We start from the raw sequence: 57,671 nt of genomic DNA, 5'->3' as shown, positions 1-57,671 counted from the left end.
CAGCGGCACGGGACAATCCTCCCGTCTAAATCAGCCGTTCAACTCATACCAATTTGATCCACCCCGGCTTCGATATTCCCCGCGGATGTATCAAGAAATCTTGGCTCGCCCCGTTCCCGTGCGCGCGATGGTTTTGGATTCGCCTGCGGACATGCGGGCGATCCCCTTCACGCGTGGGTCAGACGCGCACCACACGGCCGATTCGATGGGCACGCTAAAGCCGTCGCCGGGCCAGTCAAGCTGCCAAGACGGTTTCCCTGCGGGAGCCTCCGTCTTTCGCCGTGACTGGTGCGCTGCGCCCCGGACTTGTCCGGCTTTGTTCCACGTGCCATCAGGCCGCGACGGGCGCGGTCGGATCACTCAAAACCGAAGGAGAACCACACCATGACCAATAACAATCCCAACACCACCACGGCGCCAAAGACCCCGAGCCACCTCGTCTACCACGTCCGCGAGGGAAAAAACGCCAAGGTGTTCTGGACCAGAATCGGGTCCGCCTGGGCCCACGGCGACGGCAAAGGCTTCAACGCCCAGCTCGACGTCGTCCCGCTCGACGGCCGCGTCACGCTCCGCGTCGCTTCCGAGAAGAAGGAGTAATCCACCACCGGGCGGGTTGCGAGACCCGCCCTCACCTCACGATCTAACAACTACAGGAGCATTCACCATGACCGCAACCGCCCAATACAAAGTCCTCATGCACTCCGACCTGGTCGATCAATTCGATCACTGCTTCAGCCCCTTTGACGGCATCAGCGCCATCGACGACTTGTTCCTCGGCCTGCCGCAGGTACACAGTTCCCGAAAGGGAAAACGCCGCGAGGGCCGCACGGTTCCCAAAACGCTCAAGACGTATCGTGCGCGCCTCAACTGGTGCGGGATGGTTGTCCTCTACGTCGAGGTCCGCGACGAACTGCACGTCCTCGATTTCGGGTTCATCGAGGGCTCGCCTGCCGCGGACGCTGGCCAGGAGAATGGCGTCATCCTTCCCCGGATACACGATCCGGCCCGGAGCGAACCATGACGCTCCGGACGGATCAAACGCTTGTACGTGTGGGTCGAGCCATACCAATCTTCGATTTACATATCGAAAAAACTGAGGCATGCTGGGGCGAAGTACATCGCTTAGCAGTCATGGGAGGGAATGATTATGGGGTTATCCGTTCAAGACATCGCCGCGCTGTCACCGGTCCAGAAGATGGACCTGGCCGACGTGCTTTACGACGTGGCCCAGCAGGAGATTGAGGCCCTGGCGGCCCCGCTCACGGACATACAAAAGAATGAGCTCGACCGCCGGCTAGCCGCCGCTGATCGCGGCGAACTGGTCGGCGAGCCTTGGGAAGCGGTCTTCGAACGCCTCCGACGGGAGCCGTGATCCCGGCATCGCTCCCGCTAACCATTCTTCCGCCGGCGGCGGACGAATTGCGTCAGGCGATGCGGTGGTACGACGGCCAGGCCCGCGGGCTAGGCCGCGTCTTTCTGGCCGAGGCGAACCAACAGGTCCGCCGAATCATGCAGTTTCCGGAAGCGTACCCCGTCTTGGTGTCGGCTTGTCGCCGGGCCGCCCTGCACCGTTTTCCTTATGCGATCTGGTACCGAGTGCTACCTGCCACCGTTGAGGTCGTGGCCGTGTTTGACACTCGCGGTGATCCGGAACGGATCGGGTTTCGGGTCGAGGCGCTCCCCTGAACGAATCTCAATATCAATAGATCCGTTCCGATTCACCGGCGTGACGGACATAACCGATGTCGGGTATAAGCCCCTCCCATGCCGAACCTCGCTAACGTCCTCAATGAACAGATCGGGCGCGTTGCCAACCGCCACATCCGCCGCCAGGGGAAGGTCGTTCGGAAGCTGCTCGCGCAGCACCGCCGCGACATCGCGTCGATCCGTCGGCAGTTGGCCGCGGTACTAAAGGCCGTCTCGGCTCTGCAACGTCAGCAACGCCGTGGCGGTGCCGGCCTTCATGCCGCTTCATCCAAAGTCGTTGATGAGACCAACGGCCTTCGGTTCCGAGCCGACGGACTCAAGACGCACCGGGCCAAGCTCGGGATCTCCGCCCTCGATTACGGAAAGCTCGTGGGCGTCTCCGGTCTGACGATCTACCACTGGGAATCAAAGAAGGCCAAGCCCCGCAGGGCACAGCTCGCCAAACTCGTCGCAGTCCGCGGCCTCGGTAAACGCGAGGCCGTCAAGCGACTGGACGAGATGAAATAGACGGCGCTCGCTTCGCGCGCTCGTCCATCCGTCATTTAACTTGCTGATCCTGAACCAAGGCCCCCGCCTTGGTTCTTTCGTTTGAAGGGGTATCGGGGAAAGAAGGTCCGGCCGTGGGCCGTGTATCAAAACCCGCCTGAAACTCATTGTCGGCAGATTGTAGCGCCCGTGCTCGCCGTCAAGGTCTGCCCGCTGCGCGGGTCCCTCCTCCGGAACCTCCACCTTGACCGCTGCGCGCGAGCGCTAAGCCCCTCCTTCATTCCGGTCAGGCGGGCGTGTGGGTGTTCCACACCACCCCAAAGACCATTTGAAGGAGTTAAGGCCATGTCGTTCGATCTATACCAATCCGTCACCGACCAGATTATCGCCATGCTGGATAAGGGTGTGGTCCCATGGCGGTCCCCGATTCTCGGCAGTGCATCTGCCGGGCACCCGAAGAACTTGGAGAGCACCAAGCCCTATCGCGGGGTGAACGTCTTCCTGCTGGCGTTCACGGCGTGGGCTCAAGGATACGGCTCCTCATACTGGATGACGTACAACCAAGCGAAGGCTAAGGGAGGAACCGTCAAGAAGGGGGAGAAGGCGTCCATGGTCGTCTTCTGGAAGCAGTACGAGACCAAGGACAGGGAGACCGGTGAGCCGGCGAAAGTGCCGGTGCTTCGCTATTACAACGTCTTTAACGCCGAGCAATGCGATGGGATCACGGCACCGGACATAGTGCCCTTCGAGCTAAACGTATTCGACCCGATCCAAGCCGCCGAGGCGATCGTCAAAGGTTACGCCGACGGCCCCGCCGTCGAGCATGGTGGGTCAAAGGCGTTCTATCGCCCCCTCCTCGACTCCGTCCGTCTGCCCGAGCCGTCCCGGTTCACTTCCGCCGAGGAATACTACTCCACCCTCTTTCACGAGCTGTCCCACTCCACCGGCCATGGCAAACGGCTGGATCGCGGCTTGGACACGGACCCTGCCCCGTTTGGCTCCTCGGACTATTCGAAGGAGGAACTGGTCGCGGAGACCGCAGCTGCGTACCTGTGCGGTCATGCAGGCATCGCGCCCGCCGTGATCAAGAACCAAGCCGCTTATCTCCACGGGTGGCTCCAGCAACTCAAGTCAGACAAGCGATTGATCGTCACGACCGCCGGTGCGGGTCAGAGGGCGGCGGATTGGATTCGCGGCGAGCGGCAATGCGCGGAACGTTGATCGGGACCGGTACCGTCACAATTATATCAAGCAAAGGCGGCAGACCATCACATGGTTTGCCGCCTTTGCTTTTTATGGGCTATCTGGCCGCCAAGGCACTTGCCTGTGATGGTCAATGATGACGACGGCGCCTCGAAGACATCGAATTGCACGCCATTACCGTGCCGATCCCTAGCGTCAGGGTTGGTTCAGGGATCGATTCGATGACGAAGGAGGTCCCATTCGCACCGATTAAACCGTGGCCTGCATAATCGCTTTTTAACCTGCCCCGGCCCGAGTCGGTATCGACCACGAAGATTTGTGTTCCCGCCACTCCGTACAGGACACCGTCATCGCCGGTCGCGAGTCCGTATACGTTGTTGAAGCCGATCGGGCCGACCTCGACCCCGCTCGGCGTCGGGCCAAGGGAGATTTTGACCAAGTAATTGCCCGTATCACTGAGATAAAGCGCTCCGGCATTAAATGCGAGATCACCGGCGGAACTGAAGCCGGTGCTGCCGATGCTTGTCGCGGCACCGGTCGTTGTATTCACCGTGTAAAGCAATGGCGTGGTGGCGCTGGACGCGTACAAGACGCCAGTTGTGCTGAACACCAACGCGTTGCCCTGGGGAATCCCGGTCGGTCCGACGAGCGTTGCTACGCCCGTCGCGGTATTTACCTTAAACAGGTTGTTGAACCCGATTCCCCATAGTGTTCCCCCCCGATCAAAGGCGATGTCGGTCAAGGCTACCCCGGCATTGCCAACGTACGTCACGGCCCCAGTTTGCACATCGACTTTGCCGATCCCTCCCTGCTCGTCATCGATCCAGAGAATTGGACTGGCGACTGCCGACGCCGACAGCGCCAGGACCGTTGCAACGGCGAGACGGAAACGCAACGCGGCTAGCGAGATTTGGTGGCTCATATCTTTCTCCTGAAGCATTTTGGATTGGCAGGACGGCACGGGAACCCTTTCCCGCCGCCTGTTGTCGGAAGGTAGCAACAATTTCGAGCCGCGTTGGCCGCTTCCGACCGGTCGACAACGTGAGATGGCCGAGAAATCGATCCGCGCGGACCCGCGCGGATCGATTTCGGCAGCAAAAAAAATTTTGCATTTTTCTTTCGGATCACCCGCGCGAGGCGCGCGGATCGAGGCCAGGTCGTCGGGTTCGTTCCAATGCGAGACATTCATTCGCTTCGCGTTAAGTCGATCGTGACATTGGCAGCGGATCGCGCTATACGCGAAGGATGACCACATATTCACCCAATCCCATCCGTGTCGCGTCGCTGGCCCAGGACATGGCCCGCCGTACGGACGGTGTTGATGGAATGGTGTTTAATAAAGTCGCATTGGTTTGCATGGGGACGATGGCGGTGGCGAGCGTTCTGTCCGTCCTTCACCCGCTGCTCAGGGACCTGAACCGGAAGCACGACCGTCAGTCGAGCAGAGGCGGTCGTTAGGCTTCGAATCTCGTCCCTCATCCGACGTGTCAGACCACTATTACCCCCTTCAATTTGGCGCCGGTTTGTGCTCCATTTTGACACACCTTTACCTAAGTTAAGCGACTGAACTGGCTCGAATTTCTCGAATCATCGGAAATGCATTTATTCTGTCAGACATCTCCCCTAAGCAGTGCTTAGGCAGTTTTGTACCGTGCAAATGCGACGAATCGTAAGTACGACGATCCGTGAATCCGGATGGTCACACAGACGTGAATACGACGATGTCGGAATTCGCAAACACGATTCATCGTGTCGTCGCAAATGAGTGTTTGACCGTTCCCGTAGATACTGCTAATCGTGGAATCGTCATTCAGCAGAATCGTATTTCAGGGGGATAAGGGATGATCATCGCGTTCTTGAATCAGAAGGGTGGCGTCGGCAAAACGACTCTCGCCGTGCATGTCGCCGACGCGTTGGCCCGACGCAAGAAATGCGTCCTGCTTGTGGATGCCGACCCGCAGGGATCGGCCTTGGATTGGGCGGCGTCGCGCAAGGGAGAGCCCCTTTTCCCGGTCGCCGGACTGCCGCGCGCATCCATCCATAAAGAACTGCCGGTGCTCGCCAAGGGATATGACTTCGTCCTGATCGACGGTCCACCGCGAGTCTATGAGGTAGCCAGGTCTGCCATTATGGCTAGTGATCTTGTCCTGATTCCAGTGCAGCCGTCCCCATACGATGTGTGGGCAGCCAAGGAGATCGTCGACCTCCTTCGCGAGGCTTCCGTCTATAAGCCGACCCTGAAATCCGCATTTGCGATCAATCGTAAAATCGTAAATACGGCACTGGGTAGGGACGTCGTCGAGGCGTTAGCCGAGTACCCGATCCCAGTGCTCAAGACCGCGATCTGTCAGCGGGTGGCACTGGCCGAATCTGCCGGCCAGGGTCAGACCGTCTTCGAGACGGCCCCCGACAATCCTGCCGTACGGGAGTTGATCGCCCTGGTCGACGACATTCTGGAGTACGGAGCATGAAGAAAGTTAGTTTCAGCTCCAAGCCGTCGGCCGAGGCAACCAGCCGATTATCACCGGACCGGTGGGTAAATGATCACGACGCGACGACCGAATCGACGAAGCGGCTAACGATTGACGTGCCGCAAAGTCTTCACACCCGGGTGAAGAGCCAGTGCGCTCTTCAAGGGTTACAGATGGCCGATGTCGTCCGCGAGATGCTCGAACGCCGATTCCCGGCGGAAGAGGGTCGTCTATCATTGCCGGAGACACGGAAAGACGATCCATCGTAAATGCGGGGAATCGTATTTGCAGAACTCTGTATTTACAGACCGCCAAGAAGTGCTTGTCGGGTTATGTTGAAGTGAACTAAGGTGCTTGCTTAAAGAGTTAATCAAATAGGCGAGGGGCAGCAGATGACAGGGAATTTGCCGGCGGGAGCTACGCTGACTCGCCATCAACGACGGCTGATCGAGACGTCTGCTGCCATCCGCAGTGATCCTCCAGGCCGGATCAACTTCCTTCATACCGTTCAGTGCCAGTGTGGTATCCCGTACCGGAATCCCGGTGATGACGTCCGTGAGTGGGACCGGAAGCAGGGGGTTGCGTCCCTGCGCATCGAAGCCGGCTCGGCAATGGACCCGTATACCGGCGAATTCGTGAAACAGGGCCTGCCTTACGGCGAAAAACCTCGGTTGGTCCTGATACATCTGGCTACGGAAGCCGTTCGCAACCGATCTCCCATCGTGGACGTTGAAGGATCGATGACCGCCTTTGCCCGGTCTCTTGGCCTGGAAACCAATGGACAGCAGCTTCGGTCCCTGAAAGACCAACTGACGCGACTGGCGTCAGCGACGATTCGCTTGGGCGTGGTGGAAGAGGGGAGGGCGGTTCAGGTCAACACCCAGTTTGTCAGTGCGTTTGACCTGTGGTTCCCTAAGCATCCAGACCAGCGTGCTCTCTGGCCTTCGACCGTTCGCCTCAGCGAGGAGTATTACCAAACCCTTGGTCAGCATGCAGTTCCGCTCGATCATCGCGCCATAGCCGCTTTATCCTCGTCCTCTATGGCACTGGATATTTACGTCTGGCTGGCACAGCGGCTTTATCGGGTGCCATCGAATAAGCCGCAATTCATCGGCTGGGCGTCGCTCCATGACCAGTTTGGGCAGGGATTTGCTCGGATTCGGGACTTTCGCCGTAGCTTTCTTCAGACGTTGCGACATGTTAATGCTACTTACCCGACCGCCAAGCTCGCGGCGGATGAAAGAGGACTTACTCTTACGCATAGCCCGCCGCCGGTAGGATCTCGATCGGGCGGTAAGGTGTTGTTGTCCTAGAAGTGCCGTGATCGGCACGGTCTAGGAAGCCCGTACAGCAGGTTTACTCCTTATGGGCTACATAGGTAGCGGGATGGATTGATAACCCCTCTCAAACCCCTTCCTATTCATTTTACGCACCATGTCCGACTGGCTTGAGACTCTTCCCTTGAATGCAATCCTTAGAGTAAGCATAGCTCCGATTGGCAATCCAGCTCCCTGCGGGTTATCCATCGAAACAAGGCCGACAACTACAGGTAAGAAACTAATAGGTATTTATTATAGGTTTGGGCGACCAAGTTACCGTCCTGAGACGCGCGGTTTCCATGAGTAGCTGCGACCAACTTACCGTGGGCGGCGCGACCAGGTTGCCGTGGATAAACTGGCTCATCTCTCTGCTTATCCACAACGCATCTCTGCTCAAAGGGGCGCGACTAACTTACCGTGGCTGCATCGGTGACATTGCGCGGAAGCTTAAGCCGTGAAAATCGGTAATCGGTGAAATTTACAGTGCCGGGCGTGATCGTATTGTCATCCGCACCGCGACCAAGATACCGTTCATGTTGTGTGCCATTTCAGTACGTTCCAAGATCATAACGCGACCACGGATTTTCATCATCGGAATTGCCTCGTTGCGTCTCGATCGCAGGTACTAGGGGTGTGTCAGCCGTTGAAATGCGGGAGTCGCTTTCTGTCCCGGACACGGTGCCAAACCGGTAGTTTCCGCCTTCGTGCACGGAATAATGGCACGTCACATAGGATGACACAGTTGTGCAGGGCGTCTGTCCCTCCCATTTTAACGTGGCGCACGTGGTGGTTTGCGCGCCCTCCCCAAATTGGTGATCGGCCTTCCCGGCATTGCCCGACCGCGAAATATGAGACCGACAGCTCCCACACCGATTCTTTTGACGGAGTAGGGCTTGTAGTTGCGTTGCGCGGCTGAAATTGCTTAGTCTTTGCATCATAACGGTTCCCATCTATCACGTTCCGTTGGCCGGCCGGAGCAGCGCCAGTCGCTGCTCTGGCCACCGTTTCCATTCCGGCCTGGTTTCGCGTTCCACGGGGCGTTGGAGCACGTCACGGACGTCCGGCCCACGGTCCCCTTGCCGTACCCGGGCGCGGATCAGGTTCCCGAGGTAGCGATCGTCATCGGGGCCGAAGTCGGTCGCTTGGACGTAGGACTAAATCGCCTCGTCGAATTTGCCGACCGATTCGAGTACCAACCCTAGGTTGTTCTTGGGCTCCGGTCGGTTTGGCTTGAGTCTGGCCACGTCCGGTACCCCCGCCCCAACCAAACCATTGTTACACCCGGCGGGCGTGCCATAAGCTGCCGCCGACGAAGCCAACGCCCGTCGCGGCGGCGATGACTTCGACGACCGTGAATCAAGTCCACGTTGCCACTGAACTCAACGCTCATTGAGCGCACCGCCACTCAAGAAACCAAGAGGTCGTCATAAACCGCAATGGAGCTGTGTCGGCCGTTCGAATGCGCCTTACGACCCGTTATTCGATGACGATGCGAATGTGGTAGTTGTTGAAATCCAAGGGAAACTAAGGCGAGACGGATATCCTTAAATCGTTCTAACTAGAATTACGAAGGCAGCATCGCTTGTACTTTTTGCCAGATCCGCACGGGCAAAGATCATTTCTCCCGATCTTTTGTTTGAGCTGCCATCGTGACTCTAAAACGTCATCATCTGGTAAATCTTCGGCGATCAACGTTCTTCGTCTCGACAATATCGATTCCACTAATCGCTGCTGATTTTTGAACTCGGCCCGTTGGGTGGGACTTTCGATGGCGAATTGTTCGAGGTTGTCGAGCTCTTCACGGCACTCCTCCTCTTCCCCTAAGTAGGCGAGGACAACGGCACGCTGCGCCCGAACCGGGACAACGTATTCCAACAGTTTGAACTCCTCGACAATTGGAAGCGTGTATTGGTCGAGAAACATCAGAGCGCCCTCATAGTCTCCGCGTTCCACAAAGTCGTCCGCTGCATCTTGACCGACACCAACAGCAGACGTAATAGCTTCACCTAAAACGTAGAATTTATGTGCATGAATGCGTGCAAGTGGCTTGACTAGTCCCAGTTTTTTAAGGGCTCTCGCAAGGAGTTGATGGGCGTCGCCGACCCTCTTTAGGTTGGAGAATGTCTCCTCGCCCTCATTTCTGAGCTTTTGTAAAATAGATAACTGGCTTGCAAAATTCACATCTTCTTCGCGTAGACCCAAAAGCGTGTAATATCCAGCAATAATTTCCTGTGAGTGACGAGCGGATAACTCGAAAACACCGCAAAGAAATTCGGTGGTCGCCAAGTTGTATTTAAAGATCAGTAACCGAGCGGGATCATCGCCACACCATGTTTCCGCATCCTTAACAATTGAAGTCGCTTTGGCGATGTCGCGATCAAGGCGCGCTTTGAGAAGTTGCTTGAGCGCGAAAGCCGCTCGCTTATGAACGTCATCTGTTCCGCATTCAAGAAGCAGTTGTTCTAACTTCGTCAGTCTGGAACCAACTTCAGAAGTTGTATTTTCTTGGAAGTCCCAAAATAGAAGCGTATCAAGTGCCCAAAATCGATCGCTTGCGGGAGCATTGCTTTTCTCTACTACGTTTTGAAGAAGAGGTCGCACAAGCGAGACATAGCCATGTTCGGCAAATATTTCGTCATTATGAGTCGCAAGATCTACGAGTGTTTTGGTCTCCCCGATCTGTGGAAGTAGTCGGTACAAAAAAGACTGTCTGGAGAAATCCCATCCCTTCTTCCCTGGAGCGATGATAATTTCTTTCAATGAAGTGAATGCTCGGAAGATAGTGTCCGCCGGCATCGCCGACACTGTATTTCCGCTCACCAAGCGAAAGCTATCGTGCATCAAGATTTCTTCCGCGCCGCAGGAGATGATTCCTAAATCTGAAACCAATCGAATTGATGCCGCAGCTTGCGCAGGGCTAACCCGAAGAGCATCGCAGATCAGCCGGCGGGCTTCATGAGCAGTTAGTGATATGTCGCTCAACGACAATACGGCAGCGGCTTCGCGCGCGCTTTGCGGGAGCGCTGATAGTCCTCCATTGAGAAGCAGTTCCTGGGCGGTTGAAACTGTATGTGTACGTGCCTCTAGTTCATCGCACATCACCTCAACGCGTTTGCCGTACAGTTTGTCTGCCATGGAAGCAGCCTGTCGCGTAAAAAGCGGTAACCCGCCAGTAATTCTGAGAATTCGGTCGGCAGTTAAAGCGCTAATCGGTATGTTCACCGCACGAAACTCTGCCGCAATTGAATCCAGAGTGAATCCCAATAGCGAGTCACCTTCAACACCGAGAGCTGCGGCCAACGCACCTGTCTCCAAGCCGGGCTGCGCTAGAATAAGCCATCTCATGTGGCTCGTGGCAGCAACAGTCACTGCGACGGTTGATGCGGAAATTTTATGAACATTATCGACAACGATTTGAATAGTTTTGGAGTTGTTTTGCAGATAGCGGTCAAGTATTCGAAGTGAATCAATTCCGCTCATCCCTGGCGCAAGCAACGTGGATCTCGCAGCGCTGTCGACTTCCGATCGGGCCGATAATTCGCGCGTTAGCGATGACGCGAAGGCCTCTGCGGGAATTCCGCTTACATCAAAGTACGCGAGGTTCGCTCCTGAATGCCGTGCGCATTCCGCTGCCCAGGAAGTTTTCCCCGACCCCGAGAAGCCTGTAATCAGTCGTATCCGATCGGGTTCATCAAGAGACGGTTCATCTTGCAATTCTCGATACGGTTCAGGAGCCGCTGGAAAGCGCTGAAGCTGAAGTATGATCTGTTCAAAGAGGGATGGTAGTTCAGTTGTGCGAAAGCCGTGGTCGTTTCGCGCACTTTCACCGGTGCTGGCATGATGAACGAGTGCCGCAAGTTTCCATGCGAGGGTCGGACCAGAGAGCCTACCGAGTGGCACCTTACCCGCCCTTAAAGAACACCACTCAACGGCGGTATTTAGATCGCGCCATGGCGGAGGGAAGTATTCCGGGCTGTGCTTCGTGCAGCCGGGGTATGTGATCCTTACGTCCGCAGGCCACGTATCTTCCTTCATACGGAATGCGAGCGGCCCATTCGGTTCGGAATTCGAAACAATCCAGAATTCAGCCTTCAGCGAATGTCTCGATTTTGAATGTTCGCGCCGAAGTATGTCGAACCGATCAAGAGTATCGGCAATGTCTCCACTGGTGAGCTTATCCTCGCGGGTTTTAATCTGGCAATATACAAGGCGGTCGTGTAGCAACACCTCAATGTCTTCGTCTCGCTCGACGCGAATTTCTTCGACGTTGTTCTCTGCGGCAAGCAACAAACATCCCGCGCCAAACAAATGTTGATAAAGAAAACCGCGATGTACGCTTTCGATGCGCCGGAGTTGTTTTGGATCGATCGTTTCGAACATGCTGCTGACCGCCATCGGCATAGTGATTAACGTATCCCGCAGTGCCCCAACTTAGAACTCAAGATTCGAGGGTACCATCGCAGGCGTCCTGATCCTCACTGTATTCACATAGCGAATGTGCCAATGACCACGCAGTATTTTATTTCTGGGTTGGGGTATACGTAATTGCCACATCAACAAGCTTGATATCAGGATTGCTCATTGTCCCAAGGACCATTTGGAATCCGTGTGTGAGTGCGTCCTTCGCGACATCAAACTTATCTTGGTCTGCGGACGTGAAGGTGAACGTTTCCCCATCCTCATGTTTCGTGAATTCGGTGACGTGAATGCTACCCTGACCTGGGAAGACCTCTTGCTTACCCAATAATCTGCCGTCCTTATGATACAAAGTGATGTCATCTTTGACGGGGTGATCAGCTTCGGCGCTATGTTCCAAATTCTTTGTATCAATCCACACGACGATCTTGGTTATGTCGCCTTGGACTGTCATATCGCAATCAAACGACCACGTATTTGGAGCTTTCGGATCCACACTTCGTACGGGCGTAAAATCCTGAGCTGTGTTTTGTTGCGCGGGCGGATCGGCTGCCAACACTGACCCTCCAAAAGCGAGTAGAAATATGACGCGTCCTAATCGATTACTCAACATTGCTAGACCCTTCTCAAGCTCGAAATCGCTTTCGCCCTGTCACGAAAAAATTATCGTCGCCGGTGGTCCAAACGCGAGCAACTTGCCAGGCTGAAAATTGTACCCTACTTTGTAGCCTACCAATCGCAAAACATGAATTCCACCACAGATACTTGTCGAACACACGTTCCCGAAACCATCGCTCTGACGTCCGCGTTGTGAGCAAGTCGTCGAGCATGTCCGTCGCCAGCGAAAATGCCTTTCAGTTGATCAACACCGCCCACGTTTCCCAATTCATCGATGGACGATCGCACAGGCAAGGTATCGCGTTACAATCCACTCAATGCGCCAGCGTACCCGGACTCTTTCTGAGAAGCTCGACTCCATAGGAGAGCGTTTCCAGCCCTTCCCAAATGTGAGTGCCGGCTCATATTGTTCGATGACGCAATCGCTCCGTTTGGACGGATTCGCTGACGAAGACGTCAAGGCGGCTCTTCGCGGCGATGCTCTGACATCGCGGACGGTCTTCCCGGTCCTAGTGCATGAGTGTCAGCACATGGTGGATCATCTTTGCACCTTGTTCGGTCGGAAGCTCTTAGCTCAGACTTACGACGGGATGGATGCCCGGCTGAGCGGAAACCACAATCGCTTCGCGTCCGTTGCAGATTTGTTTCGTACCATTCGTGAGATTCATCGGAACGACTACTTTTTTGAACTCGGCGAGGCCGCTGATAAGCCGCGGCGTCCGGGCGAGCGCTGGATATACGACTTCTCAACTGGGTTACAACTCGACGTGGAGGGCCGGGAACTTCCTGACCAGCCGGTGTTCTTCGTCCGCTTTTTCCACCCCGACGGTGGGCGGATTGCCCGTGTGCCGATGTCCGTGGCCGCGCTGCTCGAGGCCAGAGCTATGGCCGCTGAGGTACGTACCCAAATGCGTTTGAGTGCTGGTATCGCAGACGAATTTGAAAAGAAAATGTACGTTGGCGAGGTCGCATCCGGCCTCGACCAGATCCTTTATGAACCATACTTTGTCAAGTATACGGTTGCGGCGCACACGGCCGCGAATCTCCTGGGTGGAAGAAACTTGGTGGATGCACTAGAGGTTGCAGCCCGTCTCTCATCGATCTGTCTAATGATGCCGTCCGAATTTTTCGATCGGGTTAAAGTGCCTGAATACCGGGGAAGCCGTACAGAGGATCCGGAGGAGGCGGTGCGCCGGTGCCGTGCGGCGCTACGTCGCCGGGACCGAGGTTATCTCTTCTTGTTGCTCGTCACCAACCTGGCGCAAAGCGGCGGTCTTTCCAATCCACTCAATGTAGTTGCGGAAGCACTGGGGGCCAGCGCCTTGCCCGCCGAAGGCGAGGTAATGGCCGCATGCGGGCGGGAGTTGGTGGACGTTACGCGTTCAACCGCCGGTGGACGCTTCGCGGAGCAGTACACGCGTGTGCTAGCGCTCGGCGATGCATGCTTGGTAGACGGAGGGGCAATGGATGCTGGAGGGGTGCTCACACGCCTGCCGGCGACATTGCCTCCTCTAGTGCTACGGCAAGGCGGTCCGTACTGCCACGGTACTCCGGCCTGGTCGATCGAAGCCCACGAGAATTGGTCCAGCGCCTGTGAACTCGTGACTGAGAAATTCAGGGAGTTTTTTGACGCGTGCGGCCTATACCGCACAATCACATGACTCCAACGGGGTCACATTGTCAGCCTGCACCTCACGAGGCAATTCGCCTGATAGCGTTTACCACCGACAGGCGAAACACTAACGGCGAAACGCTGGGATGCAGGAACACGAGGTCCATCGGCGCGAAGAAGATTTCTTGGGGCGATGCCGAGTCGCCCTCAGACTCGCACTGGAGTACAAGCGCATGAATGTTATGGACCTTACGCTGAACGATGTTCAGTCTTATGCGGCGGCCTGCAAGGCAATGCACGACTACATCGAGACGCTTCGCATGGAAGGATACGACCTCCTTGTAGTTCCCTCACGCGGAGCCCATCCGTTTCTTCAGGCTGCAAAATCTTACGCGCACAACCAAACTGCGGCCACACGCGGGCCAAGACTATTCGCGCCGCCGCTGGTTCGCATGGAGGAGCTTTACCTTCCATTCACTGCGGATATCGCGAGTGACCAAAATGTTTCGTCGTCGGCGATCCGCGGTTACTGGAGCCGGGTGCTTGCCGCGATCCTTCGCGGCGACAAGAGCGAGCCCGCGTACAGATTCTACGAGTTCCTTCGACAGCAGGCAGGTTCACTCGCCGTCGGCGTCAGTCAAGTACGGCCACGCAACCACTTCCGCTTCATCTTCGTTGACACGGTCGTATCTGGACGCGCCATCACGGAGATTTTCGGCGGGTTTGCCGCTTATGGACTGAGCGAATGCCACTTTCTCTTGCTTCTGGATAAGGGGGGCCGGGACCTCAAACCCGAGTACAAGCGTGCGATCGATGCAATGGTAGCCAGAGGCCGTGCGACCACAATCCCGGTCGATAACATCTTCACCGAGGATGAAGGCCCGGCGATGAGCGGTATCTGGACGGTGACCATGCCAGAGTTGATGAACGCTGCACTCACGTTGCCGGCCTTCGCCGGCACCGGGCAGGCCGCCGCCACCTTGTTCTATTGGGAAATCAGAAGACGCGACGATCGATCGAATCTACCCATCACCGTTTCCAACGGGCATCTCAGTACAATGCTGTATTCCGCCGTTGCCGACGGCGGCGTAACTGGGCTGTTTCTTAAGGACTTTCAGGATCACGTCAGCGGTAGCCACCTTCAGGACCAGGCTCTCACAAAGGAAGTAGCCTGGCCCGTCGTCAGCCGAAACCTCCCGATTCGATCAATCGATGTGACGGGTTCGCACGTCGTCCGGGGCCGGATGGATGCCAAGACCATCGAGGGTTTGATCCGCAAGTTTTCAAATCCTTAACCTAGGTCAGGTGTTTTCGCTGCGAATACTTCACGCTACCCGCCGAAAACACCCCCAAAACGCCACTTTCACAAGGCGACGAGTAACGTAACGAGCCCCCGCTACTTCCTTGTTCATGCAACCCTCGTCACCAAACGAGGGTTGCGGTGTTTTGGGCACCGCGATACTCGCATTAACGACGGCATTCAGCAGCCTTTGCTGCTCTAGGAGATGATCGAGTTCATCGGATGATTCCGGCACATCGGTCTTAGCGACCAAATTTGCCGAAACGATTAAGGTTACACGCTAATGCGGCCTGCGCTTCTTTGTTCTCTTGATTTCCTTCTTGTCCACGCCAATTGCCCGGAGGAAATCAGCGTGATCGAAGGTATGCCCCGGAGAAGCAGCTAGACTAATCGTGCCGCGAGCACCACCGCCGACGAACGAGCTAGGCGACGGGGCGCGTTTGAGCCGGAGCACGTCCGCACCCTCCGCCCACTCGATCTTGTCGGCGTACAGCTTGGGATCCCGTTGCGACTGCCGTACCGTTGCACGGGACTTCGCGTCAACCGCCACAGTGAGTTATCCACCGTAGACGTCACGTCGAACCTTTAGCGAAACCACCTTTTAGATAGTGAACAATATTTGCCGTCGAGCCAGAATAGCTGTAGTGAGGTACGAGAATGGTACTCGGGTCATCGGGCAAGCGCATTACGTCGCGGAGAGTAATCTTCACGTCTTGGTCGAGCGAGCGAATCTGTGGAGGGTTCCGGAGATAGTTCATCCAACTGAGGGGACCGAGTACGTCAGGCCGGTTCCGAACCATGCCAACGCCTTTCATTGTGTTGCCGTTCAACTCGTATACGGGCGACATCGCGGAACCGAAATACTTAAGAAGACAGAAGTCATCGGTGCAGACAACACCAGACCGGACAAGTCCGCTAAATCGCATGGAATTTGTCACTGAAACATAGAGCACTCTGTCCGGAGGCGGGGGCGCCGCTGGCAGTTTCAGCTCTGGAGCAGCAGCCCTTAACGCCTCCCAGTACTCCTTTAAGCTATCCCGACGCCTAATTAGCTGATCGATCGACTCGTCGACGGCCGAGCGGGTGTTGAAATCGTCTGCACTGGAGAATTCAGTTTTAACGCATTTGGCCTCGATCAGGATTAGGTAGCCCATCCACCAACAAACGGTGTCGTAGTTCATTCGCCGGCCATCCTGCAATTGCGCCCACACATCGGCTTTGGCCGGCACGCCTTTGGCTTTGAGCTCGTCCGCCATGCTCTGCTCAAACGGGATACCTCGACTCGAGAAACTGCCGATCCCGAAAGTGCCAACAAAGTGCTCGAGCGAGTAGACCGGGTTGCCGTTTGCGACGAGACATGGGACGAGGAGAACAACGTCATCAGCAACCGGTAGGAGCGGCTGGTCAAATAGATCGAGTCCTTTGTACTTTGACCCAAAGGTCATGAGCTCGATACATGCTCGGCATTGATCTCCGCTAAGTCCGGTTGCATCAGCAATGAACGCGGCAAGTTCTTCGGTCTTGACCGGTACGACCGACCGCTCCCGTTTCCCGTCTTCATAACGGACCTGATCTTGAACCGCCTGAAAGTACACCTGACAGGTCACAGCCAGAACGTTACGCACCGTCAGCCATTGTTCCCATGTTATGCCCGCTGGTCCCATACCTTTAGCGAGCCCATTCACAAGCGCTTTGAAGTGGCGGTGATCGACGTGGAAGCGAGCGATGCGTAACGCCCGCGTATCTTTGGATGCTTTATTCAAACGCACCGGGTCGACTTCTCCACACTTCCATACCTGTCCGCGTGGCGGAACACGTACGGTACGAACTAACTTGCGGACTGCTCGTTCGTCATTGGACGGGATGCCTTGCTCATTCATCCACCGTGATACTTCTTGAGAAACGAAACGATCTTGACGGACAATTGAGACGAACCGGCGACGTAGGTCATCTTGGTCGGGCGGAACAAAGATGATGACATCTTTGTCCATCTCTGGCAGCCAGCCATTGAATTTGACGTCGGCCCAAATACTCTCCAAGTCTTGCCATGCTGTCGAAAGCCGTGTCACCTCTTCAAAATCTGGCGCTTCATAGGGTGAATCCGAATAATCAATCGTCCCAAACTGGGCCTTCGCTTGGCGCCACATTACGTATCTGAGTACTAGCTCTGCAGCGTCGACCATGTTTTCCCAAGATCGCACAGGGCTGACGCTACCGGAAACCCCCGGCGCGGAAAGCGACGTCTGCACGGCAGCGACCGGATCATAATTCTTGCCAGAGACGGCCACCTTGGCGATTGCTTCGTGCACCAGGGTGGATTGGGATTCCAACCAGATAGCAAGTCGATAGATCTGTGTTGCCTTGGATCGAGTAAAGAATGCGCCTTTGTTAAGGCGTTTGCCAATCCGCTCCAACCGCTGACCGATATCCAACAATGCCACTAGCGTCCTAGCCGCTGCGTCCAGTCCGTTCAGGCTAAGCACATTTGCCTCAACGACCTGTCTAATGGCATCGAGAAAAACCGGAAGGCGTTTCTGCCATTCACGCGAATTAGCATCCGGGACAATTCCGTTTAGCAAAATGATCTCACGCCAACGGTTAGGCTCGAGCTTGACCAGGTCAATCAGTGCTGTGCCCATTGCAGCCGCGTCGCTCTTTTCGTTAGCGGTCATCAACTGCGCGAGCACAACCTCGCGACTAATACCGTTACCTTGCTGTATCATGTGGCGAAGCTCTTGAATTTGAGTACCGGCCCGAGCACTGCGTGTCATCGGTAAGGAACGTGTGATTACGGCTTTCATATCATACATCGCCCTCGATAACGCGGCAGGGATTGATTCGTCGCTTCTCAACCTTCCAAGAATGTGGCCAAGCGTTCCCCCAGCGCATCAATGTCGCCGGTCTTGCATTCCTAAACGGTTAGCACTTTCCAGCCGAGCCGGCGCAGCGCTCGGCGCGTCTGCTGATCACGCCGCCTATTTCGTAACAATTTTGCTTCCCAATATTTCCGACGTGTCATTGGAATCCAACAACGCCCGCAGTTGTGCATGTGCCAGAAACATCCGTTCACATGGATGACCTTTCGACGCGAAGAGAATACAAGATCGGGAGTACCAGGAAGCGTGCGGACGTGAAGCCGGTACCGGAAACCGAAGGCATGAACCAATCGCCGCACCAGCAGTTCCGGTTTTGTGTCCTTCGACCGGATTCGAGACATACACCTGCTCCGCTGAGGCGGTGTCATAAAATCAGCCATGCCCCAAATCATCGCACGCCTGCCGCACAACTGGAAGGATGGAAATGTCGGCCAGCAAACTGGACGCGAGAAGAACTTATGTGGATACTGCTTGGAAGGATTCGATCAAATGGCTAAGACGAAAGTTACGACAAGTCAGACTGCAAAAAAACCCGTAAAAACTGCAAAGCAGCGGCTTGGAGATCACAATGAAGTAGAGGGTACCGCTCTCGTTCTGCTAACCCATTTGCACCTGGATGCCGGCAATCCCCGCCTTGGTGCACAGGCTGGACACTTTCGGACTGAGATTGAAATACTCGATGCCGTTGTTAATGTTTACGGAGTGGACGACGTTTTGAGTTCGCTTGCAGTCAACGGATATTTTGAAGCCGAGCCAATGGTAGGAGTACGGCTGGAAACGCCCAAAGGCCATATTCGGATTGCTGAAGGAAATAGACGACTGGCTGCATGCCTCATACTCGCTGGCGATCCGCGCGCAAAAAACCATGAGAAACGCACGCATGAATATCAAGCCTTGCAGTCTAAGCATCATCAACCGCCGATCACCGAAGTTCCCGTTCGCGTCCATGCAGATTCAAGAGGGTTATTATCGTATCTCGGCGTGAGGCATATTGCTGCCTCGCAGCCATGGGATTCTTTTGCCAAAGCTGCATGGGTAGCAAAAGTGCTCGAGTCAAGTGAACTGACACTTGATGACGTAACACAGATGATCGGCGATCAACATGGAACAGTCGCGCGTAGCCTTGAGGGTTATTATTTTGTTAACCAGTTGATCGCTGCTGCACAATTCAATCCAAAAGATAGCCTGCGACCAGGTCGCGGAAGCAATCCCGAATACCCTTTCTCATGGGTTTATACCGCTCTCGGATATGGTCCCGTCAGAGAATGGTTAGGTTTGCCTGACCTGACGAAAGGTGGCGATAAGTCACCCGTTCCCAAAACGAGAGAGAAGTTGGACGATGCTGGCGAGCTCTTGACATTTCTTTTCGGAAACAAAAATAAAGGGCGACGCGCGGCAATTACCGACTCCCGCCAAATTGCTGATTTGGCAAAGGCAATCGCGGATCCGGATAGCCGGCGTCTCTTAAAGCGGGGCAAAGTTATCGAAGAGGTGGCACAACTCTTAAAGCCCGCAAAGGATCGCGTCTCTGATGGTTTATTTGATGCTCAGGAAGCCTTGCAGAACGCCATGACCCCGCTTTCTCAAGGTGAGGTGAAGGCGGTAGAAGCGAGTGACCTTTTTGAGCCAAGCAAAAAGGTTCGTAGTCTAGCTGCTGAAATTAACAATAAGATTGTCGACATGATGAAGTCGGAAGGGGAATAGTTACTGATGGCGAAAAAGTCTCAATGGGAATCCCGCCGCCAAGATGAACGAGTGGCGAAGGATGCCGACCAAGCTGAACTTGTCGCGGTGAAATACAGCTCATGCAATCTTGAAGCAGGAACATTTGACGACCGAATAGCAGACGCAATGGAAGATTATGAGGTGGCAGATCCTAAAGGCCCTCTTCCACGCTGGGCAAGTGAGGATATCCAGTTTGAAAGTGCAACGAGCGAGATTGCGCTTGAAGTACGTCGACGGGCAGATCTGCTCGCGGAGCATTATCCATTTTCCTTGGATGGGAATCGACTGCTATATCAGCGAAGCGATACCTTGGTCTACGAGTTTTGTCTCGCCGTATCTTTGTCAGATAGCCTGAGCGTCGGCGAATTCGCACGCCTCCCAATAGCATTTGAACGGTTGGTGCGAGATGCGCTGATTTGCTATTTGGGGAATGGCGCGAAGGGCTACCGCACTGGTTGGCCCGCAGACGAGCTTGAAGAGAGACCCGTGAAATTCAAGGGAGTGATTTCAAAGTTGCAAGAGCTCACTGGTGAATGGCATTGGTCCCCCGATCCCGACCTTGACGATGACCCCACACATTTAATCGCGAAAGATCAAGGTTTGGACATCGTCGTATGGAAGCCGCTGGACCGGCGCGGGGGGCAACTATTTTTGCTTGGCCAATGCGCGTGCGGCAATGCATATGCAACGAAGTATCACGACCTTGACCATCAATTAACTTCATTAACTCAGTGGGTCAAACCGGTCTCATGGGCAGCTCCAGTCCGCGTCTTTAGCACGCCACGTCACATCCCGAACGACCTTGAGTTTCAGCAGGTTAATAAGGTGGCGGGGCTAACCGTGGACCGTGCCCGGCTTACGCTTCTCGCAGAGTTTGCAGATCATCGAGCGTTCATAAAACAAAATGCAAAGGATTCGTATGCATCGCTAATCAAGCTAATTATTACCGATTTCCAAGTTGATCCACAAGTGATTTAGCAACAGCGGAGAACAGGGGCGGGGGTACTGCATTCCCTATCGCGCGGAAGCGCAACTGCACCGAGCATATATCGAAGGCATGGGGATCAGGGAAGCCCTGCAAGGCTGCACACTCCAAGTAGCTATAGCGGCGTACAGTTCCGCTGCGAGTGAATGTCCATTCATCTTCACCAACTTTTTTCAGGGGAGGGGAGTTCGGATGTAGTCCAACATGTCGCCAATGCGCAACGATGCATGTTGCTTGTTCACCCCAAGTGCGTCGCCGATTGCGCGACAGATAGTACCAATGCAGGGGCTCTTCATTGAAAGATCCTGCCGGCGCTTTCCTCAGATCCCAGATCACGTCCCGTAGGGTCGCAAACGGTTTCAAGTTAGGACCGATTCCATGCGTGGGTGCTGGGAAGGTGAACCGTTTTCCCTCGGAACTCCTAACTCCGACGATTAGTAAACGCCGTCGATCCTGCGCAAGGCCATAGTCCTTGGCATTTACGACCTTCCACGTAATTCGGTAACCCGCTAAGCAAAATCGGCGGAGCTGGTTGTGGAGTAAGTGGCTGTTTTGCGCAAAACGCATTCCATCGACATTTTCAACAATGAAGGCCAGCGGCCTGATCGACCGCAAGGCCCTGTCATATTCGCGGTATAGAAAGTTGATGTGGTCACTATCATCGCGCCGACCACCTTGGCTGTAGCCCTGACATGGATAACATCCCGCAAGAATGTCTGCCTTTGGAAACTTCTTGATGCCGCAGATATCGCCCGGGTGCATTACATTTGAAGAAGTAATGCGCCCGTATAGCTCGCAAGCGGATTCATTCTTTTCATTCGCCCAGACCGTTTGGATGCCGGCGCGGCGTAATCCCAGATCACTGCCGCCGCAGCCCGCGAACAATGAAACCGCTGATAACCTTGCCTCGTTCAATCGCCGCCTCAAAGAAATGCGGCTTGCTGCCATCGCCAGCGATGTACAAAGCCGCACCATATCTATCGGCAGCGGCCATCGTTACGCTAAAATGTTTGTGATTGCCGCCACCAAACGATGTTGGGCGTCCCGCGAAGAAGTCTCACAGATGAAATCGCAAAGTAGCGGCACTTGCGATTCGACCCAATTACAGTATCAGAATTGCCGGTTGCACCCGCCACATGGTCCGGTGCTGACACTGTGGCAATCTGAGCACGGGTGAGCAGATCCCGCGAGTGTTGGGACATTGCTTCTTGTTCTCAACAAGGAGCTTTGCGTGAGAAATCAATTTGCGAGTGCACTGAAGCTAGTGCGACGCTTCCGGGTTCCTGTCGACGCTGTCCCACGAGCTTCGGACGCCACTCAACGCGACACGAACCATAATGAGGGCGGCGGACTGGCACACTCCAAATGCCGGCCCGCCGCCATCCTTGCAGGTATGCCGCTGATCCCACCATGCCACCCCCAAGGTTTGCACCACCAACGCAACGCTGTGAGCCAGGCCACCGCATCCATGCCTTTTCCCGCGGGAACGCACTCCGGGGGCCCACGATCTCTTCCACCGATCGCACCTCGTCAGCATTGAGCCTGACGCGCGGGCGCTGGTGCGCCGCGCCCTAGAGGACTGCGATACGGAGGTCGTAGTCGCCGCGTCGTCCGAAGAGGGGGTGGAGCGACTACGGTCGGCGCGGTCCGACGTGATCGCCACGGACATCGGCATGCCGGGCATGGATGGGCATTCGTCCGAAGAGGCTGAGCGTTTTCCTTCTCGTCAGCTTGCCGAAGAAGTCATTCGAGATATCCTGCAGATCAGATCTGTAAGTGACTACAGCCACGCGGTTGTGAAGGTACCCTGAAGGCTGAGCCGTGCGGGTAGGTGCGCTTGCCCATCATTTAGAACGCGGCCACGATGCGACGGTTGCCCTCAAATTGCCCTCAGCGGGCATCGCGAGATGGTAAAAAACCGTGTGTCTTCAATAGAGCATCGAGACGAGCTAAATCCGCATCCGAAGCGGACTTGAGCTGCAAATAGAGCTCCGACAGTAGTTTGGCGAGAGCTGGCCGATCGAATCTCACTCTCTCCGCTGTTCGAGACAAGAAGCCCTTCCGCCAATAGCGCGAAGGGCTTTCTCATTTCGTAGCAAAGGGTTACGGCGTCCAACCGGAAGTTCGAAAACACAATATCGAGGATCTGGCGCTTGGCGGCGTAGTCGGCCGCAACCCATTTTTCGATCAGACTTTGCGAGAGTTCGAAAACAGCTATCGCCTGCTCGGCTTTCTCGCCGCGGGTGACATCCAGCCCGTCGAGTTGCCCCTTGGCGATCGCGATGCGGTCACGCAACTCCATCCCCTTGCGCGCGAAGAGTTCCTCTTCGATCTCGCGTAACAGCCGCAGGTTCAGCAGTTCGTCCTGCTGTTGGCGAAGGCGGGTCAGTTGCCGCTGTAGTTCCGTCGCCTGCTCCTGCGTTTCACGACGCTCATCTTGCGTGCGGGCACGCAGCACTTCGCCGAACCATGCTGTTGTCTCGTCGTCCTGCTTCATCGCGCGAAACGCTGAAAGCACCTGTTCATTCAATTCACGTTCGGTCACACGGTGTCGCGGGTGATCACTGAGACGGGAGACGGTGCATCGATAGTAAACGTACTGCTTGCCGCTCTTCTTGGTGATCTGCTCGGCAGTGATCAGGTTGCCGCAGCAGCCGCAGCGGATCAGGCCACCCGCATAAGTAAATTGGGCGTGATGCTTGTAGGTCTTCACGCCCAGGAGCGTTTGCACTTTTTGAAAGGTCACATGATCGGTCAGGGGAGGGTGTTTGCCGGCGTAATACTGACCCTTCCACCGCACCTCGCCGATGTAGGCGCGGTCGCGGAGCAGGGTGTACACGCTGGCGCGGGGGAACTTCGCCATGGCGTCACGATAGACGCGGCCCTCGTCACGCAGGGCCGCGCAGACGCTGTCGATTGTGTGGGTGCCGGTGGCAAAGAGTTCAAAGAGCCTTATGACGTTCGGCCCATTGCGCTCGTGGACGACAACCTGACCCCGCCCGTTTTCGCGGACGTTCTTGTAACCATAGGGCGCGACATTGGCGAACCATCCTTCGCGAACACGTCGCTCGATGCCTCCGCGAATATCGACTGCCATCTGTTCCGTGAAGAACGAAGCCATTGATGCCAGCGTCCTTCTCATCATGCGCCCAGCGGGATTCGCTTCCGTCGGTTGTGTGACAGAGATGAAACGCACACCATGCTCACTCTCCAGCCGTTCAAGCTCACAATAGTCGAATAAATTACGTGCCGCGCGATCGACCTTGGCGAACAGGACGCCGTCCAGAGTCTTCGCATTGGCGCGGCAGTAGGCGAGCATTTCCTTGAAGGTCTTCCGCTCATCCTTCTTGCTGGCGGTCTCGGCGACCTTGAATAGGCGCACGATCGTTCCGCCGGCTTTGTCGACCCAGCGGCGGAGTGTTTCCTCCTGAACGTCGAGGCTAAACCCTTCGCGTTCCTGTTCGCGACTGCTGACACGGGCGAAGGCGACGTATTGCTTGCTCATGGGAATGGCCTTTCCGCGGCGTTGCCGCGAACCGCTTATTCTAACGGGCAAGGCACGATCTCACTCGCAAAATGTGGCGTACAAATGCAATTATCTCCCAATATTTACGGGAGATTTCGCGAGAGGGTCTCCGCGCGAGCCCGCGCGGAGAGCGGCGATCGAAGCACGTCCATCAGGCGGCCGACGCAAAGAAGAATGTCCATCGCTTCCGTATCGTCGATCGGTCGTCCGTAACGCTTCGACCAGACGCGCACGGTCAGTGCCAAGAGTGCCGGTGACACCCAGGCGTGAGCGGACGTCATCGAAGTTTGGACGGAAGCGGGGCGATGCATGAATGTTGCCGATTTTAAAGTGCGAGGGACACGCGGAGCCCGAGTTCGGGGAGTTTGCGCGCGAATGGTTGTTTCCGGTCGGGGCATGCCGGACGTTGGCGGCCCGCGATACGCTTGGTCGGCCGCTCCGCTTTCCCAATCGCGTATGCCCGGGCGATCATCCACGCCATACGTTCGTCGCTCGAGAAGTCGAAGAAGTGCGGGAGGTTCGCAGCGTCGGAGAGCACGCGACCGACGATCAGGCGTAGCTTGCGATTCACAAATACATCCTTCCTTCAAACCTGGGGGAGGGAGGCCGGTTCCGGAAGAAAAACTCTGAGCAAAAAAGAGGGCAGGGCGGACACATGGTTTCGCCCCGCCCGATCTCTTCCATCGCCGCGCCACGGGTTAACGCCGCTCGATCCCCGCCACCGTTAGCACGGTTTTCGCAGCGGCGCGGCCCATCATCCCGAGGAATCGCCGCTTGGGCGCCAGCCCCGCCGGCAAGGCGGGCTGCCGCTTGGCTTCGATCACCTCTTGAATGCCTTTGGCGGCAAAGATCAAGCTCACCAGGCCGATGCCCTTCAAGGTGGATTTCTTCATGACTGACTCGCTTTGCCCGCTGGGGGCGGTTCATGTTTGATTACCCGACCGGCGAGGATCGGCTGGCGGCGGCAAACGGATACGCCGCCGCCAACTCGATCCAATCCACCGTTTACTTCCCGAGGAACTTTTTCAGCGAGGTCGCGCACTGGGCGACCTGCTCCGGGTGCTTCTTGACGTAGGCGTAAAGGCCGATACCGGCCACGATCAAAACAAGGTAAAACATGGTTACTCCGAGTTGGTTGCCATCGCGTTTGGCTCACGAACGTCATGAGCAGATTCCTGCGTACAAAGTCGAGTTATTTACCGATCGATCCGCCTTCACCTTCCCACCGTTCGATGTCCGGCGATGTCTCTTCTGCGGGCATCGGTTCGGGCGAGTCGGGTCCGACTGGCGAGACGACGCAGGCTTTGAGGTCCAACCGTCCGACGACGGTTGCGGGGCCGACACCGAATTCGATTAATGGGGAATCTCTGCGCATACTCATTCCTTTCATTGGTTTTGAACCCTTGGCGACAAAACAGGATGCGCCGCCAGAATGCCACGAGCGGAAGACGATCCAGCCAATTCAACGAATTACCGCTCCATGCCGGAATGCTCGTGTTCCGCCGGGTGCGTTTGGTCCAGTTCGGGAAGTTGTTCGCGGGCTGGCGTGTACTGACCCGGACCGTACGGAACGAAGGCATGCCCATTGAACAGCGCCGAAGACAGTTCCATGGCGCCTTGGGTTGCCAGTCGCGATCCTTCGCGCTGGAGGTCCGAGCCGACGTTCTCCAAACCCGGGGCGATGGCCAGGGTTATCTGTTTCGCGGTCTTGAGTCCCTCGAAAAGTTTCCGGGCGAGTTCCGACATAAACTTCTCCTTGGCGATTATTACGACTTCGTGTTTGACACCACTGCGCCTCCACTGATCTATTTGCCGGGAGCAGGGATAAAAATCATTTATTCGCGATGATCGTTGTCAGCAGGACCGCTGCCCCAAGTAACGCGCCGCACAATAGCGCCGCCCGCAGCAGCGCGAGCAAGCCGCCACGCGGCCGGCGACCCTTCGCGGATAACAACAGTGGGCGTTTCTCCTCGTAATAACGCAGTAGCCATGTCCGGATCGGCGGCAGGCCCGGGGCAAATGTGATTGCCATTCGCGGCGGAAGGGCGAGAACCTCTTCCGGCTTCAGAAGCCGCCTGGCGTGTAACTGCCAGTTCTGGTTTTTGCCCGACGAGCCGCCGTGACTACGGCTAGGTTGCGCACCGTCGTTGGACTGCCAGGATGTTCCACGGCTCACACCGCCGGAGTGGAGCACGATCGTCTCTTCGCCGAGCCGTGTGCTTACGTAGTCGGCCGTCGCGTTGTCGTTGGTGGCAAAGTAGACCTGGGCGGTGTTGCTCAACAGCGTTTGATCCTGCCCATCGGGAAAGCATTTGCGCAATTGTCCGAGGCTTTGGTAATAGAATTGGAAGCGCACGCCATACCCTCGACCAATGCCGACAGCGTTCTCAATTGCCGGCATGGGACCCAGCACCGCGGCTTCATCCAGGATCATGTGAACAGGGCTCATTGGACTCCTTCCCGCACGCAGGCGCGGAGTAGCGACCCCACCCACATCCGCAGCAGTCCCGCCTGGGCTTGGGCACGCTCGGGCGGAAGGATCAGATACACGGTTAATTTGCCGCGGCGGAGCTGCGCAGGATCGAAACTGCTGGAGGACGTGCTGGCCGCGATGGCGGGTGTTCCCAAGAAACGCAGGTGCCGCAACGTACTGGAGAGAACCGACGCCTTTTCCTTGTCCATAAAGTGCATGAGCTGACCCCCCATTTGCGCCAGCATTCCATTCCAGTGATTCGACTCGCACATCAGCTTGATCGCCATTTCCAGTCGCTCGGGATGGCTGAGAATTTCTCGAACGGTTTGAAGGGATCGCATGTCGGACTTTCCATATCCCACGACGGTCGCGGCGACGGCGGCGATGCACGCCTCGGCGCTGTCCGACCAGTGTGGGTCTTTCTCTTCCCCGGTGCGCACGACCAATGCGCTGGCTAAATCGTTGCAATCGTCGATGGCCAGAGGATGGCCATCTTTAATGAAATCGAGCGGATTGAACGTGTCCGGCTTTTGCGTCACTGTGCAATAGGGGTCGAGAAGCACCACTTGATGACCAAAATATTTGCGCCGATGCTCAGCCGTGCAGCGCGCCAGCTCTCCTTTGAAATCGAGCACGACGCAAGATTCGGATTCTGTTAGTAATGTCGGGATTACGAAGGAAACACCTTTGCCCGCGCCACTGGGTCCGAAGACGGTGGTATGGACGGCATTGGGCATTCGTACCAAGGCGTCCTGCCGGCGAAATCCCGTGGAGGACCCTCTCCATGCACGCCGCTGACGGGGCAAGCGTCCGAGGATTAATCCGCTGGTAGCCCCAAGCATTCCTGCCGTAACCAAGTCGGATTCTTTCGCCCAGCGGGCCGAGCCTAGATCGGTGAGTTGGCGACCTCGACGATGTTTAATGCGCCATATCGCAAACGCAATCAGCCCCAGCAGGCTTGTCGGCCACCATGCCAATAGCAGAAGAAGGGCGCAATACGCCGCGAGCGCTTTGGACAACCACGTCAACATTCGCGTTAAAAATCTCAGCATCCACCTCTTATTTGCCGCAGGGTAGGGGGCATTCCAGCGGCAAATAGATTTGTGAAGCGATTGCACGCGGCAGTCGCGATTTCACAGGAGATATTTATGGATACGCGGAAGATTCAAGAGGTTGATCCGGCTCTTATTTGCCGTCCGGCCCAGGTGCGAACTGACTTTGACGAGCAGGCCTTGGCAGAGTTGCAGGCCAGCATTGCGGAAGTGGGAATTCTCCAGCCGATTCTGGTTCGACTGGAAGAAGGCAAGATAACAGTGCTGGATGGCGAAAGGCGCATCCGAGCGGCCATTACGCTGGGACTTAAGGCGGTGCCGGTGATCTTTGGCGAGGAAAAGCTGGATTCGGCTGCGGTCAAGCAGCGGCAGTTGATCGCCAATACAATTCGCCAGGATCTTTCACCTTTGGAACAGGCCGATGCGATTCGGAGCATGATGCTCGAATCAGGTTGCACGGCCGGCGAAGTCGCCCGCAAGATCGCCAAGTCGCCGGCGACGGTTTCGAAGCTGCTGTCATTGCTTGAGCTTCCACCGGATTTGAGGCAGCGAGTGGCATCTGGCGAGATTGGGCTTTGTGCCGGGCATGAGCTTGCGCGGTCAATGCGGCAGGATTTTGGGAGCAGCCAGCGTCGGCAACGGCTGACTGCCATGCTTGATGCCGTCCGTTCGGTCGTGACGACCGGAGTCGAAGACACGATGGAGGCCTACATCCATGTACTGGAGGAGCTTTTATCGCGAACAAAAGCTGCTCGTAAGAAAGGAATTGAATTGCCTACATATTTGGCGATGTTGCGGGATCAGGCAAGGCTCAAAGATGGTTCAGCCTGAATTTCCCGGACCGCCAAACGGAAATGCCCGCGCCCTCGTTAAGGACGCGGGCAACCGCCAATTCTAGCCTTCAACACATTCGCGATTAGTCTTGTAGCGGCGTGCCTCACGCCCAATCGATCGGGCGATCGTCATCGCAAGCTTCCGCGCGCAAGATCGGATATACATGCTCGGAAGTGTTTCCGTCGCCCGATATGTCTTGAAGTAACGTCCGCCACGAAGCTTTTCCAACAACCGTTGGACAGCGTCGTCCACATGGTACTCTTGGTTCAGCCGGTATTTCTTCAACTCACGCGCTACGATCGGCCGAAGTTCTTCTGTCAGTTTCGAAATCGCCTCCTCATAAATAAAGCTGCGCCACTGCTCCGGCTGAAGTTCGAGCAGCATTTCCAGCATTCGGCTACCGGACTGGGCCAGATTTGCCATAAGCAAAAGGGCGATACGTTTCTCAAATTCGGTCTGTAGACGCTTGGCCGGTTTCTCAATCCGACGCAATCCAAATTCAAATTCTTTCATTTGAAAATCTCCAAACTCTTGCGAGATCGCTGAAGCCGTACACCGCAACGTCGTGGGCCCTGGCGACTGCGGGTATGCTTTCGGCTGTTACAAGAGAGCAGTTCCAACCTGCCGTCCCTCGCCACGCGGCAAAAGTGACAGGTTCACTGGTACAGATGTGCGACAGCCAAGACATGACGTCCGTACTTGTCCGCGGCGGAAAACCGCCTTGGCGGATCAGAAATGAGGTATTTGGCTCAGTCGCACCTCTAGAAAATTTTTCAATGTTTTTTCACGTCCGAACCGACGCATGTGGACATCACGCTGGACAAGTCCAGTCCCCAAAGGACACCCGGCGAGAAATCCAGACATTTCCGGACTTCAGTGGTACTGCGGAAAATGCTTGTGCTAAGGCGGCGACTATGCCATGTTGAAGTGAGCCGCCGGGGGAGAATGCACAATGGGGAATGAGGAAGAAGAAGCTGGGCCATCGAAGGTCCATTCAATCGCGTTACGTGAGTTTGTTCGCAAGGCGGTCCGCGACAATTTGCCCGACGAGTACCGTGACAAAGTCCCGCTTCTCAAGGAACTCATGCAGGTTGTGCGCGACGCCATAGCCGCGGAACTGCAAGTCAACGTCAACCTGATTCTGGATAATTATCCTAAAGAGACGGCCCCGCAGGCACGTCGATTGGTCGACCTGCTAGAGAACGATTTTGCCGCCCTTGGCCTAGCGTTTAAAGACCCAAGGACAGGCGCCCCGAGCCGCCTAACGTTGGCGGCGACACCACCCCAAAATGAAGATCAAAGCTGGCTACAATTAGAACCGCTACCCGGCACAAAAGCCACGCCGCCAAATCGGCTGGAACGGCCGCTTCCATTGTTGCCAATCATATCTGCACCATCCCCCTCTCGTACCGCGAATCAATCACCGCGACGCGGCGGTTAAAAGGGCCGATCTCGCTTATCGTTCCTTCGATCAATTAAGTCCGCTTTCTCTGCCGCACCCCGATATTTTTTATAAGCGCGCGAGTAAGCCTTGCGAAACTTTTCCGCCGGCGCGTTGGTTTCATTCTCGGTCGACTGCGTGTAGCCCGGCTCAGCTACTCGACTCACAATGTCGAGCAATTTGTCAACGCGGCGCTTAAATGCGTCGTCTTCCCAACGCCTAGGAATATCCTCTGGCTTAGGCACTCCATCATCCCCCTCAGCCACGTGGAGGGCCACAATTGCTCGAAAGACAGCCATTTCTTTCTCAGACGATTCTCCAATTGGCTCAATTGCCGCCGCCCAGATAGTGCCCAACCGTTGTCGCAATGCCGGATGCCACAGCCCTTCAGTTTTGAGCCAATTCTCACACGTTAGTAAACGTCCCCAAATCTCTTTCGTTAGTTTCGACTGCAACTCGCGTTCGGTTGGAAGTCCGTGCTCGCCTGCTGATTGTTCCTGCACAGCAGGCGCCATGGCGGTTGCGAATGCGGCAAATTTTGCCCCGAACTCCTTACCGACTCGCTCTGGTAACTCACCGCGATCCGAATCGATATGCCGCCCTATCTCCGCAAGCTCAATGGCATGCTCTTGAAGTCGAGTCCGCATTGACGAATACAGATCACATGCAGCGTCTGCCTGTTTCTGCCTTTCGGTCAATATACCAGCAATCTCGGATTCGCCCTCTGCAATTCGTAGGCACAGTCTGCCGAGTCGCAGGTTTACTGCAGCAACCATTCCATCAAATCGCTGCTGCACGGATTCTACTATGCTTTGTTCCAGCTCTGGCCCCTTCTGCCGAATTGCGCTCACGACGGATTCTACCGTTTTTACCTTCAATCTTTCGCCTGCCGACATTCCTCCAAAAATTCCTGCGACCACCGCCCCCACTATCACAAATGGCAGAAAGGCAAGAGTGAATACAATGGCCAACCACCCAGTGATTACTCCGCCGATTATTGACGCAACAACCACGCCATCACCCGCGGAGAAATCTGATTCAACGCCATTTAGAATTTCCGTCACACGTTGTTCAACTGCCTCTTCTTCGGGAACATCTTTAGAGGCCTTGTTTGTATTTTGTCGAATCGCTGCCGGATTTGTCCCATCGTTAGATCGAAGCTTTGCCCGTAACATTCCCAGCTCCGATGCAATGCTCTCGACACGCTCCGCGTTATCATCTATTTCGGATCGCAATGTACGGACGTGTTCCAAAACCAATTGTGTAAGCTCGTCAGTCTGCCAAGCTTTGGCAATTTTAGCGGCCCAATTCATTGCGACTTTCATGAGTGAATGCTTTGCACTGGCGGAATCAAATATCGCATCCCAAGAACTGACGGATATCGAACTTAGTGCTGTTGGGACTCCCAGACAGAGTTCCTCAATCATCGTTCGAACTGAATCTGAAACTGCCATGTTCAAAAACTTGGCAGCGTTAAGCGATTTCATCTCGACCGCTTTACTGATTCGTTCAGCTTCCGCTTTACATTCGGTGGCACGTTGCCGGGCTTGTGACACTTTCTCTACTAGTTCCCGCGGCTTATTCTCCGCGTGATGCTGAACATCCGAGAGTGCTTCCGCCCGCGCCAGTTCCGCGTAGGTTACGGATTTTTCCAGCTTAGCCGCTGCCCGTTTTGTCATCAGGTATTCGCCAATCGCATTTTCAAACAGTGGCATTCGCGACGCGGCAAGTAGCTCCGGCTCATTTTGGACCTTGGCATTCAGTGCGTCCTCTGCCGATAAGAAGAATATTCGCTCGTCGCTAATGCCTTCAGGCTCTAAGAGCCGTCGTGCTGCTGCTCGAAACGTAGTTAGATCGGCTTCGTCATGCCGGTCGTGGTCGAAATGGTTATAAACGATGAAAAGCACCTTGGAGCTCCATCCCCGGGCACGAAGGTTGTTGAGATACTTCAGTTCATTGTCTTGGCCAATGCCCCTACAGGACCAGACTAGAATGATTGCATCAACGCTGCTTGTTTGCTCCCAGGTCGCATGGGCACGCTCCAGCCCAGCTAGCCCTCCTTCGTTCAATCCTGCGGTATCCTCAATTTCAACACCATTACGGCAGATCGGGATTGGCCAATACACCTCTGCTCGCACGTATCGATGTTGCTTTACCGCTTCCACATCATCTTCAGGGCGCGGCGTGTATAGCGCGTCCGGGATGGTCACGGCGCTGATCAGAACTCCTGGATCCCGCACCAAATCCAATTCGTCGGGCGCATTCGGAGGCCGACGATAGCAGATTGCTCGCTTTTTCTCCCCATAGCGAACGCAGGTGGGGATGGCGGTGCAGGCAAGTCCCTTTTTCGTCGGCAGAACTCTTTCGCCGAGTAGCGCATTAACTAGTGTCGATTTCCCCCGTTTCATATCGCCGAGCACAAGGATTTTGAAACGTTCTTCCAGGAGCCTTTCTCGCCAGAGGGTTAAATCGCTTGCTCGTTGCGGAAAACCTAATGTTCCAAATACATCAGACAAATCGGATGTGATCAAGGCTAAGCGGTCGCGAAGGTAACCGAATTTCTTCAGGGGAACAGTCAAATTGTCCATGAGTCCTCCGACTCGATTTTGACAAAGACCAATGTCAATTACAATAAGCCCACGCTGATCTGCAATTAAAGACAAATTAAAGACCCTCTCAACTTAAGCTGTTTTGGCAGCGAATATTACAAAAGTGTACGGGATCCAAATTAGCCGTAGTTATCCGTCGAAATGCGTCGCTCCCATCGGGAATTCGGTGCCGCACGCGGTCATTGGGATTAATCCCATTCAATCGCTTCGACGATTGTGCTTCGCATGTCGCTTGAAAGTTGGGTTGGTTCATCTGTCTCCTGAATCCATGACACTTTGTGCCGCGTCAACGATTCAAAGAGGCGGATGTAGGGCCGTACTTCAGCGTTCAAGTTGCGTCCCCGAACGCGAATCTGTTGGCCGAGAGCGTGAATGGTGATGCCTTCGGACGGATTAAACTCGATGCGTTCAATCCAGCCATAGCTAATTGCCAGGATATTTCCGGTCTTTTTCCTCATTTCAAGACTGACTGCACGGTCGCGCGTGCCTCGGACGAATCCGAACGCGCCGATATCGTCGATCACTTCCGCTTCTTCGGGCGCGGTGTCATCGACGGTTGCTTCGCCGCTGTTCCGCCGGAAATATTTATCCAAGCCCTTATCGCTCATGGCTCAATTCCTGCTGCTTGCGTGTTTCGATCCCATTTTCTTTGCGGATGGCCAGTTCCTGACCCATCCTCTCGATCACCGCGTGGTGTCGGCGGCGATCGTGGATCGTTACCAATTCCGTTGCCGTCATTCGATCATCGCTATGAGCGATGGCATCCAGCAGTGCTGCTTTATCGTCGGTGTAGAGGGTTACTTGCTGGCGCGCACGGGAAGCGGATACATAAAACTGCTCTTTGGATGATGCGGGGAATGATTCCGATGCCTGCCCGACAAAAACGCGGTCTACAGTTTGTCCTTGGCTGGCATGGCTGGTGACCACGTAGCCATGCTTGATATGCCCGAAATCCTTGGAAATCTCCCAACCATTATTAAGTGTGATATTGCCATCCGCGTTAAATCCTTTGACCGTGTAAACTGAACCGTTGTTGAGGCGGTGGGCGCCATCGGCGGTTTTTCCGTTCTGCGTGACGCGGATTAAATCACCTGATGCAATGGGCATGATATTTTGGTGAAATACCTGAAACCTATCAGCCTGATCCAAGGGCAACGGGTTTTTCCCGTCAACGACAATCCGCTGGCCCTTGGTAAATCCTTTGGCATTTTGCGTGAAAACGAGCACATCGCCCGCTTGGTAGTTCAGCAGATCACGGCGCTCGCCCAGCGTTAAATTCGTTTTTTCCAATATGGGGAACCGGCGCTGTTCTTTTTTGAGCTTCCCAGCTTGCTGAAGCTGCGCGCGAATTTCATCGCTGATGAGTTCTCCCTCATGATGAGTAGGGGACACCACCAGCGCTGACTTCCCCGCGGAGACGGTGGCGACATAGTCCGCGGCCAAAGCCTTGTACCGGTCGGCTTCGGGAATCTCGCGGATCCAGCCAAGCTGGTCGAGTTGATGAAATCCATCTGCAGTTCGCCCTTCGCTCAAGGCTTCTACTGCCCGCTTATAGGCTCCGGCCTGCCGCTGCACGTCCTTGAGTTCCGCCGGAACTAAGCCGGCTTCGGTTTCCAGCAGGTGAAGGACTGCTCCGCGCGTGACTGATCCGTGCTGATTTTTGTCACCGGATAAAATGACTCGCGCGTCGAGCCGGTCCGCCAGTGCGAATACCTGAGCCATTTCGTGCGCTCCCACCAGGCCCGCTTCGTCAATCCAGAGGACCTGCCCACGGGCTTGGTCCTGGAGGTCTTTGTTTATAAGGAGCATGGCCAAGGTATCCGCGGTGACAAAGCCTTCCTGCCGCAGCACGCCGCGGCTGGCATTGGCAGAGGGTGCAAAGGTTAGTACACGTTTGCCGCCGGCTTCGATTCCTTCGACCGCTTCCTGCATCATGGATGTTTTGCCGGTGCCGGCGCCCCCGCGGATCAATATGACGCGGTCTTTGGAGGAAAGAACATGCTGCACGGCGCTGCGCTGATCGCGATTGAGCCAATCCCGCTGAATGCGATAGTCCGATCCATGGAGCGCGGCGCACGTTCCTCTCCCTTGGCGCGCGAAGCCAATCATGGATTTTTCTTCGCTGAGGACCTCGCGCGTCGTAATTAGGCGCGTTCCATCGCGCTCGGCATTGATGAAATTCCGACTCTGAGCCTCGCGCTCAACGGACGCAATGGATGCCCTCCCCACCGAATGCTTCAGCGCCGTCGCCAACAAACGCCGCTCCGGCACCACCGACTTGCGCTCAAACCAATGTTCAACGGCAACGTCGATTGCTTGGCCGGCGGCGTGCTGATCTTCCGCAATGCTGGGACCGCCTACACGACCGCAAATGCGGTGGAGGCTCTCCAATTCCGCATCGGAAAGGCGTGCTTTCCAGATCGCACGCAGATCCTCCATCGACAGGTCTTTCTGCTTGTGCTCGCGAGTTTTTGCGCCAAGTTGTTCCTTTTCCTTGGCATCAGTGATCCCCTTGTCCGCCGCTTCTTTTTCAATCAGGGCGGTTCGCCTGGAGAATTTAGCGAGCGTTGCTGGGGACAATCCTTGGATTTCCCAGCCGGAGCGCGTGCGGTCAACGGGCAAGCCCAATTCCACCATCCGCCCCGCCAAGCGCGAGTGAAACCGCGCCTCAAAGTAGGGGGCATCTTTTTTAAGGCCGGCAAACTGTCCGGCTTTCCAGCGCTGTTCTTTCTCGTCGAACGTGGCGTTGAAAACGAAACAATGCATGTGCATGTGTGGATCGGGAATGCCGTCCACGGGTCTGGCGGTCAAATGGGTATATTCACCCCAGATCATGTCGCCGGTGATGCGGTCTTCGTTTCGACCATCCTTTCGCACCCGGGTTTTCAACTCCGATTCCATTTCCTTCATCGTCTCCCGGACGGATGCTTGGAATGCCTGGAGGATGCGGTCATCCTTGGTGATGCCGTAGAGCAGGGAGAGGCTCTTGGCGGGATGAAAGTTGAAGTCATATCCCACGCGACGCCCCTGATCGCGGCGCAGCGTGAGCGAATGACCGGTGGATGGGTGCCGGTTATCACATAAGGCATCCCAGTCGTTTTTCTCGATGCAGCCGGTCAAACCCAAGCGCGCAGCGCCAGCCCCGCGCCAAAGGCCAATCAGCTCCTGGCCTTCGCTGTAATAGTCAGCGCTGCCGAAGTAATTCTTGGCGCGCGCACTGCTGGTGCTCTGTATGATCCGAAGCATATGTTACTCCAGTATAAATCTGGACTTCTTTAAGATTTGTTAACCGGCGCAGCACTGCTAATTGGTCGCAACAGCTGGGTGAAAACCGGCCCTTTTCTCGATATTTACGTTCCAGCACAGGAGCATGACACCACATCGTTCTGGCCAAGGCTTATGGCACCTATGCGATCAAATGTGCCGCTTTGGCACGTTCCAATATCCGTTGCGTGAAAAAATAAATCGCTTGACAACATTGATCCGCGATCGCTGCCTACAAACCAGGGCCAATGCGGTTTACAGCGGGCAATTTCCGAGGCCACATTCCGCATAACGGTGGTTTGCGCGACCATGACATGGACGCATATCCCGCCCGCCTCTACCTCTCTATTTGCCGCAGCCCCGTGCCCAGTCGCGAAAAAAAATGCGAATTCTGTTCGTGACTCGACAGCCTTCCGACCCTCGTTCTCCATACAGCTGCCTATTGCCGTGCAATTCGATCTGTCTGCCATTGCCAAGACCTTCTTCGCCAAAGCCCGCGACCGGATCGATTGCTCTGGTCGGCTAAAGGGCTACGCCCGCGGGGCAACGCCTCGTGCCGTCGATGATTTTTCGCGTGACCGCCCCTGGCGAGTTTGCCTGGCAAAGAAAAATCACATCCGTCACATCGACCTTGCTCTTGCCGCGCCCTCCCGCCGCAACCGATCCGGCCGCGTTTACGCTCCCGGTGCGGGTTTGAGCCCTCCGTCACGCTTTGGTGAACGGAAACTCAAACCCTTTTTACAGGAGCGTGCATCATGGCGAAGAAACAGTCCGACAAAGTCCGTCCGGTCGAAGAAATCCGCATCGGCAACATCAAGGCCGCCCTCTGGCGGAACGAAGGCGAGAAGGGCGCTTGGTTTAACCTCACGCTCCAGCGGCTCTATCGCGACGCCGAGGGCCAATGGTACTCCACCGCCAGCTTCGGGCGCGATGACCTTCTGGTCCTGGCAAAACTCGCCAACGCCGCTCATACGCGGATATTGCAGCTCACCGCCGAGCAGCGCCCGGCGAAGTCCGCTGCCGCATAATGTGCGGCACACAATTAGGTTCTTCCGACCGTCCGGTGATTGTCATCACCGGACGGTTCTTTTTTATTCCAGCGCATGTATCCCCATATCCAGAAGATGCAGCAGTAGCGACGCAGCGCGCTGCCCCGCGACGATGATCTCCGGCGTTGCCGCGCCGCTGGCTGGCTCGGTCGCTGCCGGTCGTGCCAAGCGCTGCGCTACCGCCTGTCACTCCTTCCACTCCCTCGCGGGCGCCCGCATCCCGTCCCCGCCGGTGGGGGCTTCTTCCCATCCACCGCCCCATGGCTCTGGCATGAGCGGTGGATGGGAAGAATTGCCTGTGGGCTTTGTGGCCCAAGGCCGTCCATCGCGAGCTTTTCCATTTACTGGAGGTTCGCCATGAACGCGAACATTGTGCTATCGAAGGTCGTGCCGGGGAAGGTCAATCCGCGTCGAGTCAAGCCGGATCGGGAGGCCCATCGCAAACTGGTGGCGTCGATCAAGTCGTTTGGGTTGCTGGAGCCGCTGGTGGTGCGTCCAGTGGGCAAGCGGTTTCAGGTAATTGCTGGGAACCGCAGGCTGGCGGCGTTGTGTGAGGTCCACCAGCAGGAGAAGAACACCATCAAGATTCCCTGCATGGTGCGGGAAGCGGATGATGTCTCCGCCGAGGCGTTGTCGCTGGCGGAGAACTTCGCCCGCGAGGGGATGCACCCGCTGGACGAAGCGGAGACTTTTGCCCGGTTGGCGGGGGAGGAAGGGAAGGACGCCGAGAGCATCGCCGCCCAGTTTGGCGTGAAGGATCATTATGTCCGGCAGAGGATGAAGCTGGCGACTCTCGCCAACCCCATCAAGACGGCCTACCGGGAAGGAACTATCGACACCGGGACGGCGGAGGTGTTCACATCAGTGCCCAAGGAGCGGCAACTGACGGTCTGGCAGGAGTTAAACGGCCATCCCCGCCATGCCGAACAGGTGCGGAATGTCATCGCGGCGGCGTGGATCGATGCAGGGAATGCCGTGTTCGATGTATCTATATTGTCGCCAGCGGCGGTGAGCCGGGACTTGTTTGGCCAGCGCGTACTGGTGGAGCGAGCCGCGTTTATGGAGGCTCAGGCTACGGCACTGGTTCAAGAGCGGGAGGCTTTGACCGAAGACGGGTGGAAAGAGGTCATCATCGGACCCAAGGCCGATGTACAGGATCGGCTCTGGTCGATGACCGAGGCGCAAGTGGAGTATGACGAGGAGACGATCCGCAAGCTGGTGGCGATTGATAAGCGGTGGGAGCGCGTCGAGGGGAAGATTGCCAAGGTGCCAGAAGAGGATATGGACCGGGCGGCGGCGTTGCAGGGGGAACTGGATGCCCTCAATGCCGAGGCGGGCAAACTCCATTCCGAAGCGCCCCGAAAATACAGCGAAGCGACCAAGGCCAAGGGAACGGTATTTCTTATGCTCGACCTCGACGGCAGCGTATGTCGGGAGTATCGTGTTCCCAAGCAGGCCAAGGGGGTTAACGGCAGTGAAGGGAAGGGACCAGATGATGGAACAGCCCTCGCACCCGATGCACCCCCGACCGCTGGTGATTTGAGCGACCGGCAACTTGTGACGACGTTTACGCAGCAGGCGATTGCCGTGCGGCAGGCGATTTTGGAGCAGCGGCTAGTGGGGAAGCGAGTATTGGTGCTGATTCTGCATGATCGCATCCGCTCTGAGGCATTGTCGATTCGGCATGACGCGAACAGCACCACGGTCCATGCCGACCGTACCGAGGGATTTGCATCCCCTGCCTTAACTGCATTACGGAAGCGTCGGGCAGAGATTGACCCGTTTATCAAGAAAGCCCCTCATAATGACGTTGAATCATATGAACGGTTGTGCAAATTGTCCGAGGAAAAGTTGGATGCCTTGATCGAACTACTGACCGCAGAGTGCTTGTCGGCCCATATGTCACGGCGAACGGCACTCATCGAACGTTTGGCGGGTGAACTCGATGTAAACATGCGAGAGGTCTGGCGTCCGGATGCGGCGTGGTTGTCGAGTTACCAGAAGGTGCAATTGGCGGACTTGATCGGCGAGCTTCGTGGCGGAGTGATGCACCGACCCTCCGACGATCGGAAGAAGACGGAATTGGTGTTGTCGCTGGAGAAGTTGTTTGCAGATGCCGCCGAGGGCAAGTTGGAAGATGCCAAGTTGGCCGAGACGGTCAATCGCTGGCTACCGTCGAATCTTCGACCCGAAGCGAAGGCGAAGTGAACCGCTACGGGGTTCGTCGAGTGTGTCCTTATCTATAATGTATGCCGTGGGCCGGTCGGGCACCCCGATCGGCCCGCTTCTTTGCCTTTCATTCCCGCGCGGAGGGTCGTTTACGACGTGGCCGCGCGCCTTTCGGGCGCGCGGGGTTGGATTCATGTGCAGTCAGGGGTGCCCTTCATGCCTTGGCTTCCGATCCGCTCCCATTCGGCCTATTCGATGGGCACGTTAAAGCCGGCGCCGGGCCGGTCAAGCTGCCAAGACGGTTTCCCCTGCGGGGACCCTCCGTCTTTCGCCTGACCGGTACGCTATCGCCCCGGACTGGTCCGGCTTTGTTCCACGTACCATCAGGCCGCGATGGGCGCGGTCGGACAACTCAAAATGAAGGAACTACACCATGACTGACAACACCAACACCGCCGCTTCCAAAGCTCCGAGCCACGTCGTTTATCACGTTCGCGAGAGCAAAGGGGGCAAAGGATTCTGGACCCGCATCGGCTCCGCCTGGGTCCACGCCGACGGCAAAGGGTTTAACGCCCAGCTCGACGGCTTGGTTCCCCTCGACGGACGAATCACCTTCCGCGTCGCTTCCGAGAAGAAGGACTGACCCCCGCGGGCGGGCCGCATGGCCCGCCCCTTACCTCAGAAAGGATTTTACCTATGCGCAATACAATCAACCCCTTCTACGCAGCACCCGTAGTCGCGGAAGCACTTCCGAGCCGAACGCCAATCTATGCCCGCCTGCCGGCGGCGCCCGTCAACGCCAGTCCGGTGCCGCACCTGACCAGCCTGTATCATTTCGACCGTGCCGGCGAGTATGGTTCGCGCCAGTATCCCGGCAACTGCGGCGGGAACCTGATCAAGGACCTGCTGCTCTACTTCCAGCCCAGTCTGGTCTTCGACCCCATGAGCGGCTCCGGCACCTGCCGGGACGTCTGTGACGAACTGGCTATCCCCTGCATCTCCTGGGACATCCATCAAGGACAGGATGCCTGCGATCCGGTCGACTTCCCGCCGGCCGAGACCTTTGACTTCATTTGGGCTCACCCGCCTTACTGGCGGCAGAAGCTCTACGCCGACGATCCGAGAGACCTCTCCCGTTGTCCCACGCTGGAGGAGTTCCTCCGCCGTTATGGCCGGTTTATCCGTAACTCTGCTTCCGCCCTCAAGCCCGGCGGCAAGCTCGTCATCCTCATGGGTGACTATCCCGACCGCGAGGCCGGGTTCGTTCCTCTCACCTATCACACCAAGCGTCTGGCCCTGGCCTGCGGCATGATCCAGTCCTGCACCGATATCATCCGATTCGGCCACGGGGCATCCAGTAGCCGCAAGATCTACCGCACCAGCTTCATCCCCGGCCTGCACGACACCTGCATGGTCTTTGAGAAGCCCCGGTAATGCGAGATCATTCTGGTGCGAAATAGCGGTTTCGATCCAAACGGGCGCATGCTCAGGAGAGCATCACCCGTCAATTTCTGTGCCGCCAGTTCCGCCGAGCGGCTGGAACTTGCCCAGATCCTGCTCGACACTAGATGCTTTATAGGTGAGCCGGACGGGCATTCTCCACGGTCAATTTCAGACCGATGGCCTTCATGACGCCGACAAGGGTGGAAAGGCGGGGATTACCGTTAGATGAAAGGGCTCGATATAGGCTTTGACGCTCAATGCCGGCGGCTTGAGCAACTATCCGGAGGACGAGAGAGTTTCTAAGCGATAATGTCGTCCAATTCCAGCTTCAATGCGTCGGCGATCTTCTTAAGGACTGTGACCGATCCTTGTTTCTTACCGCCTTCAAGTTCCGTCAGATACGCCCTGGCGATCCCCGCAGCTTTGGCGAGTTGTTCCTGGGTCAGCTTGCGATACTCGCGGAAGACTCGGATGGGACTTTCGCCGTCAACCAGGCGGTCCGCTACTTCGGACGGAAACATCTCGTCTTTCCTCGCCTTCGCCTCGTCATAGCCAGCGATGTCTTCCAACATGTCGGCGTCGTGGACCAGCCGCTCAAACTCCTTGAGCGGCACCACGGCGAACTGTTTGCCTTTTCGTTCAATAATCTCGGTTTTCATTGGTAAGCGCCTCCACGCGGTTTTATATCAACAATCAATATGACGACGCGCACGCCGTCGATTTCGTAAAGCACACGCCAATCCCCCACCCGAAGCCGGTATCCCTTCCGTCCCTGGAGCTTGGTCGCGTTCGTATTCCGTGCATAAGGATCGCGGGCAAGTTCGGCGATCTTCCGACGGATGATTTCCGCCATGTTCTGCGGCATCCGTCGCAGCGATTTCAACGCCGACTTGGAATATTCGATCCTATGCACATATCTAATGTAGCTTAAAGCTACATGGAAGGCAAGGAAAAAATGTGGCCGCCCATAACCTGCCTGCATTTAACAGGGGGGGATGACGTATACCCTATTTAGGGTATATTTGTGCCCCTATGCCAAACATCATGATGGTCCTTAATGACCAGATGCGCCGGGTCGCCAATCGCCAGATCAACCGTCAAGGCAAGGTCGTCCGCAAGCTCCTTGCTCAGCACCGCCGGGATATCGCCAGCCTACGGAAGCAGCTAACCCAGCTTCATCGTGGCATTAAACATATGTCCAAGAAGGGACTTCGCAGCAATTCACCGCATAACGCTGCTCCGGCAATTGCCGATAGCGGTCAGCCAATGCGGTTCCGCGCCGACGGCCTCAAAACCCATCGCGCCAAGCTCGGGCTTTCGGCGGCGGATTACGGGAAGCTGGTCGGGGTCTCCGGTCTGACCATCTACAACTGGGAAGCCAAAAAGGCCAAGCCGCGCCGAAGCCAGATCACCAAAGTTGCAGCGATTCGCGGCATGGGCAAACGCGAAGCCCTCAAACGACTGGCGGAAATCCAGTAGCCCGCATCGAAGGATAATTCCGCGACGTGTGAAACACGCGGAGAATCTCGACGCGCTGGTCGTGAATACGATAGACAATTAAATAGGGCAGATTCGCCAGCACGATCTCGCGTGTGCCCGGAACCATGCCGATGCGTCCGGATGACGGAAAATCACCGAGGCGAAACGTCGCCGTGCGAATTGCTTGAGCGACCTGGCGAGCGGCGATGGGATTTTCCGTGGCGATCCAGGCATGCAGCGAGCGTAATGATTCTACGGCACTTTTCAGCCACACAATCCTCACCGGGTCAGCTCGTCAAACGTCGCGGCAACCTCTTGATCGGTCGCAAATCGACCGGCATCCGCCTCGTCAATAGCCTTATGCACTTCCTCAATCTGCCAGCGATGTAATTGAACATACTGTTCCACCGCGTCTTTGATCAGATAACTGCGATCGCGGTCAAGCTGTTCTCCAAGTTGATCAAGAAAAGCAATGACTTCGCCGTCCAGGCGGCAGGTGATGGCGACTTTTTTCATATTCCCCCAGCAGTCGTTGGCATCCCTAAGCATACAGCTGATTACAGCTTCGCGCAAGGCATTTCCATGTATTAGCAGGTGCCGACCGAAGACAAATTGCCTTGTGTATCTCGTTTTAAGCATGTCATTCAAAGCCATAGAAAAGCTCCCACCCACTTCAATCTCATGAAGGTCACATTGTAGCGACCGTGCTCGCCGTCAAGGTGCCCACCGCAAGCGGTCCCCCCGCCGGGGGTTCCACCTGGACTGCTGCGCTCAGTCGCTAAGGGCCTCCTCCATTGAGGTCAAGGCGGGTGTGTGGTTGTAGCCCACATCCCAAAGAAAAAGCCTTGTCACACTCATTTGGAAGGAGCGTTTTATGTCGTTCGATATTTACCAGTCCGTCACCGATCAAATCATTGCCATGCTGGAGAAGGGTGTCGCCCCCTGGCGTTCCCCGATCCTGGGCCGATCTTCCGCCGGTCATCCGAAGAACCTGGAGAGCGGAAAGGAGTATCGCGGCGTCAACGTCTTCTTATTGGCATTTACGGCTTGGGCACAGGGCTATGAATCTTCCTACTGGCTCACGTTCAATCAGGCGAAGCAGCAGGGAGGTTCGATCAAGAAAGGAGCCAAGTCGTCGATGGTCGTCTTCTGGAAGAAATACGATACCGAAGACCGCGAGACCGGCGAACCGAAGACCGTTCCCGTGCTCCGTTACTTCAGCGTGTTCAATGTCGCCCAATGCGATGGAATCAAAGCACCCGACGCCGTTCCATTTACGCCGGCCGACTTCAAACCCATTGACGCCGCCGAGGCGCTGGTCAGAGGATATGAGAGCGGGCCATCCATCGTACACGGCGGCCAACAGGCGTTTTACCGTCCGGGGGCGGACATCGTGCAGATCCCCGAGCCGACGCGGTTTGCAACCGGGCAGGAATTTTATTCCACCCTTTATCATGAGCTGGCCCACAGCAGCGGGCATAGCCAGCGGCTGGATCGTGGACTGGACAGCGACCCCAAGCCCTTCGGTAGTGCCGATTACGGCAAGGAGGAACTGATCGCCGAGATGGCCGCTGCGTTTCTCTGCGGGGAAGTGGGGATTCATCCGGCGGTGATCGGCAACCAAGCCGCCTATATCGGCGGATGGCTCAAGCAGTTGAAGAACGACAAGAAGCTTGTCATCGCCGCCGCCGGTGCCGCACAGAAGGCGGCAGACTGGATTCGCGGGGAGCGGGGCGAACCGATGCCCTGATTCAGCCATGAAAACAGCAGGCCATCCGCCTTGGATGGCCTGCCTTCCATTCGAACCCGACGATATTAATATTACCGGCGGCGACGGATCGCCAGCAAACTGCCGATCATCATGGCGCCAGCCATGCACGGCTCAGGCACTGCCGACGTAAATTGGAAATTAGAAATGTACTGGTCGGCGCCGGCAACCGTTCCGCCCGTTACACCGACATAGGCGGTGGAACTACCCAGCATCGTCACCAGTGAAGGGCTCAGCACATAATCGGTTGACCAATTGCCGTTCGTAACCGTATCCGTAAGTCCTTCATGGACCAGCGAACCGTTGTAACTGATTACAACATTGATCGGATCGCCGGAATAGGCATTTACAGGACTTACAGCGCCTGGGCCGCTGGGAATGCTGCCGTTCTTCGCCAGTTCACTTACCGTCACCGCTGTGCCCTGATTGAGCAGCCCAACGATAATGCCGAGGCTTGACGGTACGCCCAGGTATCCCAAGCCTCCCGAACTGCCCACCGCTGAACTACCACTGGCGGAGTTTTCCACGACGAACGTGATGCCCTGGTACGCATCGAAGTTAAATCCGATATTCGTCGCCTGATACGTGAACGAAGCTGTGAATGAGCCAACAGCTTGCTTGGTACTCGTAAAGATCGAGCGGGATTCGCTGCTCCCGCCATTGGTTAAGTGAATCGTTCCCGTTGCGATCGAGACGGTGGGCGGTGACCCCGCATCCGTCTGATTGATGCTAAAACCGGAAAAATCGCCGAAGCCGACGATGGCGGCTTGGACGGGGGATAAGAAGCAGGCGGCGGCAGCGAGTGCGGCCAGCGTTATGTGACGAACGACCATATGTGTTTCCTCCCAAAGGAATCGGAATAGCCTCAACCACGACGCTCGCGGCCGAGTCGTGCGGCACATTAGCAATTTTTCTGAGGGCGGTGGGGAGGCACCTTGAATCCGATGCTGGCCGGTAGTGATAAAATCAATCCGCGCGGACCCGCGCGGATTGATTTAGAGGGGGGAAATAATTTTTATTTTTTTCGTTCTGTTAGCTCGCGCGGCCGCGCGGAGGGCATTGAATAAGGGCGGGAAGCTCATAGGGGTCAAATCCATGCGTCACTGGCGGCCAAGGCTCCGCAGAGGGTTTCCGATGCATCACCGGAGACTTTGCCGACTTCCGACGAGTAGGGAGCTGGCCGCCCCATCGCAGTCAAGACCAAGCCCTGGCAGGTGGTCGGGGAACTATTTTCCCCTGCTCTTCGGGCATTCCTCGCGAGACAAAATAGTTCCCCGACCAGCCTTGACAGCTCCCCCCGCTCAAGATGGATTTCAAGCAAGTAAGCCGCCGCTTGTTTCGGCGGCTTCTAATTTCCGCATTCTGTCATCGTTGCGAATCGGGCGAGTTGATCGTTTTCATTGTTTCGTTCTGAGACAATCCCAGCCCTTTTCCGCCTATCTTTATGGTGGAGTCTCAAAACAATACGCATGCGTCTAAGTTGAAATTGTGAGCAGACATCTCCCCTTAGCACGGCTAAGGAATGTTTCACCGTGAAACTGGCTGTGAGAGCCATTTTCCGAGGGACAGTGGTACGCGAATCATGATAGGATTATCATGTAAATTGCGCATGGTGCGCGGATGGAAACAAGCAGCAGTAGAGGGGGGACCACATGCAAGAATTGCCAGCGACCGGGTTCTTACGATTGACCCAAGTATTGGAGTTTATTCCGTTGGGGAAGACGTGTTGGTGGGAAGGTGTGAAGTCGGGACGCTTTCCGAAGCCAGTGAAGTTGTCCGCGCGATGCACGGCGTGGCGGGCCGAGGACATCAGGCACTTAGTGGAAGAACTGTCTAAGCAACAGATAATGACGCACTGAATACAGTTGGTATGTGTGACACGGCGCATCCTCCATTAATGTCGCTAGGTTTAGGTTCATACGGCATTTTTACCAACCTATTAATCTCTTAAAGGAAAACGGCGTTAACTTTTAGGGGTGTGTAACAAAATGTGTAATTCGACAAGCCATGGGAAACGGGCTGGTCGTACAGATTTTGACGCCAGTGCAGCGGGAGTATTCTTACTCGATTTTGTAAGAAAACCGTGCCATTATTTCTTACATGAGCAGAACCAAATCACCGGGGTCTATTGATGCACGGATCGTCGCGTCGATCCGTGCTCGCGGTTGCGGCTCCGTTTTCGTGCCGGCGGGATTCCTCGACATTGGCAACCGAAGGGCAGTGGACATCGCCCTGCATCGGCTTGTCCGTGACGGAAGGATCCGTCGACTGGCCCGTGGGGTGTACGATTATCCGAAGAAGCATCCGAAGCTCGGCATACTTACGCCATCTGCTGATGCGGTGGCACGGGCGTTGGCCGGTCGCGATCGGGCACGTCTCCAGCCGGCCGGCGCCTACGCCGCCAACGCGCTCGAACTCTCCGAACAGGTTCCCGCCAAAGCGGTGTTTCTCACCGACGGGCCGTCACGCACCGTGAAGATCGGGTCGACCACGATTCAACTTCGCCGGACAACACCGAAGAATATGGAGTCGGCGGGCCGGCTGAGCGGGTTGCTCATCCAAACGCTTCGTGAGCTGGGAGAGGAACACATCACAAGCGAGCGGCTCGAATTGTTGAAGGGAAGAATCCCGGCCCGGGAGCGACCGGAACTGCTCAAGGATTTGCGCCTAGCCCCGGCGTGGATGCACTCGACCTTCCGTGAATTAGCGGGGGACACCGCGTAAAGCTGTTTATGGACACAAGCAACGCGAACTAGATTAGCAATACCATTTGGCACATCTCCATTTTGATTATTTGTACTTTATCGCTCCGTTCCGTTACTATGCATTTTCAATTCCGCCGGGGTGATCTTGCGCGTCGTTACATGTGGTGCCGAAAATCGGTCGCCGTAACGTCATATCTTCACAACCCATATTGCCGAAAAAGGAACGCTCGATGCGAATTAGCTACGTAGAGATACAAGGCTTCCGGAAGTTAGAGCGCATTCGAATTGATCTCAACGACACCACAACACTCTTCGTCGGAGCGAATAACAGCGGCAAGACTTCGGCTATGGACGCGTTGTGTACGTTCCTCACAGAGACTTGTGATTTCACGACAAATGACTTTACGCTGTCCAATTGGAGTCAAGGCAATGCAATTGGCGCGAAGTGGCTGAAGGACGATGGAGCCAAGCCAGTCTCGGCTGATCCAGACCCATCTTGGGAGGCTGTTGTCCCGACGCTAGACGTTTGGATTACGGTCGAAGATGGTGAATTCCACTATGTCCGAGGAATACTTCCCACACTGGATTGGGCCGGTGGGGCGCTTGGTGTCCGACTTCGTTACGAACCCAAGGATGCTCTTGAACTCAAAGCGCAGTATCTGGCTGCCGCAAAGCTCGCCGCTGAAACGAAGGCCGCTGGGGCGAAGAATGGGAACGGTACAGCTGCAGCAGTGACTCTTTGGCCATCGGACCTCCGAAGCTTTCTGGATCGGAAACTCGGCTCTCTATTCACCATAAAATGTTATCTTCTAGACGCGTCGAAAATGAAGTCGCCCGTAAACGGCGTTGCTCAACCTCAAGCGTTGCCAGCAGGGTCAGAGGCCATCGAAGGAAAGCCACTCAATAAACTAATTAGAATCAATGTGATTGGTGCTCAGCGAGGGTTTGGAGCTCAGGGAAGCGGCGACTCAGAAGATCTGGAAACCGCACGAAAGAACGGCAGGCTCTCGGAGCAACTGAAGTCATATTACAAAAACCATCTGGACCCAACTGACTATCCTGAGCCATCTGACCTTGAGGCATTGGCGGCAATCGAAGAGGCGCAACGGCAATATGATTTGCGTCTCAAGGATGGCTTTGGTGCTTCCATGAAAGAATTGGAAGACCTCAATTACCCTGGTGTGACGGATCCCGTCCTCAAAATTGGAACGAAGCTCAGACCTGTGGATGGTCTCAGTCACAACGCCGCGGTCCAATACCACCTCGTTGGCGAAGGTGCAGACGGTAAGACACAAGCTCTTACTCTTCCGGAACAGTACAACGGGCTGGGATATCAGAATCTCATCTCAATGGTATTCCGGTTGATGGCCTTCCGTGATGCCTGGATGCGGGTTGGGAAAGCGTCAAAGAGCACGACGTCAGAGCAAAATGGGCATCAGATTCCTCCGCTGCACTTAGTCCTCATCGAAGAACCAGAGGCGCACCTTCATGTGCAGGTGCAACAGGTGTTTGTGCGAAAGGCTTATGATGTTTTAAGAAATCATGTCGAGCTAAAGGCGAAGACGCAACTCTGCACACAGCTCGTCGTAAGCACTCATTCAAGCCACATAGCCCATGAATGCGAGTTCTCCTGCCTCCGATATTTTCGGCGGTTACCGAAGACTGCTACCACAGTTCCTACTTCCGCAGTCATAAACTTGTCTGAGGTATTCGGGTCGGAAAACGACACTTCTAGATTTGCCGCACGCTACTTGCTTTCGACACACTGCGAACTGTTCTTTGCCGATGCCGCCATCTTGGTCGAAGGTGCAGCAGAGCGAATGCTGGTGCCTCATTTCATCAAGCATCACTTCGAGAAGGTACATCGAAGCTACGTCACGTTGTTCGAGATTTCGGGGAGCCATGCGCATCGACTCCGACCACTGATCGAGAAGCTCGGACTCGTAACCGTCGCCATAACCGATCTTGACGCTGTTGATCCGGCCAACAATCGAAAGAAAGCGCCTCCGAGAAAGGGCGCCGGCCTGGTGACAAGCAATCCCACTCTCAAGGAGTGGCATCCACAGAAAGAAACAATCGACGACCTCTTGGCGCTTAAAGCAGAAGCGAAGGTGAAGGCCTATCCAGACGTACCGCTTTTTTCTGTGCGATGCGCCTATCAGACCGCGGTACAGGTGAAGTTCAAGAGCGGATCGGTTGAAGTCATTGCTCGCACATTTGAAGATGCGTTGGTGCTTGAGAATTACAAGGTGTTTTCACTCATGCCTCCAGGCACTGCGGCAGATCGCTTTAACGCGGCGATACATGATGCTGCCAACGCGGATGACCTCACGGAGAAGCTGTTCGCTGCCGTCGAGGCTTGTGACAAAGCGGCCTTTGCACTTGACGTACTTTTCCACTGCGATCCGAAAGCGCTTTCCGTCCCGTCGTACATTTACGAAGGCTTGGAGTGGCTTCAGAAGCAGCTTGACCGCAAGCAAGTGGATCTTCTCGCAACCGCTGCTGCAGCCGAGGTGAAATGATGTCGCAACTGGGAATCCAAGAGCATGCGGAGGTAGCGCGCGTGATCGCCGACTGCCTTGATCCAGAAAATCCGAAGAGCTTCTTTTTATACGCTGGGGCTGGCTCGGGAAAGACACGTTCGCTGGTGGAAGCGCTTGATCACTTTCGCAAAGTGCATGGCGATCGGTTCCGATTTCGTGGGCAGGTTATATCGGTAATTACTTACACGAATAATGCCCGCGACGAGATCAAACGACGGCTGAACCATGATCCGGTAATTCAAGTGTCGACGATCCATAGTTTCATGTGGGACCTCATTAAAGGGTTTAACACGGACATCCGGAAGTGGCTTGGGACCGCCCTGAAGGAGGACATCAGGGAGTTGCAGGGATTGATCGCAAAAGGAAGGCCAGGGACGAAGACCATGGTGGAACGGGAAAGGAGTTTGAAGTCCAAAACGGAGCGTCTGAACAATCTCCCATCAATAATCTCCTTCGCGTACAGCCCGACTGGTGATAACCGAACGAAGGATTCGCTCAATCACTCAGAGGTGATCAAGATTGGATCTGCGTTCCTGAATCAAAAGAGCCTAATGCGGAAATTGGTCGTCAGCGGATCGCCATTCATCCTGATTGACGAGAGCCAGGACACTAACCGGGAACTGATGGAAGCATTGCTCGCATTACAGCAAGATCGCGCAGCCGCTTTCGGGCTCGGACTGTTCGGCGACATGATGCAACGGATTTATGCCGATGGAAAGAATGACCTTGTACAAAGCATTCCCTCCGAGTGGGAGACGCCTCAGAAGACCGTGAACTTTCGCTGCCCTAAAAGAGTCATCCGTCTCATCAATCAGATCCGTAAATCCGCGGATGGATGGGAACAAGTCGCTCCAGACAAGGCGGCCGAGGGATGTGCACGGTTGTTCATCGTGCCGTCTCCAGCAAGAGACAAGCAGGCTGCAGAGAAAGCTGTGCGAGAAAGAATGGCGGCGTTAACCAGTGATGCTGCTTGGGGTGATCAGGGAAGCACCAAGACCCTAATTCTTGAACATCACATGGCGGCAAAGCGAATGGGGTTTTTGGAGATGTATGAACCGCTCGCAAAAGTAGAGCAATTCCAGACCGGACTACGGGAAGGCACGATCGGCTTTCTTCGGTTCTTCTCGGAACAGGTCCTGCCTGTCGTTGAAGCGTATTACAAAGGCGACGCCTTTGCCATTGGACGACTTGCACGACAGTACTCGCCGCTTCTTTCCGTCGATGCGTTCAAGAAGGCGGGTCGACAACAAGATCAACTAGTAGCCGCGAAAATCGCTGTCGAACAGCTTGCGCTACTGTGCGATCCTGGGAAGTCGCCAACCTTCCAACAAGTGCTTAATGCAGTGGCCCAGTCTGGTCTTTTTGAAATACCTGAGGCATTAGCTCCGTTTGTTGATGGCGGCGAAGCTATCGAGGATTCAGAGGATGAAGATGATGTGAGCCAGCGAGTGCTCCGTATCAGAGAGTTCCTTCACGTGCCGTTTTTCCAGATTGGCGATTACGCTCGATATGTGGCCGACATTGCACCTTTCGGAACCCACCAAGGCGTGAAAGGTCTGGAGTTCCCTCGCGTTATGGTCATCATGGACGATGAAGAAGCACGGGGTTTCATGTTCAGTTACGGAAAGCTTTTTGGACTGAAAGAACGAACGCAGACAGACATTGATAAAGAGAAAAGCGGGGAAGACACCTCCATCGATCGGACTCGCCGTCTCCTATACGTCACATGCAGCCGTAGCGAGCAGAGCCTTGCTCTGGTGGCGTACACGTCGAATGGTGCTGGCCTAAAGAGCATGGCGACAAAGCTCGGCTGGTTCGAGGCTTCGGAGATTGAAGATTTGGACGACCATTAGAAGCAGAGCCGATGTTCTCTATCCGAAGAAGCATCCGAAGCTCGGTCTGCTTTCACCGTCTGTTGATGCGATAGCGCAAGCATTAGCGGGACGCGGCTTTAACCGGCGGGCGCCTATGCCGCCAACGCCCTAGGACTGCCTGAACAGATTTCCCGCCAAAGCAGCGTTTCTGACCGACAGACCCACCCGCCCTGTGATGATCGGCCGGACTACGATTCAACTTCGTAGAACGACGCTAGTCATCCAACATCGCCAGAAATATCGAGAAACTGCCCGACTTGTTCCCTACTAGAGAGATTACAGGTCGAGGGATGGGTGAATGAGAAAAGTTTCGGCGCCTAGATATCTCTTTCATGCCTCGATTTAGAGTCATTCAGATCCTGCTTGGAAACGGCATGAGGGTCTGAATATGTCCAGATGGAAATAACTTGACCAACTCATAGGGTATCTCGGTATACTTGTCGTCGTCTTGCCTTTTATCGTGCCCGAGGCTCGCTAAACATTCCATTTGCATCTCATACAAAACGGGCGAGCAATAAGTTCCGACAGCAATTTTTTACTTTTGCCTTGCGTTGAGGTCGCGGCCGCATTCGTTGCCCCTACTGATTGGAGAGTCCGTATGGCAAAGCGAAACCCATTTAAAGACGCTATTTTCGTTGCGATTTTGGGATTTTTCACCGCCGCCGCAGCTTTATTTCTTGCTACGGAACCGCTGTACTCCCAAATCTCAACTGACAGCCCGGTGAAGTTTAACGCTACACAAGTTATATTTTTTTGTGCAGCTATCCTTCTTTTCGCTATTACTGCCTTGACTACCGTCTTCGTGCTCGCAGACCAAGAAACATCCACCATCAATGCCGCGATCGATCGTCAACGTGCGGATATCCTGAAGCACGTAGACGATGTTTCCAAATTTACCGCCGCCGCCACATCCCTAAATCCGTCATTATTAAATGACGAGACAGTTACTGAGTTGCTTGAAGTAATTGCCTCGGTTGTACGAGATACCCGCCAGTCGTCCCATCATCCGCTACGCGCCTTCCTCTTGATTAGCGCCAAGGAGTCGATCACACGTGAAAAATCCCGTCTAATCGGGAGCAACGAGCGAGTATTTTTTAATAGAAATCAGGATTCGGAGCGCTGCCGGATAATTCGCTCAATGCTGCACATCGCGCGCCATCACCAGCAAAGGGTTCATGCTGTGTCCATTGATGACGACAACTACATTCCGTCATATTTCAATTTTCAGGACGCTGAAAGTTACCTCGAAGATCCAAATGTGCGTCGTGTATTTGTTATTCATCGAGCATCTCTTGTAGGCCAAGGCTCGCTCGGTGTTCAGATGATCCGAAAGTTTATCTGCCATTATCAGAGCGCAGGCTTATCGCGAGTACCGGAATTTCGGGTCGTCGCAATGGACGATTTGCCTGAACAAGTTCGGATTCAGTTGACTCGCTCGTTTATTTGCTTCGCAGGCTTCGCAAGTGAGTCATATGCTCTTGATGGATCAGACAACTCCGGCCATATAATATTCAATAGTGATCAGATTGAAGATCGGCTACGAACTTTACATGACGCTTTATGGATTGCGGAGGATTTGTCGTCAATGCTAGGTTCTCTTAGGGAACTGGTGGGCGGCGTGATGGTCGCGGAGAGGTCATAAGTGTCATTGTACTAAACGGGTTTACCGATGATTCTCGACCAGATAGATTTAATCGATAGCGTCATCGCTCGTCAAGTACGTGGCATTATCGACGAATTGAAAAGGTCAGATGCATACGCTGCTGATCGGCACATATCACTTATGTGGGGCGGAGGAAAGGACTCAACACTTGCACTACTAATGCTCGCTGCCTGTTGCGAGCAACTCCAGTGGCAGCTGAGTTCGGCGTCGATGCTGCATCCAGGTATGCCCAAAGGTGCGTTAGACAATATTGCCGGCGTGTCCCGCAATATTGCTGTTAAGCATCGCTTCTTTCTGTTCTCCAAACAATCGTATGTGGAAGACGAATCAATAGGCAAGAAATGGATCCGCCTCTACCGGCGCCTTTATACAGCAGTGCATGGCTCACCGCGTTTCATGTGCTTAGCATGCAATTTGGGTTCGATTGTTACCGAATTTTCGGTACTTTCAACAGCAGCGACTCATTTCATGGCCACAGGAAATATGCCTTGGGAACTTGCTCATTTTGAATCATGGTTAAACGATTTCCGCGGATCCTTCGGCGATCTTGCTAATATGCCGTCGCGGACTGGGAACCTGCAATTGGATTACTTCCGGGCATGGCATTGCGTATACAGTTCGCTACTTCTCGAATTATTTCCTGAACCAACAGAATACAAAACAGCGATTGATGAATTTCTATACGCATATCCTGCGGATGATGCCCCGATATCCAACGTTAAACGGCTCTCTTTATTCGAACTGCGATACGGCACGGAAATTATTCCATCGCAACATCACGATGTCCTGCGAGCCTTCGGTTGGCGTTTACCTGATGATATAATAGGTTGTAGCGAAAGTGACTGCGCCTATCCAGCGGCAATTGCGTACTTGAACATTCGACGCAATGGGCGAGAACAACATTTGTTGGACATTGGCAGGGCGGCCGCAAGATTCCATCCGCTCCCAGAAATGGTCGTTCGAGCCAAGGAGCAGACGATAAATGGTCGCGCAGAGTCTATGGGTTTACAGCAGCTCACAGACATGGGCGTCCTACCCCAGTCTTTGCGAGAAACAAATGTGGAGCAATACCCTGTAGCAATGCGTCTACTGTCACAGCTGTTCGTAATCCGCTAAGGGATCACCTAACTCCTGTCGTTACGTAACAGATCTGGTAGAGCTCAAATCGGCTAGAAGTCGTTCATTGCCGAATGTCTTACAAATTGTTTCTAATGACCGATCAACATTAATGCAAAGTGTGTGGGAATCTGCCCCATAGCGAATAAGGAGGGAGCCGCATAAAGAAGCACGCCGAGACGGTGCATGGGTGCAAATATAAAAGAGGGGCTTGAATCCCATATCATCTGCGATATTTGGATCAACTCCTTTATTTAGAAGAATCTCAATGCAACCAAATGAATCATGCGAAGCCGCAACATGAAGTAATGACACTCCATTACGCTGCTCGTCGGCGTAAACACCGTCGACGAGAAGACGGGCTAAAGCACTCGTGTCATCACGTACTATCGCTTGAATAGCGCTATTCCACGTTCGGGAAGTCATCTAGGGCATTCTTAGTGTTTACACTTTGTATTTGATAATAGTAATACCAAGTAATGTCCATTAGTATTTTTGCCTAGGGATCAAGATGTAAGTTGACCTTCCCCCGGTAAGGGTACCAGTTATTATGTGACTATATCTCGGCTTTCTCTCCCGTAGCGCAGCGGAGAGAGGACCGGCTGCAACCGTTTCCGGTGCCGATGGCCTATACCCCAGCGACCAGTGGGGTCTCACCTAGAGCGTGTTGCGGGCTTTTCTGTTGGTTGGCGCTGAACTGAGGGAATGACAAGGAAGCCGTATCCCAGCGACGTGACCGACGAGGAGTGGTCGTTCGTGGCCCCGTACCTGACGCTGATGCGGGAGGACGCCCCGCAACGCGCGCACTCCCTCCGCGATGTGTTCAACGCCTTGCGGAACGTGGTCCGGCGCGGCCAGGCGTGGCGTATGATGCCCAACGACCCGCGGTGTAATCACGATGTTGCCCCGCCGTTGAGGAGCACCTCGAGCCTGCGCGACATTCGCAGCGAATATTTCCTGTGCGCAGCACAAGGGGAGAAGTCTGTAGGAACAACTTTCCTATGCCTTGCTTGTCGAACCATTAGCGAAAGCCCCGTACAATGGGGTACATTTCTGGGGTACAAACAGATAGCGACAAGGGAAATCCATAGGATTTTCAATAGATTGAATGACTGATGTGAAGACCGTAGGGGTAACCCCGTAGGAGATATTCATGGATTGGGCATAGATCGTCGAACAATCGAAGATGGAGTGGGGTACAAATCCGGGGTACATCAATGAACGATCAAACGAATTATTATTGAAGATCAATCTATTAGTTATGTTTAGTGACTCCTACTCGCGGAGCCAATTACTCAACCGGACTTGTCCGCCAATGTCCGTAAAGCTGAGGCAAAGCGCCACCTACAGCGTAATCAATAAACATCACCGTTCGTCAAAAAGCGTTGACATCCGCCTGAAAAGTGGGGTACAAAAATCGACATGTACCCCACCCCTCGCCAATTTGTACCCCACCATGCCGCTGTCTGACGCGAAAGCGCGTAACGCTAAGCTACGACCCAAATCCTACAAAATGCTAGACGGGGAGGGGCTATTCCTGCTTATAACTCCGGCGGGCGGAAGGTATTGGCGGCTTCGATACTATTTTGGCGACAAGGAAAAGCTCCTGGCTTTGGGGGTTTATCCCGAGATTACGCTTGCAGATGCGCGAGAGAGACGTGCCAACGCCAAAAAACTGTTGGCTAAGGGCGTCGATCCTGGCGAAGCAAAAAAAGAAGCTAAGCGACTGCAAGTACTAGAGAAAGATGATACTTTTGAGATGGTCGGGCGAGAGTGGTATGGCAAACGTGAACATGAATGGGCGTCGAGCACCGCGGCTGACATGCTGGCCCGCATGGAATCGCACCTTTTTCCCAAATTGGGACACCGGCCCATTTCCCAAATCACGGCTACGGAACTGCTTGCCGTGCTTCGTCTGGTGGAAGCCAACGGCACTTTGGAAATGACCCGGCGCGTACGGCAGATATGCGGTCAGGTTTATATGTATGCTATCGCCACCGGGCGGGCCGAGCGAAATCCCGTGCTCGATTTACGAGGAGCATTGAAAACGCCGGTCGCTAAACATCATGCCTTTCTGAGGACTAATGACCTTCCAGAATACCTCAAAAAGCTGAGCATTTATGACGGTCATTTACAAACCAAGTTAGCGCTGAGCTTCTTATTACTGGTGTTCGTTCGCACGGGCGAACTGCGGGGTGCTCTCAAAACTGAAATTGAGTGGGATAAGGCGGAGTGGCGCATTCCGCCTGAACGGATGAAAATGAAGGAGGCTCACATTGTACCCCTTTCCAGGCAAGCCATCACCGTGCTGCGGGAATTGGAACCGTATTCAGCCAGCAGCAGGTACTTATTTCCAAATCAGAATAACCCCGACCGGCCAATGAGCGAAAACACGATGCTCTATGCGCTGTATCGCATGGGTTATCATTCCCGCGCCACCGGCCACGGTTTTCGCAGCACCGCCAGCACAATTCTCAACGAGCATGGTTTTCGTCCCGATGTGATTGAACGTCAGCTTGCCCACAATGAACGTAACAGCGTTCGTGCCGCCTACAACCACGCACAATATCTGCCCGAACGACGTGATATGATGCAATGGTGGGCGGACTATCTCGACAAAGTTGTCATAGAGAAATAGATCATTCCGATTATATTACGCTAAGCTTTATTCATGGCCGATGTACTTACACCAGAACAGCGGCGCCGAAATATGCAGACGATCCTCAGCCACGATACATAATTGGAACTAATTGTCCGCCGCATTTTTCACAGGCTCGATGGTCGATTTAGCCTTCATCATAATAAGCTTCCAGGCAAACCCGAAAATCACCACAATAATGGATTGGCCGCCATAAAAAGAGCGGGGACACGCGTCCCCGCTCTCAGCAGAACCAATGCAGTAACTTCAAATGCGGGAACGAGAAGAAAAGAGGCAGATATCCCCGTTCCCGGATAGATTAGATGATGGATGTTGCACCGAATAACAGTCGCATCGAGCAAAGATGGTGATGACTTTTGTACATTCCGTTTATTTTCAACATGTCGGCCAAGTTGCACTAACTGCGATGCAGTGGTCGGTCAACCTATACGGCTTTCTGAGCTGCGCTTCTACCTCGACTTTATTGAATCGAGCTACGTCGGAGATCACTTTAGAACATTTTGAACTTTTCCAAACGTGAAGTATCGAATGATATTTAACGGTTATCCATCGTGCAATCGACGCTGGATTTGTTGACTACCTTATTAAGCCTATGCGTGCCGAGGTGATTTTAGCCGCCATCGAGAAAGCATTATAAATCCAACTTATGAATTCGATTCGCGAATCTCAAAAAATGGGTGTTACTGACAGCTTTGGTTAAATGCTCGGACAGTTTTCTAGGATGGAACTTGGCTCGTTGTCAGTAGGATATTGGTTAAATCTGACAATATGTCCCATCACAAAGCAATCATCCGTTGGAATTGCAGCGGCTCAGAATTTCTCAAGGGGAAGTATTCGCGTGAGCATACTTGGACATTAGACGGCGGCATGACAATTCTCGCTTCTCTAATCGCCGTCGGTCGTGCCTGCCCCATTTTCAAATCCAGCACATGTTGATCCGGAGGAGGCATTTGTCGCCGCCGTTTCAAGTTGCCACATGCTCATCGAAAATGCTAACATCAAGGAGATGATGAAGAGACTTCGCTACGCCGCCATGTGCCTCTGTGTCGCCTCGTGGCTCGCGGGATGTCATTTGTCCTCTTCGTCAACGTCGAGCAAGCCTGCCGAGCCGTCTTCCCCCGCCCCTACGTTCGTCGGACACTGGGTCAACGAGAAACCCTCGGGCGCGGATGCGCCTATGGCATTTGACCTTCTACCTAACGGTACCGTCACAGGTATCAACAAACAGGGAGATCATGGCTCCGGAAAATGGACGGCAATCTCCAAGACCTCGGCAAGCATGACCG

General features: G+C 55.0%; 52 protein-coding genes and 1 pseudogene. 30 read left to right on the top strand and 23 right to left on the bottom strand.

Features of this window, described 5'->3' with window-relative positions; genetic code table 11:
• Positions 1 to 384: 384 nt before the first annotated feature.
• The 6 genes from VGN12_19565 to VGN12_19540 all read left to right on the top strand — a co-directional run bounded on the left by VGN12_19565 (position 385) and on the right by VGN12_19540 (position 3,414).
• Positions 385 to 597: a hypothetical protein gene (locus tag VGN12_19565; GenBank protein HEY4311654.1), complete on the top strand. Its 213-nt coding sequence runs from the start codon at positions 385 to 387 to the stop codon at positions 595 to 597.
• A 67-nt stretch (positions 598 to 664) separates the two neighbouring features.
• Complete coding sequence (locus VGN12_19560; GenBank protein ID HEY4311653.1) at positions 665 to 1,021, top strand: hypothetical protein; 357 nt, start codon at positions 665 to 667, stop codon at positions 1,019 to 1,021.
• Positions 1,022 to 1,147: 126 nt separating this feature from the next.
• On the top strand, positions 1,148 to 1,372 hold the full coding sequence (locus tag VGN12_19555) for an addiction module protein (protein HEY4311652.1): 225 nt from the start codon (positions 1,148 to 1,150) through the stop codon (positions 1,370 to 1,372).
• On the top strand, positions 1,369 to 1,686 hold the full coding sequence (locus VGN12_19550) for a hypothetical protein (protein HEY4311651.1): 318 nt from the start codon (positions 1,369 to 1,371) through the stop codon (positions 1,684 to 1,686). Before VGN12_19555 ends, VGN12_19550 begins: the two co-directional genes overlap by 4 nt.
• Before the next feature lie 78 nt (positions 1,687 to 1,764).
• The gene (locus VGN12_19545) at positions 1,765 to 2,214 is read left to right on the top strand and encodes a helix-turn-helix transcriptional regulator (GenBank protein ID HEY4311650.1); all 450 of its coding nucleotides are present in this window, start codon (positions 1,765 to 1,767) and stop codon (positions 2,212 to 2,214) included.
• Between the two features lie 324 nt (positions 2,215 to 2,538).
• Positions 2,539 to 3,414, top strand: coding sequence for a zincin-like metallopeptidase domain-containing protein (locus VGN12_19540; GenBank protein ID HEY4311649.1), 876 nt, complete (start codon positions 2,539 to 2,541; stop codon positions 3,412 to 3,414).
• Positions 3,415 to 3,526: 112 nt separating this feature from the next.
• Here VGN12_19540 and VGN12_19535 read toward each other — a convergent pair whose 3' ends face one another.
• Complete coding sequence (locus VGN12_19535) at positions 3,527 to 4,585, bottom strand: hypothetical protein (GenBank protein ID HEY4311648.1); 1,059 nt, start codon at positions 4,583 to 4,585, stop codon at positions 3,527 to 3,529.
• A 652-nt stretch (positions 4,586 to 5,237) separates the two neighbouring features.
• Between VGN12_19535 and parA the strand changes: the two genes are divergently transcribed.
• From parA to VGN12_19520, 3 genes are all read left to right on the top strand, one after another.
• Positions 5,238 to 5,867, top strand: coding sequence for a ParA family partition ATPase (gene parA / locus VGN12_19530; protein HEY4311647.1), 630 nt, complete (start codon positions 5,238 to 5,240; stop codon positions 5,865 to 5,867).
• The gene (locus VGN12_19525) at positions 5,864 to 6,136 is read left to right on the top strand and encodes a plasmid partition protein ParG (protein HEY4311646.1); all 273 of its coding nucleotides are present in this window, start codon (positions 5,864 to 5,866) and stop codon (positions 6,134 to 6,136) included. Before parA ends, VGN12_19525 begins: the two co-directional genes overlap by 4 nt.
• 123 nt (positions 6,137 to 6,259) lie before the next feature.
• Complete coding sequence (locus VGN12_19520) at positions 6,260 to 7,180, top strand: replication protein RepA (protein ID HEY4311645.1); 921 nt, start codon at positions 6,260 to 6,262, stop codon at positions 7,178 to 7,180.
• A gap of 1,560 nt (positions 7,181 to 8,740) precedes the next feature.
• Here VGN12_19520 and VGN12_19515 read toward each other — a convergent pair.
• The gene (locus VGN12_19515; protein HEY4311644.1) at positions 8,741 to 11,566 is read right to left on the bottom strand and encodes a dsDNA nuclease domain-containing protein; all 2,826 of its coding nucleotides are present in this window, start codon (positions 11,564 to 11,566) and stop codon (positions 8,741 to 8,743) included.
• A gap of 139 nt (positions 11,567 to 11,705) precedes the next feature.
• The gene (locus VGN12_19510) at positions 11,706 to 12,158 is read right to left on the bottom strand and encodes a hypothetical protein (protein HEY4311643.1); all 453 of its coding nucleotides are present in this window, start codon (positions 12,156 to 12,158) and stop codon (positions 11,706 to 11,708) included.
• 379 nt (positions 12,159 to 12,537) lie between these two features.
• Between VGN12_19510 and VGN12_19505 the strand changes: the two genes are divergently transcribed.
• Positions 12,538 to 13,881 carry a hypothetical protein gene (locus VGN12_19505; GenBank protein ID HEY4311642.1) on the top strand — a complete coding sequence of 448 codons (1,344 nt, stop codon included), beginning with the start codon at positions 12,538 to 12,540 and terminating at the stop codon, positions 13,879 to 13,881.
• Between the two features lie 184 nt (positions 13,882 to 14,065).
• On the top strand, positions 14,066 to 15,127 hold the full coding sequence (locus VGN12_19500) for a hypothetical protein (protein ID HEY4311641.1): 1,062 nt from the start codon (positions 14,066 to 14,068) through the stop codon (positions 15,125 to 15,127).
• A 577-nt stretch (positions 15,128 to 15,704) separates the two neighbouring features.
• On the opposite strand, the gene VGN12_19495 is transcribed toward VGN12_19500, so the two are convergent.
• Together VGN12_19495 and VGN12_19490 are read right to left on the bottom strand one after the other, a co-directional pair.
• The gene (locus VGN12_19495; protein HEY4311640.1) at positions 15,705 to 17,933 is read right to left on the bottom strand and encodes a hypothetical protein; all 2,229 of its coding nucleotides are present in this window, start codon (positions 17,931 to 17,933) and stop codon (positions 15,705 to 15,707) included.
• A gap of 110 nt (positions 17,934 to 18,043) precedes the next feature.
• Positions 18,044 to 18,376 carry a very short patch repair endonuclease gene (locus VGN12_19490; GenBank protein ID HEY4311639.1) on the bottom strand — a complete coding sequence of 111 codons (333 nt, stop codon included), beginning with the start codon at positions 18,374 to 18,376 and terminating at the stop codon, positions 18,044 to 18,046.
• Between the two features lie 10 nt (positions 18,377 to 18,386).
• Here VGN12_19490 and VGN12_19485 point away from each other — a divergent pair, with 10 nt between their 5' ends.
• Together VGN12_19485 and VGN12_19480 are read left to right on the top strand one after the other, a co-directional pair.
• Positions 18,387 to 19,712, top strand: a complete 1,326-nt coding sequence (locus VGN12_19485) for a hypothetical protein (GenBank protein ID HEY4311638.1) — start codon at positions 18,387 to 18,389, stop codon at positions 19,710 to 19,712.
• 6 nt (positions 19,713 to 19,718) lie between these two features.
• On the top strand, positions 19,719 to 20,711 hold the full coding sequence (locus VGN12_19480) for a hypothetical protein (GenBank protein ID HEY4311637.1): 993 nt from the start codon (positions 19,719 to 19,721) through the stop codon (positions 20,709 to 20,711).
• On the opposite strand, the gene dcm is transcribed toward VGN12_19480, so the two are convergent.
• Positions 20,677 to 21,693, bottom strand: a complete 1,017-nt coding sequence (gene dcm, locus VGN12_19475) for a DNA (cytosine-5-)-methyltransferase (protein HEY4311636.1) — start codon at positions 21,691 to 21,693, stop codon at positions 20,677 to 20,679. The two genes, VGN12_19480 and dcm, sit on opposite strands and share 35 nt — an antisense overlap.
• A 560-nt stretch (positions 21,694 to 22,253) precedes the next feature.
• Here dcm and VGN12_19470 point away from each other — a divergent pair.
• Complete coding sequence (locus VGN12_19470) at positions 22,254 to 22,529, top strand: response regulator (GenBank protein HEY4311635.1); 276 nt, start codon at positions 22,254 to 22,256, stop codon at positions 22,527 to 22,529.
• A 68-nt stretch (positions 22,530 to 22,597) separates the two neighbouring features.
• Here the strand turns inward: VGN12_19470 and VGN12_19465 are convergent, their stop codons facing one another.
• The 7 genes from VGN12_19465 to VGN12_19435 form a co-directional block, all read right to left on the bottom strand.
• The gene (locus VGN12_19465; protein HEY4311634.1) at positions 22,598 to 24,223 is read right to left on the bottom strand and encodes a recombinase family protein; all 1,626 of its coding nucleotides are present in this window, start codon (positions 24,221 to 24,223) and stop codon (positions 22,598 to 22,600) included.
• Positions 24,224 to 24,327: 104 nt separating this feature from the next.
• Positions 24,328 to 24,525 carry a hypothetical protein gene (locus VGN12_19460; protein HEY4311633.1) on the bottom strand — a complete coding sequence of 66 codons (198 nt, stop codon included), beginning with the start codon at positions 24,523 to 24,525 and terminating at the stop codon, positions 24,328 to 24,330.
• A 44-nt stretch (positions 24,526 to 24,569) separates the two neighbouring features.
• Complete coding sequence (locus VGN12_19455; GenBank protein ID HEY4311632.1) at positions 24,570 to 24,815, bottom strand: hypothetical protein; 246 nt, start codon at positions 24,813 to 24,815, stop codon at positions 24,570 to 24,572.
• A gap of 127 nt (positions 24,816 to 24,942) precedes the next feature.
• The gene (locus VGN12_19450; GenBank protein ID HEY4311631.1) at positions 24,943 to 25,137 is read right to left on the bottom strand and encodes a hypothetical protein; all 195 of its coding nucleotides are present in this window, start codon (positions 25,135 to 25,137) and stop codon (positions 24,943 to 24,945) included.
• Between the two features lie 577 nt (positions 25,138 to 25,714).
• Positions 25,715 to 25,990 (bottom strand): hypothetical protein, encoded by a 276-nt coding sequence (locus tag VGN12_19445; GenBank protein ID HEY4311630.1) that lies wholly within the window; start codon positions 25,988 to 25,990, stop codon positions 25,715 to 25,717.
• Positions 25,991 to 26,075: 85 nt separating this feature from the next.
• The gene (locus VGN12_19440) at positions 26,076 to 26,693 is read right to left on the bottom strand and encodes a TraG/TraD/VirD4 family protein (protein ID HEY4311629.1); all 618 of its coding nucleotides are present in this window, start codon (positions 26,691 to 26,693) and stop codon (positions 26,076 to 26,078) included.
• The gene (locus VGN12_19435; protein ID HEY4311628.1) at positions 26,690 to 27,748 is read right to left on the bottom strand and encodes a type IV secretory system conjugative DNA transfer family protein; all 1,059 of its coding nucleotides are present in this window, start codon (positions 27,746 to 27,748) and stop codon (positions 26,690 to 26,692) included. Before VGN12_19435 ends, VGN12_19440 begins: the two co-directional genes overlap by 4 nt.
• Positions 27,749 to 27,865: 117 nt before the next feature.
• Here VGN12_19435 and VGN12_19430 point away from each other — a divergent pair, with 117 nt between their 5' ends.
• Positions 27,866 to 28,600, top strand: coding sequence for a ParB/RepB/Spo0J family partition protein (locus tag VGN12_19430; protein ID HEY4311627.1), 735 nt, complete (start codon positions 27,866 to 27,868; stop codon positions 28,598 to 28,600).
• 63 nt (positions 28,601 to 28,663) lie between these two features.
• Here the strand turns inward: VGN12_19430 and VGN12_19425 are convergent, their stop codons facing one another.
• A complete protein-coding gene (locus VGN12_19425) occupies positions 28,664 to 29,116 on the bottom strand; it encodes a hypothetical protein (protein HEY4311626.1) in 453 nt (150 codons plus the stop codon).
• 439 nt (positions 29,117 to 29,555) lie between these two features.
• Here VGN12_19425 and VGN12_19420 point away from each other — a divergent pair, with 439 nt between their 5' ends.
• The gene (locus VGN12_19420; GenBank protein HEY4311625.1) at positions 29,556 to 30,044 is read left to right on the top strand and encodes a hypothetical protein; all 489 of its coding nucleotides are present in this window, start codon (positions 29,556 to 29,558) and stop codon (positions 30,042 to 30,044) included.
• Here the strand turns inward: VGN12_19420 and VGN12_19415 are convergent.
• The 3 genes from VGN12_19415 to mobF all read right to left on the bottom strand — a co-directional run bounded on the left by VGN12_19415 (position 30,041) and on the right by mobF (position 35,899).
• Entirely contained in the window at positions 30,041 to 32,632 is a 2,592-nt protein-coding gene (locus VGN12_19415; protein ID HEY4311624.1) for a dynamin family protein, read from the bottom strand. The two genes, VGN12_19420 and VGN12_19415, sit on opposite strands and share 4 nt — an antisense overlap.
• Before the next feature lie 209 nt (positions 32,633 to 32,841).
• Positions 32,842 to 33,261 carry a hypothetical protein gene (locus VGN12_19410; GenBank protein ID HEY4311623.1) on the bottom strand — a complete coding sequence of 140 codons (420 nt, stop codon included), beginning with the start codon at positions 33,259 to 33,261 and terminating at the stop codon, positions 32,842 to 32,844.
• Entirely contained in the window at positions 33,251 to 35,899 is a 2,649-nt protein-coding gene (gene mobF, locus VGN12_19405) for a MobF family relaxase (GenBank protein HEY4311622.1), read from the bottom strand. Before mobF ends, VGN12_19410 begins: the two co-directional genes overlap by 11 nt.
• A gap of 773 nt (positions 35,900 to 36,672) precedes the next feature.
• On the opposite strand from mobF, the gene VGN12_19400 reads away from it, so the two are divergent.
• A complete protein-coding gene (locus VGN12_19400; GenBank protein ID HEY4311621.1) occupies positions 36,673 to 36,945 on the top strand; it encodes a hypothetical protein in 273 nt (90 codons plus the stop codon).
• Between the two features lie 63 nt (positions 36,946 to 37,008).
• Here VGN12_19400 and VGN12_19395 read toward each other — a convergent pair whose 3' ends face one another.
• On the bottom strand, positions 37,009 to 37,134 hold the full coding sequence (locus VGN12_19395; GenBank protein ID HEY4311620.1) for a hypothetical protein: 126 nt from the start codon (positions 37,132 to 37,134) through the stop codon (positions 37,009 to 37,011).
• 189 nt (positions 37,135 to 37,323) lie between these two features.
• Between VGN12_19395 and VGN12_19390 the strand changes: the two genes are divergently transcribed.
• From VGN12_19390 to VGN12_19380, 3 genes are all read left to right on the top strand, one after another.
• A complete protein-coding gene (locus tag VGN12_19390; GenBank protein ID HEY4311619.1) occupies positions 37,324 to 39,174 on the top strand; it encodes a ParB/RepB/Spo0J family partition protein in 1,851 nt (616 codons plus the stop codon).
• Between the two features lie 394 nt (positions 39,175 to 39,568).
• On the top strand, positions 39,569 to 39,778 hold the full coding sequence (locus VGN12_19385) for a hypothetical protein (protein ID HEY4311618.1): 210 nt from the start codon (positions 39,569 to 39,571) through the stop codon (positions 39,776 to 39,778).
• Positions 39,779 to 39,831: 53 nt separating this feature from the next.
• The gene (locus tag VGN12_19380) at positions 39,832 to 40,569 is read left to right on the top strand and encodes a hypothetical protein (protein ID HEY4311617.1); all 738 of its coding nucleotides are present in this window, start codon (positions 39,832 to 39,834) and stop codon (positions 40,567 to 40,569) included.
• A gap of 308 nt (positions 40,570 to 40,877) precedes the next feature.
• Here the strand turns inward: VGN12_19380 and VGN12_19375 are convergent, their stop codons facing one another.
• Complete coding sequence (locus VGN12_19375; GenBank protein ID HEY4311616.1) at positions 40,878 to 41,237, bottom strand: helix-turn-helix transcriptional regulator; 360 nt, start codon at positions 41,235 to 41,237, stop codon at positions 40,878 to 40,880.
• Positions 41,234 to 41,560 carry a type II toxin-antitoxin system RelE/ParE family toxin gene (locus tag VGN12_19370; protein ID HEY4311615.1) on the bottom strand — a complete coding sequence of 109 codons (327 nt, stop codon included), beginning with the start codon at positions 41,558 to 41,560 and terminating at the stop codon, positions 41,234 to 41,236. Before VGN12_19370 ends, VGN12_19375 begins: the two co-directional genes overlap by 4 nt.
• A 50-nt stretch (positions 41,561 to 41,610) precedes the next feature.
• On the opposite strand from VGN12_19370, the gene VGN12_19365 reads away from it, so the two are divergent.
• Complete coding sequence (locus VGN12_19365) at positions 41,611 to 42,057, top strand: hypothetical protein (protein ID HEY4311614.1); 447 nt, start codon at positions 41,611 to 41,613, stop codon at positions 42,055 to 42,057.
• On the opposite strand, the gene VGN12_19360 is transcribed toward VGN12_19365, so the two are convergent.
• The gene (locus tag VGN12_19360) at positions 42,032 to 42,340 is read right to left on the bottom strand and encodes a type II toxin-antitoxin system RelE/ParE family toxin (protein ID HEY4311613.1); all 309 of its coding nucleotides are present in this window, start codon (positions 42,338 to 42,340) and stop codon (positions 42,032 to 42,034) included. The two genes, VGN12_19365 and VGN12_19360, sit on opposite strands and share 26 nt — an antisense overlap.
• On the bottom strand, positions 42,337 to 42,711 hold the full coding sequence (locus VGN12_19355) for a ribbon-helix-helix protein, CopG family (GenBank protein ID HEY4311612.1): 375 nt from the start codon (positions 42,709 to 42,711) through the stop codon (positions 42,337 to 42,339). The genes VGN12_19360 and VGN12_19355 overlap by 4 nt, the downstream gene beginning before the upstream one ends.
• Positions 42,712 to 42,931: 220 nt before the next feature.
• Between VGN12_19355 and VGN12_19350 the strand changes: the two genes are divergently transcribed.
• Positions 42,932 to 43,807: a zincin-like metallopeptidase domain-containing protein gene (locus VGN12_19350; protein HEY4311611.1), complete on the top strand. Its 876-nt coding sequence runs from the start codon at positions 42,932 to 42,934 to the stop codon at positions 43,805 to 43,807.
• Positions 43,808 to 43,878: 71 nt separating this feature from the next.
• On the opposite strand, the gene VGN12_19345 is transcribed toward VGN12_19350, so the two are convergent.
• The gene (locus VGN12_19345) at positions 43,879 to 44,658 is read right to left on the bottom strand and encodes a hypothetical protein (protein HEY4311610.1); all 780 of its coding nucleotides are present in this window, start codon (positions 44,656 to 44,658) and stop codon (positions 43,879 to 43,881) included.
• A gap of 819 nt (positions 44,659 to 45,477) precedes the next feature.
• Here VGN12_19345 and VGN12_19340 point away from each other — a divergent pair.
• From VGN12_19340 to VGN12_19305, 8 genes and pseudogenes are all read left to right on the top strand, one after another.
• Positions 45,478 to 45,684: an AlpA family phage regulatory protein gene (locus tag VGN12_19340; GenBank protein HEY4311609.1), complete on the top strand. Its 207-nt coding sequence runs from the start codon at positions 45,478 to 45,480 to the stop codon at positions 45,682 to 45,684.
• Positions 45,685 to 45,925: 241 nt separating this feature from the next.
• Positions 45,926 to 46,549, top strand: a complete 624-nt coding sequence (locus VGN12_19335; GenBank protein ID HEY4311608.1) for a DUF6088 family protein — start codon at positions 45,926 to 45,928, stop codon at positions 46,547 to 46,549.
• 211 nt (positions 46,550 to 46,760) lie between these two features.
• Entirely contained in the window at positions 46,761 to 49,052 is a 2,292-nt protein-coding gene (locus VGN12_19330; GenBank protein HEY4311607.1) for an AAA family ATPase, read from the top strand.
• A complete protein-coding gene (locus VGN12_19325; GenBank protein HEY4311606.1) occupies positions 49,049 to 50,926 on the top strand; it encodes a UvrD-helicase domain-containing protein in 1,878 nt (625 codons plus the stop codon). The genes VGN12_19330 and VGN12_19325 overlap by 4 nt, the downstream gene beginning before the upstream one ends.
• A 619-nt stretch (positions 50,927 to 51,545) precedes the next feature.
• Positions 51,546 to 52,589 carry a hypothetical protein gene (locus tag VGN12_19320; protein ID HEY4311605.1) on the top strand — a complete coding sequence of 348 codons (1,044 nt, stop codon included), beginning with the start codon at positions 51,546 to 51,548 and terminating at the stop codon, positions 52,587 to 52,589.
• A gap of 27 nt (positions 52,590 to 52,616) precedes the next feature.
• A complete protein-coding gene (locus VGN12_19315) occupies positions 52,617 to 53,726 on the top strand; it encodes a hypothetical protein (protein ID HEY4311604.1) in 1,110 nt (369 codons plus the stop codon).
• 705 nt (positions 53,727 to 54,431) lie between these two features.
• A pseudogene (locus VGN12_19310) lies at positions 54,432 to 54,608 on the top strand (transposase).
• Positions 54,609 to 55,041: 433 nt separating this feature from the next.
• Positions 55,042 to 56,364: an integrase arm-type DNA-binding domain-containing protein gene (locus tag VGN12_19305; protein ID HEY4311603.1), complete on the top strand. Its 1,323-nt coding sequence runs from the start codon at positions 55,042 to 55,044 to the stop codon at positions 56,362 to 56,364.
• Positions 56,365 to 57,671: the final 1,307 nt, after the last annotated feature.

Source organism: Pirellulales bacterium (genome assembly GCA_036499395.1).
Taxonomy (GTDB): Bacteria; Planctomycetota; Planctomycetia; order Pirellulales; family JACPPG01; genus JACPPG01.
This window is presented reverse-complemented; position numbering and strand designations above follow the sequence as displayed.

Excerpts from the sequence above, each read along its gene's own strand:
- VGN12_19565 (HEY4311654.1), top strand. The coding sequence starts at position 385 with ATGACCAATAACAATCCCAACACCACCACGGCGCCAAAGACCCCGAGC.
- VGN12_19560 (HEY4311653.1), top strand. The coding sequence starts at position 665 with ATGACCGCAACCGCCCAATACAAAGTCCTCATGCACTCCGACCTGGTC.
- VGN12_19555 (HEY4311652.1), top strand. The coding sequence starts at position 1,148 with ATGGGGTTATCCGTTCAAGACATCGCCGCGCTGTCACCGGTCCAGAAG.
- VGN12_19545 (HEY4311650.1), top strand. The coding sequence starts at position 1,765 with ATGCCGAACCTCGCTAACGTCCTCAATGAACAGATCGGGCGCGTTGCC.
- VGN12_19540 (HEY4311649.1), top strand. The coding sequence starts at position 2,539 with ATGTCGTTCGATCTATACCAATCCGTCACCGACCAGATTATCGCCATG.
- VGN12_19535 (HEY4311648.1), bottom strand. The coding sequence starts at position 4,585 with ATGAATGTCTCGCATTGGAACGAACCCGACGACCTGGCCTCGATCCGC.
- parA (HEY4311647.1), top strand. The coding sequence starts at position 5,238 with ATGATCATCGCGTTCTTGAATCAGAAGGGTGGCGTCGGCAAAACGACT.
- VGN12_19525 (HEY4311646.1), top strand. The coding sequence starts at position 5,864 with ATGAAGAAAGTTAGTTTCAGCTCCAAGCCGTCGGCCGAGGCAACCAGC.
- VGN12_19520 (HEY4311645.1), top strand. The coding sequence starts at position 6,260 with ATGACAGGGAATTTGCCGGCGGGAGCTACGCTGACTCGCCATCAACGA.
- VGN12_19515 (HEY4311644.1), bottom strand. The coding sequence starts at position 11,566 with ATGTTCGAAACGATCGATCCAAAACAACTCCGGCGCATCGAAAGCGTA.
- VGN12_19505 (HEY4311642.1), top strand. The coding sequence starts at position 12,538 with ATGCGCCAGCGTACCCGGACTCTTTCTGAGAAGCTCGACTCCATAGGA.
- VGN12_19500 (HEY4311641.1), top strand. The coding sequence starts at position 14,066 with ATGAATGTTATGGACCTTACGCTGAACGATGTTCAGTCTTATGCGGCG.
- VGN12_19495 (HEY4311640.1), bottom strand. The coding sequence starts at position 17,933 with ATGAAAGCCGTAATCACACGTTCCTTACCGATGACACGCAGTGCTCGG.
- VGN12_19490 (HEY4311639.1), bottom strand. The coding sequence starts at position 18,376 with ATGACACCGCCTCAGCGGAGCAGGTGTATGTCTCGAATCCGGTCGAAG.
- VGN12_19485 (HEY4311638.1), top strand. The coding sequence starts at position 18,387 with ATGCCCCAAATCATCGCACGCCTGCCGCACAACTGGAAGGATGGAAAT.
- VGN12_19480 (HEY4311637.1), top strand. The coding sequence starts at position 19,719 with ATGGCGAAAAAGTCTCAATGGGAATCCCGCCGCCAAGATGAACGAGTG.
- dcm (HEY4311636.1), bottom strand. The coding sequence starts at position 21,693 with ATGGTGCGGCTTTGTACATCGCTGGCGATGGCAGCAAGCCGCATTTCT.
- VGN12_19465 (HEY4311634.1), bottom strand. The coding sequence starts at position 24,223 with ATGAGCAAGCAATACGTCGCCTTCGCCCGTGTCAGCAGTCGCGAACAG.
- VGN12_19460 (HEY4311633.1), bottom strand. The coding sequence starts at position 24,525 with ATGACGTCCGCTCACGCCTGGGTGTCACCGGCACTCTTGGCACTGACC.
- VGN12_19450 (HEY4311631.1), bottom strand. The coding sequence starts at position 25,137 with ATGAAGAAATCCACCTTGAAGGGCATCGGCCTGGTGAGCTTGATCTTT.
- VGN12_19445 (HEY4311630.1), bottom strand. The coding sequence starts at position 25,990 with ATGTCGGAACTCGCCCGGAAACTTTTCGAGGGACTCAAGACCGCGAAA.
- VGN12_19440 (HEY4311629.1), bottom strand. The coding sequence starts at position 26,693 with ATGAGCCCTGTTCACATGATCCTGGATGAAGCCGCGGTGCTGGGTCCC.
- VGN12_19435 (HEY4311628.1), bottom strand. The coding sequence starts at position 27,748 with ATGTTGACGTGGTTGTCCAAAGCGCTCGCGGCGTATTGCGCCCTTCTT.
- VGN12_19430 (HEY4311627.1), top strand. The coding sequence starts at position 27,866 with ATGGATACGCGGAAGATTCAAGAGGTTGATCCGGCTCTTATTTGCCGT.
- VGN12_19425 (HEY4311626.1), bottom strand. The coding sequence starts at position 29,116 with ATGAAAGAATTTGAATTTGGATTGCGTCGGATTGAGAAACCGGCCAAG.
- VGN12_19420 (HEY4311625.1), top strand. The coding sequence starts at position 29,556 with ATGGGGAATGAGGAAGAAGAAGCTGGGCCATCGAAGGTCCATTCAATC.
- VGN12_19415 (HEY4311624.1), bottom strand. The coding sequence starts at position 32,632 with ATGGACAATTTGACTGTTCCCCTGAAGAAATTCGGTTACCTTCGCGAC.
- VGN12_19410 (HEY4311623.1), bottom strand. The coding sequence starts at position 33,261 with ATGAGCGATAAGGGCTTGGATAAATATTTCCGGCGGAACAGCGGCGAA.
- mobF (HEY4311622.1), bottom strand. The coding sequence starts at position 35,899 with ATGCTTCGGATCATACAGAGCACCAGCAGTGCGCGCGCCAAGAATTAC.
- VGN12_19400 (HEY4311621.1), top strand. The coding sequence starts at position 36,673 with ATGGCGAAGAAACAGTCCGACAAAGTCCGTCCGGTCGAAGAAATCCGC.
- VGN12_19390 (HEY4311619.1), top strand. The coding sequence starts at position 37,324 with ATGAACGCGAACATTGTGCTATCGAAGGTCGTGCCGGGGAAGGTCAAT.
- VGN12_19385 (HEY4311618.1), top strand. The coding sequence starts at position 39,569 with ATGACTGACAACACCAACACCGCCGCTTCCAAAGCTCCGAGCCACGTC.
- VGN12_19380 (HEY4311617.1), top strand. The coding sequence starts at position 39,832 with ATGCGCAATACAATCAACCCCTTCTACGCAGCACCCGTAGTCGCGGAA.
- VGN12_19375 (HEY4311616.1), bottom strand. The coding sequence starts at position 41,237 with ATGAAAACCGAGATTATTGAACGAAAAGGCAAACAGTTCGCCGTGGTG.
- VGN12_19370 (HEY4311615.1), bottom strand. The coding sequence starts at position 41,560 with ATGCAGGCAGGTTATGGGCGGCCACATTTTTTCCTTGCCTTCCATGTA.
- VGN12_19365 (HEY4311614.1), top strand. The coding sequence starts at position 41,611 with ATGCCAAACATCATGATGGTCCTTAATGACCAGATGCGCCGGGTCGCC.
- VGN12_19355 (HEY4311612.1), bottom strand. The coding sequence starts at position 42,711 with ATGGCTTTGAATGACATGCTTAAAACGAGATACACAAGGCAATTTGTC.
- VGN12_19350 (HEY4311611.1), top strand. The coding sequence starts at position 42,932 with ATGTCGTTCGATATTTACCAGTCCGTCACCGATCAAATCATTGCCATG.
- VGN12_19345 (HEY4311610.1), bottom strand. The coding sequence starts at position 44,658 with ATGGTCGTTCGTCACATAACGCTGGCCGCACTCGCTGCCGCCGCCTGC.
- VGN12_19340 (HEY4311609.1), top strand. The coding sequence starts at position 45,478 with ATGCAAGAATTGCCAGCGACCGGGTTCTTACGATTGACCCAAGTATTG.
- VGN12_19335 (HEY4311608.1), top strand. The coding sequence starts at position 45,926 with ATGAGCAGAACCAAATCACCGGGGTCTATTGATGCACGGATCGTCGCG.
- VGN12_19330 (HEY4311607.1), top strand. The coding sequence starts at position 46,761 with ATGCGAATTAGCTACGTAGAGATACAAGGCTTCCGGAAGTTAGAGCGC.
- VGN12_19325 (HEY4311606.1), top strand. The coding sequence starts at position 49,049 with ATGATGTCGCAACTGGGAATCCAAGAGCATGCGGAGGTAGCGCGCGTG.
- VGN12_19320 (HEY4311605.1), top strand. The coding sequence starts at position 51,546 with ATGGCAAAGCGAAACCCATTTAAAGACGCTATTTTCGTTGCGATTTTG.
- VGN12_19315 (HEY4311604.1), top strand. The coding sequence starts at position 52,617 with ATGATTCTCGACCAGATAGATTTAATCGATAGCGTCATCGCTCGTCAA.
- VGN12_19305 (HEY4311603.1), top strand. The coding sequence starts at position 55,042 with ATGTCCGTAAAGCTGAGGCAAAGCGCCACCTACAGCGTAATCAATAAA.